Annotated in this window: 53 protein-coding genes, 5 tRNA genes and 1 pseudogene (2 of these 59 cut by a window edge); 14 read left to right on the plus strand and 45 right to left on the minus strand. The window is 36.6% G+C overall.

Translation table 11 applies throughout. The annotated features are described in order from the left end of the window. Nucleotides 1-169 carry the final stretch of a 2,3,4,5-tetrahydropyridine-2,6-dicarboxylate N-succinyltransferase gene (locus tag GJU39_RS11065; protein WP_154280870.1) on the plus strand. 650 nt of this gene lie to the left of the window's left edge, so the window shows 169 of its 819 coding nt (coding positions 651-819); its start codon lies off the left edge, out of view; it ends in the stop codon at nucleotides 167-169. A 15-nt stretch (nucleotides 170-184) separates the two neighbouring features. Beyond that, a complete protein-coding gene (locus tag GJU39_RS11070) occupies nucleotides 185-1,390 on the plus strand; it encodes a glycosyltransferase family 4 protein (protein ID WP_342448197.1) in 1,206 nt (401 codons plus the stop codon). Nucleotides 1,391-1,393: 3 nt separating this feature from the next. Here the strand turns inward: GJU39_RS11070 and GJU39_RS11075 are convergent, their stop codons facing one another. Then, nucleotides 1,394-1,942: a DUF4136 domain-containing protein gene (locus GJU39_RS11075; RefSeq protein WP_154280871.1), complete on the minus strand. Its 549-nt coding sequence runs from the start codon at nucleotides 1,940-1,942 to the stop codon at nucleotides 1,394-1,396. Nucleotides 1,943-2,135: 193 nt separating this feature from the next. Between GJU39_RS11075 and GJU39_RS11080 the strand changes: the two genes are divergently transcribed. The 5 genes from GJU39_RS11080 to GJU39_RS24120 all read left to right on the plus strand — a co-directional run bounded on the left by GJU39_RS11080 (nucleotide 2,136) and on the right by GJU39_RS24120 (nucleotide 7,162). Then, nucleotides 2,136-2,702 carry an L-threonylcarbamoyladenylate synthase gene (locus GJU39_RS11080; protein ID WP_154280872.1) on the plus strand — a complete coding sequence of 189 codons (567 nt, stop codon included), beginning with the start codon at nucleotides 2,136-2,138 and terminating at the stop codon, nucleotides 2,700-2,702. Between the two features lie 86 nt (nucleotides 2,703-2,788). Further along, nucleotides 2,789-4,243, plus strand: a complete 1,455-nt coding sequence (locus tag GJU39_RS11085; RefSeq protein ID WP_245227804.1) for a CCA tRNA nucleotidyltransferase — start codon at nucleotides 2,789-2,791, stop codon at nucleotides 4,241-4,243. 99 nt (nucleotides 4,244-4,342) lie between these two features. After that, nucleotides 4,343-4,987 (plus strand): IS1096 element passenger TnpR family protein, encoded by a 645-nt coding sequence (locus GJU39_RS11090; protein WP_154280873.1) that lies wholly within the window; start codon nucleotides 4,343-4,345, stop codon nucleotides 4,985-4,987. Nucleotides 4,988-5,058: 71 nt separating this feature from the next. Next, nucleotides 5,059-6,000 carry a tRNA (adenosine(37)-N6)-dimethylallyltransferase MiaA gene (gene miaA / locus GJU39_RS11095; protein ID WP_154280874.1) on the plus strand — a complete coding sequence of 314 codons (942 nt, stop codon included), beginning with the start codon at nucleotides 5,059-5,061 and terminating at the stop codon, nucleotides 5,998-6,000. Between the two features lie 85 nt (nucleotides 6,001-6,085). Then, complete coding sequence (locus GJU39_RS24120) at nucleotides 6,086-7,162, plus strand: matrixin family metalloprotease (RefSeq protein WP_280790412.1); 1,077 nt, start codon at nucleotides 6,086-6,088, stop codon at nucleotides 7,160-7,162. A gap of 75 nt (nucleotides 7,163-7,237) precedes the next feature. Here the strand turns inward: GJU39_RS24120 and GJU39_RS11105 are convergent, their stop codons facing one another. From GJU39_RS11105 to rpsU, 24 genes are all read right to left on the minus strand, one after another. After that, nucleotides 7,238-8,536 carry an SGNH/GDSL hydrolase family protein gene (locus GJU39_RS11105; protein WP_154280875.1) on the minus strand — a complete coding sequence of 433 codons (1,299 nt, stop codon included), beginning with the start codon at nucleotides 8,534-8,536 and terminating at the stop codon, nucleotides 7,238-7,240. Nucleotides 8,537-8,547: 11 nt separating this feature from the next. Continuing rightward, nucleotides 8,548-9,771 carry an OmpP1/FadL family transporter gene (locus tag GJU39_RS11110; RefSeq protein ID WP_154280876.1) on the minus strand — a complete coding sequence of 408 codons (1,224 nt, stop codon included), beginning with the start codon at nucleotides 9,769-9,771 and terminating at the stop codon, nucleotides 8,548-8,550. A 75-nt stretch (nucleotides 9,772-9,846) separates the two neighbouring features. Beyond that, nucleotides 9,847-10,158, minus strand: coding sequence for a DUF3467 domain-containing protein (locus tag GJU39_RS11115; RefSeq protein WP_154280877.1), 312 nt, complete (start codon nucleotides 10,156-10,158; stop codon nucleotides 9,847-9,849). Between the two features lie 76 nt (nucleotides 10,159-10,234). Continuing rightward, nucleotides 10,235-10,456, minus strand: a complete 222-nt coding sequence (locus tag GJU39_RS11120) for a hypothetical protein (RefSeq protein WP_154280878.1) — start codon at nucleotides 10,454-10,456, stop codon at nucleotides 10,235-10,237. Nucleotides 10,457-10,548: 92 nt separating this feature from the next. Beyond that, nucleotides 10,549-10,794 (minus strand): hypothetical protein, encoded by a 246-nt coding sequence (locus GJU39_RS11125; protein WP_154280879.1) that lies wholly within the window; start codon nucleotides 10,792-10,794, stop codon nucleotides 10,549-10,551. Nucleotides 10,795-10,885: 91 nt separating this feature from the next. Then, nucleotides 10,886-15,172, minus strand: a complete 4,287-nt coding sequence (gene rpoC, locus GJU39_RS11130) for a DNA-directed RNA polymerase subunit beta' (RefSeq protein ID WP_154280880.1) — start codon at nucleotides 15,170-15,172, stop codon at nucleotides 10,886-10,888. Between the two features lie 75 nt (nucleotides 15,173-15,247). After that, nucleotides 15,248-19,051 carry a DNA-directed RNA polymerase subunit beta gene (gene rpoB, locus GJU39_RS11135; RefSeq protein ID WP_154280881.1) on the minus strand — a complete coding sequence of 1,268 codons (3,804 nt, stop codon included), beginning with the start codon at nucleotides 19,049-19,051 and terminating at the stop codon, nucleotides 15,248-15,250. Between the two features lie 157 nt (nucleotides 19,052-19,208). Further along, nucleotides 19,209-19,586: a 50S ribosomal protein L7/L12 gene (gene rplL, locus GJU39_RS11140; RefSeq protein WP_131557191.1), complete on the minus strand. Its 378-nt coding sequence runs from the start codon at nucleotides 19,584-19,586 to the stop codon at nucleotides 19,209-19,211. A gap of 64 nt (nucleotides 19,587-19,650) precedes the next feature. Next, nucleotides 19,651-20,172 (minus strand): 50S ribosomal protein L10, encoded by a 522-nt coding sequence (gene rplJ, locus GJU39_RS11145; protein ID WP_154280882.1) that lies wholly within the window; start codon nucleotides 20,170-20,172, stop codon nucleotides 19,651-19,653. Nucleotides 20,173-20,174: 2 nt separating this feature from the next. After that, on the minus strand, nucleotides 20,175-20,873 hold the full coding sequence (gene rplA, locus GJU39_RS11150; RefSeq protein WP_342448198.1) for a 50S ribosomal protein L1: 699 nt from the start codon (nucleotides 20,871-20,873) through the stop codon (nucleotides 20,175-20,177). A 20-nt stretch (nucleotides 20,874-20,893) separates the two neighbouring features. Then, the gene (gene rplK / locus GJU39_RS11155) at nucleotides 20,894-21,337 is read right to left on the minus strand and encodes a 50S ribosomal protein L11 (protein WP_010601094.1); all 444 of its coding nucleotides are present in this window, start codon (nucleotides 21,335-21,337) and stop codon (nucleotides 20,894-20,896) included. A gap of 1,072 nt (nucleotides 21,338-22,409) precedes the next feature. Then, a complete protein-coding gene (locus tag GJU39_RS11160) occupies nucleotides 22,410-23,063 on the minus strand; it encodes a hypothetical protein (RefSeq protein WP_154280884.1) in 654 nt (217 codons plus the stop codon). A gap of 1 nt (nucleotide 23,064) precedes the next feature. Next, nucleotides 23,065-24,408, minus strand: a complete 1,344-nt coding sequence (locus GJU39_RS11165) for a hypothetical protein (RefSeq protein WP_154280885.1) — start codon at nucleotides 24,406-24,408, stop codon at nucleotides 23,065-23,067. 196 nt (nucleotides 24,409-24,604) lie between these two features. Beyond that, a complete protein-coding gene (nusG, locus tag GJU39_RS11170; protein WP_154280886.1) occupies nucleotides 24,605-25,144 on the minus strand; it encodes a transcription termination/antitermination protein NusG in 540 nt (179 codons plus the stop codon). Nucleotides 25,145-25,153: 9 nt separating this feature from the next. Next, nucleotides 25,154-25,351, minus strand: coding sequence for a preprotein translocase subunit SecE (secE, locus tag GJU39_RS11175; RefSeq protein ID WP_154280887.1), 198 nt, complete (start codon nucleotides 25,349-25,351; stop codon nucleotides 25,154-25,156). 107 nt (nucleotides 25,352-25,458) lie between these two features. Next, a tRNA-Trp gene (locus GJU39_RS11180) sits at nucleotides 25,459-25,529 on the minus strand. A gap of 108 nt (nucleotides 25,530-25,637) precedes the next feature. Next, nucleotides 25,638-26,825, minus strand: coding sequence for an elongation factor Tu (gene tuf, locus GJU39_RS11185; RefSeq protein WP_154280888.1), 1,188 nt, complete (start codon nucleotides 26,823-26,825; stop codon nucleotides 25,638-25,640). A 119-nt stretch (nucleotides 26,826-26,944) separates the two neighbouring features. Continuing rightward, nucleotides 26,945-27,016 (minus strand) — tRNA-Thr (locus GJU39_RS11190). A gap of 77 nt (nucleotides 27,017-27,093) precedes the next feature. Further along, nucleotides 27,094-27,166 (minus strand) — tRNA-Gly (locus GJU39_RS11195). An 86-nt stretch (nucleotides 27,167-27,252) separates the two neighbouring features. Then, nucleotides 27,253-27,335 (minus strand) — tRNA-Tyr (locus GJU39_RS11200). 39 nt (nucleotides 27,336-27,374) lie between these two features. Beyond that, nucleotides 27,375-27,447, minus strand: a tRNA-Thr gene (locus GJU39_RS11205). A 230-nt stretch (nucleotides 27,448-27,677) separates the two neighbouring features. Next, a complete protein-coding gene (hpf, locus tag GJU39_RS11210) occupies nucleotides 27,678-28,025 on the minus strand; it encodes a ribosome hibernation-promoting factor, HPF/YfiA family (protein ID WP_154280889.1) in 348 nt (115 codons plus the stop codon). 14 nt (nucleotides 28,026-28,039) lie between these two features. After that, entirely contained in the window at nucleotides 28,040-28,924 is an 885-nt protein-coding gene (locus GJU39_RS11215) for a tyrosine-type recombinase/integrase (RefSeq protein ID WP_154280890.1), read from the minus strand. A gap of 157 nt (nucleotides 28,925-29,081) precedes the next feature. Then, nucleotides 29,082-29,276 carry a 30S ribosomal protein S21 gene (gene rpsU / locus GJU39_RS11220; protein ID WP_025143268.1) on the minus strand — a complete coding sequence of 65 codons (195 nt, stop codon included), beginning with the start codon at nucleotides 29,274-29,276 and terminating at the stop codon, nucleotides 29,082-29,084. 169 nt (nucleotides 29,277-29,445) lie between these two features. Here rpsU and GJU39_RS11225 point away from each other — a divergent pair, with 169 nt between their 5' ends. Then, complete coding sequence (locus tag GJU39_RS11225; RefSeq protein WP_154280891.1) at nucleotides 29,446-29,832, plus strand: hypothetical protein; 387 nt, start codon at nucleotides 29,446-29,448, stop codon at nucleotides 29,830-29,832. A 243-nt stretch (nucleotides 29,833-30,075) separates the two neighbouring features. On the opposite strand, the gene GJU39_RS11230 is transcribed toward GJU39_RS11225, so the two are convergent. Continuing rightward, a complete protein-coding gene (locus GJU39_RS11230) occupies nucleotides 30,076-31,227 on the minus strand; it encodes an acyl-CoA dehydrogenase (protein ID WP_154280892.1) in 1,152 nt (383 codons plus the stop codon). 265 nt (nucleotides 31,228-31,492) lie between these two features. After that, nucleotides 31,493-32,392: a ComEA family DNA-binding protein gene (locus GJU39_RS11235; protein ID WP_154280893.1), complete on the minus strand. Its 900-nt coding sequence runs from the start codon at nucleotides 32,390-32,392 to the stop codon at nucleotides 31,493-31,495. 96 nt (nucleotides 32,393-32,488) lie between these two features. Here GJU39_RS11235 and GJU39_RS11240 point away from each other — a divergent pair, with 96 nt between their 5' ends. The 4 genes from GJU39_RS11240 to GJU39_RS11255 all read left to right on the plus strand — a co-directional run bounded on the left by GJU39_RS11240 (nucleotide 32,489) and on the right by GJU39_RS11255 (nucleotide 37,139). Beyond that, the gene (locus tag GJU39_RS11240) at nucleotides 32,489-34,240 is read left to right on the plus strand and encodes a lysophospholipid acyltransferase family protein (protein WP_154280894.1); all 1,752 of its coding nucleotides are present in this window, start codon (nucleotides 32,489-32,491) and stop codon (nucleotides 34,238-34,240) included. A 334-nt stretch (nucleotides 34,241-34,574) separates the two neighbouring features. After that, nucleotides 34,575-35,384, plus strand: a complete 810-nt coding sequence (locus GJU39_RS11245; RefSeq protein ID WP_154280895.1) for a 1-acyl-sn-glycerol-3-phosphate acyltransferase — start codon at nucleotides 34,575-34,577, stop codon at nucleotides 35,382-35,384. Nucleotides 35,385-35,567: 183 nt separating this feature from the next. Further along, nucleotides 35,568-36,722: a hypothetical protein gene (locus GJU39_RS11250; protein ID WP_245227806.1), complete on the plus strand. Its 1,155-nt coding sequence runs from the start codon at nucleotides 35,568-35,570 to the stop codon at nucleotides 36,720-36,722. Nucleotides 36,723-36,863: 141 nt separating this feature from the next. Further along, nucleotides 36,864-37,139: a hypothetical protein gene (locus tag GJU39_RS11255; RefSeq protein WP_154280896.1), complete on the plus strand. Its 276-nt coding sequence runs from the start codon at nucleotides 36,864-36,866 to the stop codon at nucleotides 37,137-37,139. Here the strand turns inward: GJU39_RS11255 and GJU39_RS11260 are convergent. Next, the gene (locus GJU39_RS11260) at nucleotides 37,136-37,288 is read right to left on the minus strand and encodes a hypothetical protein (RefSeq protein ID WP_154280897.1); all 153 of its coding nucleotides are present in this window, start codon (nucleotides 37,286-37,288) and stop codon (nucleotides 37,136-37,138) included. The genes GJU39_RS11255 and GJU39_RS11260 overlap by 4 nt on opposite strands. Before the next feature lie 151 nt (nucleotides 37,289-37,439). On the opposite strand from GJU39_RS11260, the gene GJU39_RS11265 reads away from it, so the two are divergent. Further along, on the plus strand, nucleotides 37,440-37,754 hold the full coding sequence (locus GJU39_RS11265; RefSeq protein ID WP_154280898.1) for a hypothetical protein: 315 nt from the start codon (nucleotides 37,440-37,442) through the stop codon (nucleotides 37,752-37,754). A 54-nt stretch (nucleotides 37,755-37,808) separates the two neighbouring features. Here the strand turns inward: GJU39_RS11265 and GJU39_RS23875 are convergent. The 17 genes and pseudogenes from GJU39_RS23875 to rpsT all read right to left on the minus strand — a co-directional run. Then, nucleotides 37,809-39,989 (minus strand): annotated as a pseudogene (locus GJU39_RS23875) (TonB-dependent receptor domain-containing protein); the annotation flags it as partial. Between the two features lie 15 nt (nucleotides 39,990-40,004). Further along, a complete protein-coding gene (locus GJU39_RS23880) occupies nucleotides 40,005-41,063 on the minus strand; it encodes a TonB-dependent receptor (protein ID WP_245227810.1) in 1,059 nt (352 codons plus the stop codon). Nucleotides 41,064-41,500: 437 nt separating this feature from the next. Next, nucleotides 41,501-43,024, minus strand: coding sequence for a hypothetical protein (locus GJU39_RS11275; protein WP_245227812.1), 1,524 nt, complete (start codon nucleotides 43,022-43,024; stop codon nucleotides 41,501-41,503). Between the two features lie 36 nt (nucleotides 43,025-43,060). After that, a complete protein-coding gene (locus GJU39_RS11280; protein WP_167515677.1) occupies nucleotides 43,061-45,868 on the minus strand; it encodes a TonB-dependent receptor in 2,808 nt (935 codons plus the stop codon). Nucleotides 45,869-45,979: 111 nt separating this feature from the next. Continuing rightward, nucleotides 45,980-46,495 (minus strand): Mpo1 family 2-hydroxy fatty acid dioxygenase, encoded by a 516-nt coding sequence (locus tag GJU39_RS11285; protein WP_154280900.1) that lies wholly within the window; start codon nucleotides 46,493-46,495, stop codon nucleotides 45,980-45,982. A gap of 199 nt (nucleotides 46,496-46,694) precedes the next feature. Then, complete coding sequence (locus tag GJU39_RS11290; RefSeq protein WP_154280901.1) at nucleotides 46,695-47,225, minus strand: hypothetical protein; 531 nt, start codon at nucleotides 47,223-47,225, stop codon at nucleotides 46,695-46,697. Between the two features lie 152 nt (nucleotides 47,226-47,377). Continuing rightward, the gene (rny, locus tag GJU39_RS11295) at nucleotides 47,378-48,949 is read right to left on the minus strand and encodes a ribonuclease Y (protein WP_154280902.1); all 1,572 of its coding nucleotides are present in this window, start codon (nucleotides 48,947-48,949) and stop codon (nucleotides 47,378-47,380) included. A gap of 299 nt (nucleotides 48,950-49,248) precedes the next feature. Continuing rightward, entirely contained in the window at nucleotides 49,249-49,539 is a 291-nt protein-coding gene (locus tag GJU39_RS11300; RefSeq protein ID WP_154280903.1) for a cell division protein ZapA, read from the minus strand. A gap of 33 nt (nucleotides 49,540-49,572) precedes the next feature. Next, the gene (locus GJU39_RS11305; RefSeq protein WP_154280904.1) at nucleotides 49,573-49,863 is read right to left on the minus strand and encodes a hypothetical protein; all 291 of its coding nucleotides are present in this window, start codon (nucleotides 49,861-49,863) and stop codon (nucleotides 49,573-49,575) included. A 31-nt stretch (nucleotides 49,864-49,894) separates the two neighbouring features. Further along, a complete protein-coding gene (gene pheT, locus GJU39_RS11310; RefSeq protein WP_154280905.1) occupies nucleotides 49,895-52,294 on the minus strand; it encodes a phenylalanine--tRNA ligase subunit beta in 2,400 nt (799 codons plus the stop codon). A 234-nt stretch (nucleotides 52,295-52,528) separates the two neighbouring features. Beyond that, entirely contained in the window at nucleotides 52,529-52,720 is a 192-nt protein-coding gene (locus GJU39_RS11315; RefSeq protein WP_154280906.1) for a hypothetical protein, read from the minus strand. A gap of 1 nt (nucleotide 52,721) precedes the next feature. Beyond that, nucleotides 52,722-52,910 carry a hypothetical protein gene (locus tag GJU39_RS11320; protein ID WP_154280907.1) on the minus strand — a complete coding sequence of 63 codons (189 nt, stop codon included), beginning with the start codon at nucleotides 52,908-52,910 and terminating at the stop codon, nucleotides 52,722-52,724. A gap of 1 nt (nucleotide 52,911) precedes the next feature. Then, complete coding sequence (locus tag GJU39_RS11325; RefSeq protein ID WP_154280908.1) at nucleotides 52,912-54,306, minus strand: radical SAM protein; 1,395 nt, start codon at nucleotides 54,304-54,306, stop codon at nucleotides 52,912-52,914. A 6-nt stretch (nucleotides 54,307-54,312) separates the two neighbouring features. After that, nucleotides 54,313-55,065: a prolipoprotein diacylglyceryl transferase gene (locus GJU39_RS11330; protein ID WP_154280909.1), complete on the minus strand. Its 753-nt coding sequence runs from the start codon at nucleotides 55,063-55,065 to the stop codon at nucleotides 54,313-54,315. Nucleotides 55,066-55,076: 11 nt separating this feature from the next. Further along, nucleotides 55,077-55,913, minus strand: a complete 837-nt coding sequence (locus tag GJU39_RS11335) for an endonuclease/exonuclease/phosphatase family protein (RefSeq protein ID WP_154280910.1) — start codon at nucleotides 55,911-55,913, stop codon at nucleotides 55,077-55,079. Between the two features lie 461 nt (nucleotides 55,914-56,374). Further along, nucleotides 56,375-57,073 (minus strand): RadC family protein, encoded by a 699-nt coding sequence (radC, locus tag GJU39_RS11340; protein ID WP_154280911.1) that lies wholly within the window; start codon nucleotides 57,071-57,073, stop codon nucleotides 56,375-56,377. Nucleotides 57,074-57,144: 71 nt separating this feature from the next. Beyond that, nucleotides 57,145-57,399, minus strand: a complete 255-nt coding sequence (rpsT, locus tag GJU39_RS11345; RefSeq protein WP_154280912.1) for a 30S ribosomal protein S20 — start codon at nucleotides 57,397-57,399, stop codon at nucleotides 57,145-57,147. Nucleotides 57,400-57,641: 242 nt separating this feature from the next. Between rpsT and purN the strand changes: the two genes are divergently transcribed. Beyond that, on the plus strand, nucleotides 57,642-57,671 hold the beginning of the coding sequence (gene purN, locus GJU39_RS11350) for a phosphoribosylglycinamide formyltransferase (RefSeq protein WP_342448199.1). 549 nt of this gene lie beyond the right edge of the window; the window shows 30 of its 579 coding nt (coding positions 1-30); it begins with the start codon at nucleotides 57,642-57,644; the stop codon falls past the right edge of the window.

The raw sequence follows: 57,671 nt of genomic DNA on the forward strand, positions 1-57,671 counted from the left end.
AGGTGTTGTTCCAGCCCGTTCAGTAGTAATCCCAGGTAGCTATACGAAAAAATATCCTGCCGGCGAATACCAGGTTCCATGTGCACTAATTATTGGCAAACGTAAAGAAAGCACAGATAAGAAAACTTCACTTAACAATGCGTTGAGAGAAAATAATGTAGCTGTTTAAGCTAAAAGCATAAAGGTGAAAGCTGAAAGCGCTATAAAAAATTTAAAAGCCGAAAGCACTGAACTTGAGCAATCAAGCTTTGGTCTTTCGGCTTTAAGCTTTCCGCTCCGGATTGGTTTTGATGGCAAACGTGCCGCAAATAATTTAACAGGCTTAGGTAATTACAGCCGGTCGTTAATAATGACATTATCCGGGCAGTTTCCTGATAATCAATACTTTGTTTATTCGTCAAAAGTAAAAAGTGCGAAACAGATTGATTCATTTTTTGAAAAGGATAATATTACCTTAAAGCTACCGAAAGATGGGGCCTTTCTTTGGAGAACTTTAAATATCCTGAAAGATCTGGGTCGAGATCAGGTACAGGTTTTTCATGGTTTAAGTCATGAAATTCCTTTTGCCATTCAGCATACCAAAATCAAGTCTATAGTAACCATTCACGATCTGATATTCCTTCGCTTTCCGGAATATTATCAATTCATCGATCGTAAACTCTACGAATGGAAAAGCAAATCAGCCTGCAAAAGAGCCGACAAAATCATCGCGATCAGCGAAAAAACGAAAGCTGATATTGTAGAATTTTACGGAACTGATCCTGATAAAATTGAAGTAATTTATCAAAGTTGCGATGATAGCTTTAAAAATGCATTGCCCCAGCAAAGCTTAAAACGGATTAAACTTACTTATAACCTTCCTGATAAGTACATCTTGAATGTAGGCACAATCGAAAAGCGTAAAAACCTGAAGGTGATTATCCAGGCGCTCAAAAATGTTGATGAAGAATATAAGCTTGTAGTAATTGGAAAACAAACCTCTTACTTTAAGGAAGTAGAAAAAGAAATGGAAAAGTTGGGATTAAGCAATCGTGTCATTTTTCTAAAAAATATTCCTTTTGCAGATTTACCTGGCATTTATCAAATGGCCAGTCTTTTTGTTTATCCATCATTTTATGAGGGCTTTGGGATTCCTGTTATTGAAGCTTTATATTCAGGAACACCTGTAATTGCTGCCACAGGCTCATGCTTAGAAGAAGCCGGAGGACCATATAGCATCTATATTTCCCCAACCGACGTAAGCAGTTTATCCTACCAGATAAATCACGTGTTGAGTAATCCATCACTTCAAAAAGAGATGAAAGAAAAAGGGCTGGAATTTGTTCAAAAATTCAACAGCCCTAATGTTACGCAGCAATTGATGGATTGCTATAAAAATGTGTTAAGCTAATTATTACTTAGCTGCTAAAGCATTTGGAGGATATTGCGCTAAAATCTCTCTAACACCAGTGTAAAGGCGCTCTTCTCTTTTCTTTAAATTATCTAGATTGAAACCGCTTCCTCTGCCATGCCAGAATAATTCTTTTTTTGCCGGATCAAGGAAATCAATAATAATGGTTCCTTCAATATACTGATTTACATAATTGCCGCCGCCCCAGAATGGAGAACCCCATCCACCACGCCAGCCCCAGCCACCGTAGTAACCAGGTCCGTAGATATCAGTCTTCTCTCTGGCCACAACTACTAAATTAACCAGCATATCTGGTCTTTCTGATTTAGTAAAGCCCTTGGCATTCATTTCAGCTTCAACGGCTGCCACCAAACGTCTTTTGTCCAGATTATTTAATTTAACTCTCGCAAGTCCTTTATCGTAAAAATTGTAAGTTTTGTAACGATTAAAGTCTGCATTTTTATCGAAATCAGATGCCGTGCGGAGACTCGAACATCCTGCTAATGCGATTACAGTTGTAAGCAGCATTAATAAGTTTTTAACTGTTTTCATTGTGTGTTGTTTTATTTAAATAACCGATAATAAAAATAACAAAATTTAATCTCAAATTCTTAAGAAACATGTAATTTTTACAATCAAATTGTTTGGATAGAACGTGTTATGAAACAGAAAGTTTTACCGCAAATGTTAAATATTTTGAGAATAGTGAAGATTTAACATTTCAACTAAAAAATTACCTTTGTATATGCTAAGAGAGGAAATTAATAAAGCTTTAGAGGTACTGAAAAGTGGTGGTGTAATCCTTTACCCCACAGATACCATTTGGGGTTTGGGCTGCGATGCCACACAGGCAGATGCTGTAGATAAATTGCTGAAAATTAAAAACCGCCCCGCTGAAAAAAGCCTGATTATTTTGTTAGATGTAGACAGCAAAATCCAAAGCTATATCAATGAAGTTCCCGAGGTGGCTTATGACTTAATTGAATATGCAGAAAATCCGTTAACCATTGTTTTTCCCGGCGCTAAAAACCTGGCACCAAATGTGATCAATGCGGATGGAAGTGTGGGCATCAGAATTGTTAAACACGATTTCTGTACGCCGCTCATTCAGCGCTTCCGTAAGCCTATCGTTTCTACCTCTGCAAATTTAAGTGGCCAGCCATCTCCAAAGTTCTTTGACGATATTGATCCGGAAATTCTTGAACTTGTAGATCTTGTGGTTGATTTTGAGCAGGAAAACCGAAACATCAAAAAACCATCTACAATTATGAAACTCTCCCCGGGAGGACAATTTGAATTTATCCGCCGATAATCTCCGGCTTATCGGCCGCCTATTCCAGCCAAAACCCTTTGCGCACCAAATGTTTTTAGTAATTTCGGCCATTATTGCCTTTATATATGGAATCTAATTTAAGCGATGGAAGTGAGTGGTCCTCTTCAATGGATTTAAGCGTTCATCTGAAAAATCCGATATTTAAAACACTTTCATCTGTAGCAGACCAGCTTAACATAGAAGCCTATGTTATTGGCGGTTTTGTGCGTGATATTTTCCTAAACAGGTCTTCAAAAGACATCGATGTGGTGGTGGTGGGTAGCGGTATAGCTTATGCAGAGGCCGTTGCAAAGAAATTGAAGACAAAAGTTGCCATCTTTAAAAATTTCGGCACTGCCAATATTAAGTACCATGATTTAGAAATAGAATTTGTTGGGGCCCGCAAAGAGTCATATCGTTCAGAATCCCGCAAGCCAATTGTAGAAGATGGTACTTTGGAAGACGATCAGCTTCGCCGGGATTTTACCATCAATGCACTGGCAATTAACCTCAATGCCACTCATTTTGGCCAACTGCTGGATCCATTTAATGGTCTCCTCGACTTAAAAAGCAAATTTATTCGCACCCCGCTAAATCCGGAGGTTACCTTTTCTGACGATCCTTTGCGAATGATGCGGGCAATTCGCTTTTCATCACAGCTGAATTTTAAAATTGATCCGGCTGCACTTAACGCAATTAAAATGCAGAAGGAACGGATTAGTATTGTTTCCAAAGAGCGGATTACGGATGAGATGAACAAAATTATTTTGTCGGCCAAGCCATCTATAGGTTTTAAACATCTTTTTGATACTGGTTTATTATCCATTATCTTCCCTCAAATGGCGCAGCTTTATAGGGTAGAAATTATTAAGGGGAAAGGACATAAAGATAACTTTTACCATACCTTAGAAGTGTTGGATAATATCTGCATCTACACGGATGATTTATGGTTGCGTTGGGCGGCTATTTTACACGATATTGCTAAACCGGCAACCAAACGGTTTGAAGAAGGACATGGCTGGACTTTCCACGGGCACGAAGATAAAGGTGCGAGAATGGTTCCGAAAATTTTCGCACAGCTCAAATTGCCTTTAAACGAAAAAATGAAGTATGTACAGAAACTGGTTCAGCTTCATTTAAGGCCGATTGTTTTGGCTCAGGAAGTGGTTACAGATTCTGCAGTAAGAAGATTGCTTTTTGATGCCGGCGAAGAGATTGATAGTTTAATGCTGCTTTGCAATGCAGATGTTACAACTAAAAACGAATACAAAAAAACGAAGTATCGAAACAATTTCGATCTGGTTAAACAGAAGCTGAAAGATGTAGAAGAAAGAGATAAAATCCGCAACTGGCAACCTCCTATTACCGGAAACGATATTATGGTAACCTTCGGCCTGGAAGCAGGAAAGGAAGTAGGTATGATAAAAAATGCTATCCGTGAAGCAATTCTGGAAGGTGAAATTACCAACGACTATCAGGAAGCATTTGATTTTATGATTAATCAGGCAAAACAAATGGGATTAAATCCTGTTCTTAAATAATTTAATTGACCAAACACCACCTGAAGGCATTCTTTTGTGCTAAATGATGTTTGTGGTTAATGTAAATTAACTTTATTTTTACGGTTCCAAAATACAATAATGGCAATTTATAAATTCAGAATTACTTTCGAAGATTTTGATGATGTGGTGAGAGAGATCGACATTAAATCAAACCAAACATTTGAAGACCTGCACAAGGCTATCCATAAATCTACAGGCTATAATGCCGAAAAATCTTCTTCTTTTTATGTAAGTACAGACAATTGGCTGAAAGGTGATGAGATTGCCTATCTTCCAAATGAAAGAAAAAAAGATCGTGTGGTTTTAATGGAGAATTCTAAGTTGAGCGGTTTTATCGAAGATCCGCACCAAAAGTTTTACTACACTTATAATTTTGACCGTCCTTTCGATTTTCATGTAGAATTAGTGAAAATTGTTTTAGATCCCGATTCAAGCATTGAGTATCCGTTTTTAGCCAAAAGTTCCGGTGAAGCTCCAAAGATTTTCGAAAAGAATTCAGTAAGTACAGATGATGTTGAAAATGCTCCTGTAGTTGCCGGTGAGTTTGACTTTTTAAACGAATTGAATTTCGTTCCGGAGGATACAGACGAAATCGAAGCCATGGGCGAAATGGGAATTAATGAAAAAGAACGTGAAGATGATGAAGAATCTGAGGATGATGAGTTCGGAGATGAATTTTCTGACAATGATAATTACGATGAAAGTCAAAAAGACGACTATTAATCAAGACTAAAATACAAACAGAAAGTCAGATGGAAACGTCTGACTTTTTGCTTTAAACTAAATAACAAATAATGGCGGTGTGGAAAGAAAAAACTTTAGTGTCGGTAGTCGGCCCAACGGCAATAGGCAAAACGGCATTAGCCATTCAGCTGGCTCATTTTTTTAATACCGAAATTATCTCTGCAGATTCCCGCCAGTTTTTTAAGGAGATGGCAATTGGTACTGCAAAGCCAGATAAAGAAGAACTGGCAGCGGCCAAACACCACTTTATAGATTCTCATTCCATCCAAAAATTATTCAGCACCGGAGATTTTGAAGTGGAGGGATTGAAAACGCTTGATGATATTTTTGAGCGTAACAACATCGCAATTATGGTTGGCGGTTCCGGCCTATACGTAAATGCCTTAATTAACGGGTTGGATGATATGCCCGAAATTGATCTCACGATCAGAACACAACTGAATGAGCAGTTTAAATTGGAAGGCATTGCTCCTATTCAGGCAAAATTAGCTGAAGTTGATCCAGAATATTTCGCTAAAGTGGATCAACAAAACCCGCAAAGAATGATCAGGGGGCTGGAAGTCTTTCTATCTACCGGGCAAAAGCTTTCTTCTATGCTTTCTGCTACTAAGAAAGAAAGACCGTTCAACATCATTAAGATTGGTTTAAATACAGACAGGGCAATCCTATATGATCGGATTAACAAACGTGTAGATCAAATGATTATAAATGGCTTAGTGGATGAAGTAAAATCGCTCGTAGCCTTTAGATCTTATAATGCATTGAATACCGTGGGTTACAGTGAAATTTTCGATTATCTGGATGGCAAAATTTCACTTGAAGATGCAGTTTCTTCTATTAAACAAAATACCCGTCGTTTTGCTAAACGCCAGCTCACCTGGTTTAGAAGAGATGGCGAAATTGAATGGTTTGAGCCAGATGAATTTGATAAGATTATAGAACTTATATTTCAGACAAAAAACTATAAAAGTAATACCACAAATTACCAATAACTTATACTATTAAAAATGTAGTTACATCTGTATAATCATGAATTAAATATTTAAGTTTGGTAAGGAAAACTTTAAATATTTAATTATGAAAAACAAAAATTACATTTTTACTCTTCTAGTTACGGTTTTTTTAAGCTTCTTCGTATCATCTTGTAAAAAAAATCAAACTTTAGCCGAAGAATCAAAACCAGATATCTACAAGAATATTAAATTTATCAACGATTGGATTCCCCAGGAAGGAGCCTCATTATCTAATAAGGCAGCTAAACTTGCTATGACCAAGGGAAGTCCATTAAATGATATTTTAACATCGTGGATTGCTCAAGGAAATATTTTTCAGCCTGGTAAAAATTTAAAGGTCGGCTTTCTGAATAATCCAAGCGTAATGGATGCTACAACAGCTAGAGATCAGGTTTTTAAAGGAATTAGCGCATGGTTTGCCATTAATGTACCAAATATTAGCGTTAGCATTAGTGCTATTACTTCAGTACAATACGCAGATGTTAAGGTTGGATGGTATAAAGGAAATCATGGTGATGGGACAAATAATGCATTTGATGGCCCCGGAGGAACGCTTGCTCATGCTTTCTACCCTACAAATGGAGTTATCCATTTCGATGACGATGAAAATTGGTCTGCATCATTATTTGGACCTGAGCCCGGCACTATAGATCTGGCATCAGTAGCAGCTCATGAATTTGGTCATACCATTGGATTAAACCATTCAGAATGTTCCAATGCAACTATGACCCCTTATTATTTCGGATTAGCCATGCGAACCTTAAGTATTGATGATGTAGTTGGATCCAGAACAATTTATGGCAATAACCCGAATTATGAGAATGGAATGATCGGCAATCTGGATATTACCGTTGGCCAGGAAGTAACCTTTACCTTATTTTATGGCTATGATTTTATATTGTCTCCAATTGGTAATCCGCCTATCATGACTTATAATCCAAATAATCAACCACCCTTTAGGTATTCTTCTTTAAATTGGGTAATGCCTCCAGGGGTTGATTTGATCAGTGGTCAGGGAACTTCTCAGGTTGTAATCAAACCTAATGGACAATTCACTGGAGATGTAATCATAAAAGCTTACATTTCTGATTGTAATGCAACCACAGAGATAAAATCAATGGTTGCAAATATCCATTATTAACTTTCAAGAGAACTCAAAACAAATAAAGCCAACTCTAACTTTAGAATTGGCTTTATTATGTAATTATAAGAGAAATTATTTATCAGGAAATTTCACTCCTCTATATTTACTAACATCAATTGTCGGAACAGTTGCACCATATTTAGCATTAATGGCATCAATAAATACGTTAGCAATTGCAGCATTCCCCCTTGGCGTAAGGTGAATTCCATCTAAAGAAAACGCCCCGCCAGAAATGAAAGCCGCATTGATGTTAATTCCCTGAACGGCAATACCTGCTTTTACTGTATTAAAGTATACATAAGTATCAGCAATGGCTAATCCTTTACTTGTAGCAATAGTTTTGATGCTGCTATTATAGCTATTTACATAATCTTTCACTTTGATTACTTCATCTTTATCCAGTACCCAGTTACTGGTTATCGGGTTTCTAGGATCTAAACCATAGAAAAAACCCAACGCATTTGGACGCGCAAATAGATTCGCATTTTGAAAAGGTAAACGGATTAAATCTTCTGCTGTTGCGGCTCTAACTGATCCGGCACCTGTTTGTATATAGATAGCAGCGGCAGCTGGATTGATTGCCTTTGCAGCAGTTAATAATACTGCTGGCGTAACAGTGTTGAAATAAGGAACCGCAGTCACATCAGGAATGGTAGCTACCACACCTTTTTGACCACCCGCTGTAAGTGCATTTACAAAATTTGAATACAAAGAAGAAAATGTAACCTTATCTGTTAACGCAGTAGTTGGGTCTGTAGGTATAGTTACAGCGCCGTTTAAAGCATAACCCAATACATCGTTATTACCTAACCATAACGAGAAGAAAGTATGATTTCTACCTTGAACATATTGAAAATAACTGGTCGTACCCACTTGAGCATCGCCTAATAAACGTTCAAAATATGGATTTGCAGCACTAAAAGTCGGTGCAAAGGATAAATCTACACGCATCCCCGGAACGCCCAAATTTTGAATCTCAGTAATATACTTTGCTAAGCGGGTATTTGTTGGTGTATCTCTCCACCCATTTCCTGCTACCGGAGTCAATGTTGGCGTGCCATTTACTAAAGCAGTTAAGCTAACATAACCGGAACCATTTGCCTGCGCATCGGTAAAAAATGGGGAAGTAAAAGCACCGCCACCTACAATAGCCATTTGAGCAGCTATTAAATTTGGATAAGCAACTTTCTGTCCTTCCAAATACAAACCACCATCGGCAAAGCCTGAAGTTAATGAATTACCTACAGCGATATATTTACCAAAATTTGCAGTACCTGCCGTTGTTGCAGCAGGTGTTTCAATTTCCGGTTTACAAGATGCTGCAAACAAGATGGTAGCAGCAACAAGACTATTTAATATAATTTTTTTCATGTTGATATCTCCTACCATTTATAAGTTAGTGAAAGACCAGGTGCATAAACCAAAGTCTTGAAAGTACCGTCTAATCCGGTTTCTATGTTCTTTTGCTGACGTGATTTCACATCTTCGAAAAAGAATGATGCATTTACCTCAAAGTGGCTCGTTGGTGCATAACCAACACCAGCACTTAAGATATAACGATCAGCATCTGGTGCTTCGGGAGTTACAAACCCATCTTGCACCGGTGAAAATGCATAGCCAACACCTGCTCTTAAAGCCAGTTTTTCTGATGCCTGATGATTGATACCTAACTTAAATGAAGAACCATCACGGTAATTACGCGCAGATTTTGTATCAGCCAATGCAGATGTGTTAGTAGCATAATCAAAAGCAAGTTCCTCATAGATACGCCACTTTACCCAACTGGCATCAAATGCTAAAGTTGTACTTTTTGATAATGGAACGCCTACCCCCAAAGTTGTTGTTGATGGTAATGGCAATTCTGCATTAAAAGTATTTCCTGCAGGAAACGAAGTTCGCAATGATTCAGGCACATCAAATGTTGCCGTACCATCGTTTAATTTTGTTACTACTTTTGATTTATGAACTACAGCGAAAGTGATATTGCTTTGCGTTTTTACGTATAAACCAGCATTCCAACCATAACCACTGCCAGTTCCTTCTAAGGTAGCATGACCAGACCTTCCATCAGGAAAATTTACAGGAAGTGCCCTTTGAAGGTTTACTTCTCCATGGTTGTATACAAAACCTGCTCCAATACCGATGTGATCAGTAATTTTTACACTTAGTGTTGGCTGGAAATAGATTGCCTTCAAATTCAGAGATGTTAAAGCATATCTGCCAGACCACTCATTCCCCCAATCTACTAAACCGCCAAAAGGTGTATAAACGCCTAAACCTAGCTTCCATTTATTCGACTTTGGTCCCCATACGGCATAAGCCTCGAAAGGCGGTGCAATTTTATTTTTAACATTTTCTGTGATGTTCGATCCTGTTTGCTTAAATGCAGATTTGAATAATAATGGATTTACCCCAGCAGAAATCGAATTTTTTTCAAGAAAGGATACTGCTCCCGGATTGAAGAATACCGATGCTTCATCCAAAGCCAATGCAGACCCGGCACCTGCCATTCCAATCTGTTTTTGCCCTTGTAAGTTAACCTGGAACCCCTGCCCAAATACCCATAGGGGGACAGAAAGTAATGCGCTCAATAGAAGTTTTTTCATTTTATATATGGTTATATCACAAATATATATTATGCAGGCATAGCAAGCAAATATTTCCGGTAAGAATTTAAGTGATTAAGCTTGTGCAGTTGGTCCACCGAAGCCCATTGGAAAAGGAGGCTCTTCCTGCGTTTTAATACGCCCATTCACAGCTTCAAATTTTTGAAGATTATCTTCCAAAGCATTTAACAAACGTTTAGCATGTTCTGGCGTTAAAATAATGCGTGATTTTACTTTTGCTTTCGGGATGCCGGGCATCACCCGGATAAAATCCAGTACGAATTCAGTATTTGAATGCGTGATAATTGCAAGGTTAGAGAAAATACCTTCCGCAATTTCTTCTGATAACTCTATATTTAATTGATTTTCGTTTTGTTGTTCTTCCATGATAGTTCAAAAATAAAAAATTCCGCTGCTTACAGGCGGAATTAAATGTAATATTATAAATGAGTTATTTTATAATTTATTTAATCATAAAATTTACAATACCTATTACTGATCCTACTATGGCTAAAAATTGAATTAAACCTACAAAATAAATCGTTTTTTGCATATTTGCAATATCTTCCTTAGTAGCTAAAACTTCACGTTTGTTTTCAAATTCGTTTTTCACTTCTTCTTTAACAGACGAAATGAATTGATTAGCCTTTAAACGTTTTAAAAGACATATTTGATTAATGGTCATTTACCTTAATTTGATTTAAATTATCGAATTTATTTATAATAAAAAAGTCTTAGCAGTTTTGTTAAATTATTTTCAATTAAATATTTAAGAAATTATTTTTTAATAAACATTAATATAAAACCAAATGTTACAGCAATTTGTCCAATCCAAAATATAAACATCCATTTAATAATATCTGCTTTTGAATTAGCTAAATCTTCTTTTGTTGCCAAAATTTCCCTTTTGTTATCAAATTCGTTTTTTACTTCTTCTTTTACAAAAGAAACCAACTGTTCGGCTTCCTTCTCGCCAAGTTTTAATTTCAAAATCTGAAAGAGTTGAATTTCTGTAACACTCATTACTTTATTTTTATCTAAAACTACAAAATCTATTCCAAACAAAAAAGTCCTCCACTTTTGGTGGAGGACTTAATTTGAATGTATTTAAATTCTATGCTTCTACTTCTTCTTGTTTCGAAGCTAATAATTTATCGTATTCTTCCTGAGAACCAACGATGATTCTTTCGTAACCACGTACACCAGTACCTGAAGGAATTAAGTGACCAACGATCACGTTTTCTTTCAAGCCTAACATATTATCGCGTTTACCTGCAATCGCTGCCTCATTTAATACTTTCGTAGTTTCCTGGAACGAAGCCGCAGAAATGAACGATTTAGTACCTAATGATGCTCTTGTAATACCTTGTAAGATAGAACTTGCCGTTGCCGGTCTTGCATCTCTAACCGTAATCTGTTTTAAATCTTTACGTTTCAATTGAGAATTTTCATCTCTTAATTTACGTAACGAAACAATCTGACCTGGTTTGATCTCATTTGAATCACCTGCATCTTCAACAACTTTCTTGTCGTACATGGCGTCGTTCTCGTCAGCAAAATCCCAACGGTCAACAGCATTGTTTTCTAAGAAAATAGTATCACCCGGATCTTCAATGTGAACTTTCTGCATCATCTGGTGAACAATTACCTCGAAATGCTTATCGTTAATTTTCACACCTTGCAAACGGTAAACCTCTTGAATACCATTTACTAAGTATTCCTGAACCGCTGCCGGGCCTTTAATTGATAAGATATCTGCTGGCGAAATTGAACCATCTGATAAAGGCATACCAGCTTTTACAAAGTCATTATCCTGTACAAGGATGTGTTTAGACAATGGAACCAGGTATTTTTTAACTTCACCATCTTTCGATTCGATGGTAATTTCACGATTACCACGTTTAACACCACCTAAAGTTACCACACCATCAATCTCAGTTACTACAGCCGGGTTTGAAGGATTACGCGCCTCAAATAACTCCGTTACACGAGGCAAACCACCGGTAATATCCCGGGTTTTACCAGTTGCACGAGGAATCTTGGCGATAATCTGACCAGTTTGGATCGCTTCACCTTCATCAACTGAAACGTGGGCTCCTACCGGAATGTTATAACCTTTAATGAATTCACCTTTCTTATCAACGATCTGAACAGATGGATTTTTAGTTTTATCACGGGTATCGATAATCACTTTTTCACGGTGACCAGTTTGCTCATCTGATTCTTCACGGAAGGTAACACCTTCAATAATTGCATCAAAATGTGCTTTACCGGCAAATTCTGATAGAATAACCGCGTTGTATGGATCCCACGAACAGATTTTATCACCTTTTGATAACTTATCTCCTTCTTTAACGAATAAGAAAGCACCATAAGGAATATTATTGGTTACAATAATACGTCCTGTTCCTGGCTCAACAATTTTGAACTCACCAGAACGACCTAATACAACCTGAACAATACCATCTTCTGTTTTAGTATCAACAGTACGGATATTTTCAAATTCGATAATACCATCAAACTTAGCTACGATGTTTGATTCTGCAGCAATGTTTGATGCAGTACCACCCACGTGGAAAGTACGAAGGGTTAACTGTGTACCTGGCTCACCGATTGATTGTGCTGCAATTACACCAACTGCTTCACCTCTTTGAACGCGTTTACCAGATGCCAGGTTACGTCCATAACATAATGAACATACCCCTCTTTTATTTTCGCAGGTTAATACCGAACGGATTTCGATCCCTTCTAACGGAGATTCTTCGATTAGTTTTGCAACTTCCTCGTTGATGTCTTCACCAGCACCTACTAATAAGGTATTATCTAAAGGATTATAAACATCGTGTAATGATGTACGACCTAAAATCCTGTCATATAATGGCTCCACAATATCTTCCTGATCTTTCAATGCAGTAGTGTACATACCTCTTAAAGTACCACAATCTTCCGAATTAACGATCATATCCTGGGCAACATCATGTAAACGACGAGTCAGGTAACCCGCATCAGCCGTTTTTAACGCCGTATCCGCCAAACCTTTACGAGCACCGTGAGTAGAGATAAAGTACTCTAATACCGATAAACCTTCTTTAAAGTTTGATAAGATCGGATTTTCAATGATATCACCACCTGAACCTGATTTTTGAGGTTTCGCCATCAAACCACGCATTCCGCAAAGCTGACGAATCTGCTCTTTCGAACCACGTGCACCTGAATCAAGCATCATGTAAACCGAGTTGAAACCTTGATTATCCGAAGATAACTGATTCATCACGAAAGTGGTTAACCTGTTGTTGATACGGGTCCAGATATCGATAATCTGGTTGTAACGTTCGTTGTTCGTAATGAAACCCATGTTATAGTTGTTTCTTACTTCTTCAACTTCGTTAGCAGCCTGCTCTAATAAAGTATGTTTTTCTACCGGAATGTTTACGTCTTGTAAGTTGAACGATAAACCTCCCTGGAAAGCCATGCGGAAACCTAATTCTTTGATATCATCTAAGAATTGAGAAGAACGGGCCATACCTGTCATTTTAACTACTTCACCGATAATATCTCTTAACGATTTTTTAGTTAATAATTCATTGATATAACCAACCTCTTCAGGAACCATTTGGTTGAACAATACTCTACCTACTGTAGTTTCTGTTAATTTATTAACGATAGAACCGTCATTTTGCTTAACATTTACCCTTACTTTTATAAAAGCATGTAAGTCTAATTCCTTCTCATTATAAGCGATAATTACTTCTTCCGGAGAATAAAAATTAGAATCCTGTCCTTTTACTACTCTGGTTTCATCAGTTCTACGGCCTTTAGTAATATAATAAAGACCCAAAACCATATCCTGAGAAGGTACTGTAATTGGCGTACCGTTTGCAGGGTTTAAGATGTTATGCGCAGCCAGCATCAATACCTGGGCTTCCAAAATTGCTGCGTTACCTAAAGGTAAGTGGACAGCCATCTGGTCACCATCAAAATCGGCGTTGAATGCAGTACACACTAAGGGGTGTAACTGGATTGCTTTTCCTTCAATTAGTTTTGGCTGGAAAGCCTGAATACCTAGCCTGTGTAACGTTGGTGCACGGTTTAACAATACCGGGTGACCTTTTAATACATTTTCTAAAATATCCCAAACCAACGGATCTTTCCGATCAACGATTTTCTTAGCAGATTTAACTGTTTTTACCACGCCACGCTCAATCATCTTACGGATAATGAACGGTTTGTAAAGCTCAGCAGCCATATCTTTAGGAATACCACACTCGTGTAATTTAAGGCTAGGCCCTACAACAATTACCGAACGAGCTGAATAATCCACACGTTTACCTAATAAATTCTGACGGAAACGACCTTGTTTACCTTTCAGGATATCTGAAAGTGATTTCAAAGCACGGTTACCTTCAGTTTTTACCGCGTTAACTTTACGTGAGTTATCGAATAATGAATCCACAGCTTCCTGTAACATCCGTTTCTCATTACGTAAAATTACTTCTGGTGCTTTAATCTCGATCAAACGTTTTAAACGGTTGTTACGGATAATTACACGACGGTATAAATCATTTAAATCTGAAGTAGCGAAACGACCACCTTCTAAAGGCACTAAAGGACGTAATTCTGGTGGAATAACCGGAACGATTTTAACAATCATCCACTCCGGACGATTCTCAATACGGGTATTAGCACCACGGAAAGCTTCAACAACCTGAAGACGTTTTAAAGCCTCATTTTTACGTTGCTGAGAAGTTTCGTTAGCAGCCTGGTGACGTAAATCATAAGATAAAGTATCTAAGTTAATACGTTTTAATAAATCTTCTAATGCTTCAGCACCCATTTTGGCGATGAATTTATTAGGATCTTTATCGTCTAAGTATTGGTTTTCTTTAGGTAATTTATCTAAGATATCTAAATATTCTTCTTCTGTTAAGAAGTCCATGTAGTTGATACCTTCTTCAGCCATTAAGCCTGATTGGATTACTACATAACGCTCGTAATAGATAATTAAATCTAGTTTTTTAGTAGGTAAGCCTAATAAATAACCGATTTTGTTTGGTAAAGAGCGGAAATACCAGATGTGTGCTACAGGAACCACCAAAGCGATGTGTCCCATACGCTCACGACGTACTTTCTTCTCTGTTACTTCAACACCACAACGGTCGCAAACAATCCCTTTATAACGGATCCGTTTGTATTTACCGCAATGACATTCGTAATCTTTTACCGGACCAAAAATACGCTCGCAAAACAAACCATCACGCTCAGGTTTGTAAGTACGGTAGTTAATGGTTTCTGGTTTCAACACCTCACCACTTGAACGCTCCAAAATAATCTCCGGAGACGATAAGCTAATCGTGATTGATGTGAAATTGCTTTTTAATTTATTATCCTTTTTGTAAGACATATCTCTTGTATAAGGTTAAAGCTTAAAGCTCAAAGACCAAAGCTTTTAGCTCTAGTCTTTAAGCTTTTTGCTTAATTAATCTAACGTAATATCTAAACCTAAACCACGTAACTCATGTACCAATACGTTAAACGATTCTGGTACACCTGGAGTTGGTAGGTTTTCACCTTTAACAATGGCTTCGTAAGTTTTAGCTCTTCCGATTACATCATCCGATTTAACGGTTAAGATTTCCTGAAGAATATTAGCAGCACCGAATGCCTCTAATGCCCAAACCTCCATCTCACCAAAACGCTGACCCCCGAATTGAGCTTTACCACCCAATGGCTGTTGCGTAATTAATGAGTATGGTCCGATTGAACGGGCGTGCATTTTATCATCAACCATGTGACCTAATTTCAACATGTAGATAATACCTACTGTTGTAGTCTGATCGAAACGCTCACCTGTTAAACCATTGTATAAGTAAGTTTTACCTGAAGCAGGAACACCCGCTTTAGCAATCCACTCTTCTACCTCAGTATGGGTAGCACCATCAAAAATCGGAGTTGCAAATTTAACACCTAATTCCTGACCTGCCCATGCCAAAATAGTTTCATAGATCTGACCAAGGTTCATACGTGAAGGTACACCCAATGGGTTCAACACAATATCAACCGGAGTACCATCGGCTAAGAAAGGCATATCTTCATCACGTACAATACGTGCAACAATACCTTTGTTACCGTGGCGACCTGCCATTTTATCACCTACTTTTAATTTACGTTTTTTAGCAACATAAACTTTTGCCATTTGTACGATTCCTGAAGGAAGCTCATCACCTACACTGATCGCAAATTTATCGCGTTTGTAAGCTCCAAGTTCTTCGTTAACACGGATACCGTAGTTGTGAAGCAACATTTTAATCATCTCGTTTTTATCATCATCAGTAGTCCATTTGTTAGGGCTAATGTGATTATAATCAAGATCTGCTAAAATTTTCTGCGTAAATTTAGCGCCTTTAGCAACCAATAATTCTTTGTAAATATTAAATACACCCTGAGATGTTTTTCCGTTTACAATAGTGAATAATTTGTCTACTAATTCTGCTTTTAATTTCTCAGTGATGCTAGTGTAACCTTTGTCTAATTTCTCAATCGCTGATTTTTCTTCAGCTTTAGTAGTTTTCTTAGCACGGCTGAATAATTTAGTATCAATTACCACACCCTGGATGGAAGGAGGAGTTTTTAAAGACGCATCTTTAACATCACCTGCTTTATCACCAAAGATTGCACGTAGTAATTTCTCTTCCGGTGAAGGATCAGATTCTCCTTTTGGAGTAATCTTACCAATCAAAATATCGCCTTCTTTTACATCAGCACCAACACGGATAATACCATTTTCATCAAGGTCTTTAGTAGCCTCTTCAGAAACGTTCGGGATATCTGGTGTTAATTCCTCTTCTCCACGTTTAGTATCACGTACTTCTAATTCAAACTCTTCAATATGCAGTGAAGTGAAAATATCATCACGAACAATACGTTCGTTGATTACAATCGCATCCTCAAAGTTGAAACCTTGCCAAGGCATGAAAGCCACTTTTAAGTTTCTACCTAATGCCAATTCACCGTTTTGAGTTGCATAACCTTCGCAAAGCACTTGTCCTTTAGTAACTTTCTGACCTTTTCTAACGATTGGTTTTAAGTTGATACAAGTATTCTGGTTGGTTTTTTTGAACTTAATTAAACGGTAAGTTTTGCTATCACCTTCGAATGAAACTAAACGATCATCTTCGTTACGCTCATATTTAATGGTGATTTCGTTAGCATCTACATATTCTACCACACCGTTACCTTCAGCATTGATCAAAGTTCTGGAGTCACGTGCAACGCGACCTTCCAAACCTGTACCAACGATTGGCGCTTCAGGACGTAACAATGGTACGGCCTGACGTTGCATGTTCGATCCCATCAAAGCCCTGTTCGCATCATCATGTTCTAAGAACGGAATCAACGACGCAGCGATTGAAGTAATCTGATTTGGTGCAACATCCATTAAGTCTAATTTCTCAGGCTCAATAATCGGGAAGTCACCCTCATAACGTGCTTTAACGCGTGGTGTTGTAAATACACCTTTATCATCATATTCTGCATTAGCCTGAGCGATGGTTTTTCCATCCTCATCTTCAGCAGATAAGTAAATAACGTCCGAATCAACAACTACCTTACCATCTTCAACACGTTTGTATGGTGTTTCGATGAAACCTAAATTATTGATTTTTGCATGCACACAAAGTGATGAAATCAAACCAATGTTTGGTCCCTCCGGTGTTTCAATCGTACATAAACGACCGTAGTGAGTATAGTGAACGTCACGTACCTCGAAACCAGCTCTTTCACGTGATAAACCACCTGGGCCTAAAGCTGATAAACGGCGTTTGTGTGTAATCTCTGCCAATGGATTCGTTTGATCCATAAACTGAGATAACTGATTGGTACCAAAGAAAGAGTTGATCACTGATGATAACGTACGGGCATTAATCAAATCAGTTGGCGTAAACACTTCGTTATCGCGAATGTTCATACGCTCACGGATTGTTCTGGCCATACGGGCTAAACCAACACCGAACTGTGCGTATAATTGCTCACCTACCGTACGTACACGACGGTTAGATAAGTGGTCAATATCATCCACTTCTTCTTTAGAGTTGATCAATTTGATCAGGTATTTTACAATCGCAATAATATCCGCTTTCGTTAATACTTTTACATCATCAGGAGTATTCATTTTCAGTTTACGGTTGATGCGGTAACGACCAACATCACCTAAATCGTAACGTTTATCCGAGAAGAATAAACGATCAATGATACCACGGGCCGTTTCCTCATCAGGTGGTTCTGCGTTACGCAAAGCACGATAGATGTTTTCAACAGCCTCTTTTTCTGAGTTTGATGTATCTTTTTGTAATGTATTATAAATAATGGTATAATCGGCCTGGCTGGCACCATCTTCCTTAGAAAGGATAATGGTTTTAACACCGGCTTCGATAACCATATCAATGTGTTCGTCTTCTAAAACGGTTTCTCTTTCAAGAATCACTTCATTACGGTCGATAGAAACTACCTCACCTGTATCTTCATCTACAAAATCTTCGACCCATTTTTTTAATACTCTTGCAGCCAGTTTACGACCGATATATTTCTTTAAGCCTGATTTACTAACTTTTACTTCGTCAGCAAGATCAAAAAGCTCCAGAATATCTTTATCAGAATCGTAACCGATAGCACGTAATAAAGTGGTAACCGGGAATTTTTTCTTACGATCGATGTAAGCGTACATTACGTTATTAACGTCTGTAGCAAACTCAATCCATGAACCTTTGAAAGGAATAACACGTGCAGAATACAATTTGGTTCCGTTAGTGTGACGGCTTTGGCCGAAAAACACGCCTGGAGAACGGTGTAATTGCGAAACGATAACACGTTCTGCACCGTTGATAACAAATGTACCTTTTGGCGTCATGTATGGGATTGTACCTAAATACACATCCTGAATAATGGTTTCAAAGTCTTCATGTTCAACATCGTTACAAGAAAGCTTTAGCTTTGCTTTTAATGGAACATTGTAGGTTAATCCACGCTCAATACACTCGTGTATATCGTAACGTGGCGGATCAACAAAATAATCAAGAAACTCTAATACGAAGATGTTTCTCGAATCTGTTATTGGAAAGTTCTCAGCAAACACTTTAAACAAACCTTCGCTAGAGCGATCGTCTGATGTGGTATCTATCTGGAAAAATTCTCTGAATGATTGCAATTGCACATCCAGAAAATCCGGATAGTCTATAATGTGCTTACTAGTTGCAAAATTTACTCTTTGTTCGACTGTCTTTGCCAATGGACTAAAAGATTTTAGTTTAAGAATAAACTATTTGTTTGGTTCGGGTTTGAAACATTCTCATTAACCAAACAAAATGAGATGTTTATAAACAGGTAAAGACACCAACATTTTCAGTCGGTGTCTAATACATTTTTAGCTTAGCTAAATTAAGTGATTACTTAATTTCAACTACTGCTCCAGCTTCTTCTAATTGTTTTTTAAGAGCTTCTGCTTCGTCTTTAGTTACACCAGTTTTTAATTCTTTTGGTGCTCCGTCTACTAAGTCTTTTGCTTCTTTCAAACCAAGGCCAGTTAAGTCTTTAACAAGTTTCACAACTGCTAATTTAGCGCCACCAGCTTCTTTCAAGATAACATCAAATGCTGTTTTTTCTGCAGCAGCAGCAGGTGCATCACCACCAGCAGCAGGACCAGCAACTACAGCAGCAGCTGCAGGCTCGATACCATACTCGTCTTTTAAGATTTGAGCTAATTCGTTAACTTCTTTAACGGTTAAGTTTACTAATTGCTCAGCAAACGATTTTAAATCTGCCATTTTATTAAGATTTTAAATTTTTACGTAAAATAATTTTGTTTAATTTGCGAACTTAAGGTGTTCGTTAACCTTCTCTTTCTTGTAGAGTTTTAACAATTCCTGCAATTTTGCCTCCGCTTGATTTAAGCGCAGATATAACATTCTTAGCTGGCGATTGTAATAATCCAATGATATCTCCAATAAGCTCTTCTCTTGATTTCAGGCTTACTAAGTTATTCAATTGATCATCACCAACGTATACTGATGAATCTATAAATGCTGCTTTAAGCAATGGTTTATCAGAAGTTTTTCTCAAAGCTTTAATCAACTTAGCCGGAGCATTTGCTGTTTTTGAGAATAATAATGATGAAGAACCTTTAAGGGCTTCGTATATCTCAGAAGCATCGCCATCTAAACCTTCAATCGCTTTGCGGATTAAAGAGTTCTTAGCAACCTTCATGATGATATCATCTTCGAAACATTTGCGGCGGATGTTATTGATCTGCTCAACAGAAAGGCTAGAGGTATCAGCAATATAGAAATTGCCATACTCCTGCATTTGTCCTTGTAGTTCTAGAACTACTTCGTTTTTTTCTTCTCTGTTCATGATTAGATCCCCGCTACTGATTTAGTTTCAATTGCAATCCCAGGACTCATTGTTGAAGACACGTGAATGCTTTTAAAATAAGTTCCTTTTGCAGCAGAAGGTTTTAATTTAGAGATTACCTGAATAATTTCAAGTGCATTCTCATAAATTTTATCTGCTGTGAATGATACTTTTCCTATCGAGGCGTGTATGATACCCGTTTTGTCTACTTTAAAATCAATCTTACCTGCTTTAACCTCAGTTACAGCTTTACCAACATCGTTAGTTACTGTACCTGATTTTGGATTAGGCATTAAGTTCCTTGGACCTAAAACACGGCCCAATTTACCTACCTTAGCCATACAAGCTGGTGTAGTGATAATAATGTCTACATCGGTCCAACCACCTTCAATTTTAGCAACATACTCGTCTAAACCTACGAAGTCTGCGCCAGCTGCTTTTGCTTCTTCTTCCTTATCAGGAGTTACTAGAGCCAAAACACGTACAGTTTTACCTGTTCCGTGTGGTAAAGTAGCAATCCCACGTACCATTTGATTGGCTTTACGCGGATCTACACCTAAAGATACATCAATATCAACTGATGCATCAAACTTAGTGGTAGTGATTTCTTTTACCAAAGCAGCAGCAGCCTGTAAAGTATAAGCTTTACCAGCTTCTATCTTAGCATGTGCCTTTTTTTGATTTTTAGTTAATTTCGCCACTGTTGTAAACTGTTTTTTAATTAATTGTTCCAGGGTGCGTCACCAGAAACGGTGATTCCCATACTGCGTGCTGTACCGGCAACCATACTCATTGCAGATTCGATTGTAAATGCATTTAAATCAGGCATTTTATCTTCAGCAATAACTTTAATCTGGTCCCAGGTCACCGATCCAACTTTTTTACGGTTAGGCTCAGCAGAACCACTCTGTAATTTTGTAGCATCTTTTAACTGGATAGCTACAGGAGGGGTTTTGATGATGAAATCGAATGACTTATCAGCATAAACAGTAATTACAACTGGCAATACTTTACCTGCTTTATCTTGGGTACGAGCGTTGTACTGTTTGCAAAACTCCATAATGTTCACCCCTTTAGCACCTAATGCAGGTCCTACTGGTGGCGATGGATTTGCCGCTCCGCCTTTGATCTGTAATTTGATCATTGCACTGACTTCTTTTGCCATTTTGTGTTTTTTGTTTATTTAAAACTCAATGTTAAATATTGGAAGCATGTAACATTTAATTCCTTACCGCTCCTATAAAGCTAAAGGACTGCAAAGATATGGATAATGTTGCAGTCCTGCAATAGATTAGGTAAAATAATTATTGCCCTTACCATTGATCTTTAAAATAAGTTTTAAAAAGTTTCTCAATATTAATTATTGCTGCCTAACTTCTCTGCCTGGGCAGACTTCTTTTTCATAATATTGAGGCGCATAAAAATACAGGCGCTTAATATTAATTTTGAAAATTAGATAAAGATTGATCCAACCCCCATCATAAATGTTTTTATCATATCCGTTTTTGGTGTTAGGGCAACTTTCACCATCAATAGAATCATCATTAATTTGCCAGGGTTTTTGTTTTAACAAAGATTGCAGAACATCTTGCTGCTATTCCTATTCAAATAAACGGGATTAAAGTAAATGTTGATATCAGCAGGTTCGTTTAAGTAATTTAATCTATTTCTTTTATATAACTTATATGCTATAGCATCTGGTAGCATAATTCTTTTATCTATTTCCTTATCTACTGATATTGATAATAGAAATGGTATCTCTTAATTTACTCACTATAAAATATTCTGGTCTATTTACGGGATAATTCATCCTTTCTAAAAGAATAGTACTATCTACATTCCCTTGCAAATACTTATGCATAGGTGTGATATTTACTTGAGGCACGATGCTAATGCCTTGTACGAAAACATTTATTGTAATCCGACTAAAAATCAGCAATAAAAAATATTTAATTTATATTTTCATATTAGTTACAAATTGGCGCTCCTTCTTTAAATTCAGGCTGATTACCACTATCTTTTTTATATGGTAATGATAAATTATCAATTTCATCTTTTATTAAAGTTTCATGATCGCCCTATAAAATTTTACTACCAGAGGTATGAATATATGCATGAGTTTGTTGCCTTATTCTGAATATCCCTATTGGAGTTATCTTCGTTTCCGTCTCCTCCATGGTCATATGCTTAATTGATGAAAATAGGCTTAATGTAATGGATTATGTGATTATTTCTGCTTACCATTCATCTTTGAAATGGGTTTTGAATAAATTTTCGATTTCTAATATCGCCTGCCTCCCCTTTCTACCTGGACAAACTTCTTTTTCATAATATCTAGGCGCATAGAAGTATAAACGTTTAATATTATTTTTTGTAACCAAATAAAGACTAATACCTCCACCATCATAAATATTTTTATCATATCCATTTTTAGCATTCGGGCAACTTTCACCATCGATTAAATCATCATTAATCTGCCAAGGTTTTTGTTTTAACAAAGATTGCCAAAAAACTAATAAATCATTATCACTTAAATATTTTGGAATAAAAAATCTATTGATGCCAATATTTTTGCTTTCATAATATTTATTTATTTTGTAAAGGCTATCTCTAATTGCCCTAGGCATATTTATTTTACTTTTATAAAAAGACTTATAAAAATATGTTGTTAAAGTGTCACCACTTTTGCTCAAAATGAAATATTCAGGTGGATCTCCCCATGACTTATCGTATTCAAATAAAATTGTACTATCAGCATTCTTTTGTAGAAAACCATGAATTGATGTAATGTTTATTTTCGGTATTATACTCACATTCTGTCCAAATAAATTAAGGCTGATAAGTATCAAGTACATTAGGAAAGAAAAAATAATGATTTTAAAATTCTTCATTTTAATTACAAATTGGTGTACCTCTTTTTTTCTGATCGGCATAATATTCTCCATTTATAGCGTAAGCTCCAGCAATGCTTCCAATCTCATCTTTCATAATTACGTTCCCATTGCTCATTGTAAAGGAATCTGTACTTTTTGCATCAATATAGGCTCTCGAATCAGCAAGGCCGCTCCAGGCAAGAGAATAAGAATCTTTTATGTCCATTCCAAAGTAATTACGCAAATATGTTGCCATTGGGTCAATATATTTTTTTGAAATAGTTTCATGATCACCTTCTAAAATTTTGCTACCAGATGCATGAAGATAAGCATGGACTGATTCATGAATCAGCGTTGTAATAACACTCTCTTTTGAGGAATTTTTAAAGTTAGAAGTTTGTAATGTTATATTCGCTTGAAATATGTTTCCAACAAATCCACCATCTTTATATTGGCCAGCCGTGCCGTGTTCTGTTGTTCCATCATAAATATTTAATCTAACTTTCTTACTCGCATCAAATAAAGAGATAATGCCTCCGATCATGCCAATTACATCTTTATTTGCATCTAAAGCAGCTTGAACAGTTGCATTGATACACGGGTCGGTTGTTTTATTCTGAATATCACTATTAGTATTTTTTTCAGTCCCATCCCCTCCAGGATCGTATGCTTTGGTTAGAAGTGTGGGCTTATGTCCTGGGCTACTACAAGATGTAAATAAATATTCAACACTCTGAGATCCATCAGAATAGGTTGTTGTCCAATAATAAGCCCAGCATTCAGTAGCACTCATTAGTTTATCCTTAATCTTCCCTATACTTTGAAGTTTCGATAACCGTAATTTGTTTAAAGATAACGTTTCATTAGAAATATAGTTTTTTATCTGGTTTTTATTAATAAAGCTTTCTTTAAAATTAGAAAAGGCTAACTCATATAGTTGTATCGAATTAAGTTTTATTGTATCTGAAATACCGTCTTTAAATCTATTAACTAATTTGTAATTTCTGATGCCATTATTATTTCTTATAATCAAATTCAACTCTCCAATTTTACCCGCTAACTGATATAAATTCGTATTAACTGGCATTGTTATTACTAATAAGTCATCTTTCAATTCATCAATTTTAAGTTGACTCCAAATTGGCTCATAAGTAATTAGTGCAGAATCTCCAAATTCCGAAACAATATGATCTTTGTTATTTTTTACTTCGTTAATGAACCAAGCCTTTGTTTCGGCAACTTCATCTAAAGTTGGAAGACGAGAATTACTATCCTTTTTACAGGAATAAATAACAATAGTTGTAGTCAGTAATAAAGTTAAGGCAAGAACATACCGCTTTAACAAAATAGAGTTTTTCCTCATTTGAGTAGTTAAATTAGATAAAGAATAGATTTAGGATTGAGGTATATCTGAAATAAGTTAAATAACCTGATAGGAAATATTTTTTTACACCAACCGCTTACTTTATTACACGAAATGTCTATTTACAAAAGACTATAATACACAAAAAAGCTCTCCCTTTTGAGGAAAGCTTTCTAAATATTATGAAAAATGATTTCTATTCTTTTTCTACCTGCATGTAGTTAAGTTCTAATGGCGTTTTACGACCGAAAATCTTAACCATTACTTTTAATTTTTTCTTCTCCTCGTTTACCTCTTCGATAATACCAGAGAAACCATTGAAAGGACCATCCATTACTTTAATACCTTCTCCAACGTAGTAAGGAACATTCATGGTTTCACCTTGCTCGCTCATTTCATCAACCACACCTAAAATACGGTTAACTTCTGCCTGGCGCATTGGAATTGGATTACCGGCTTTATCTCCTAAGAAACCAATTACACTATTAATACCTTTAATGATATGTTCTAATTCTCCATCAAGTATCGCTTCAACTAAAACATAACCAGGATAAAAGTTACGCTCTTTGGCAATTTTCTTACCATCTTTCATCTGGTAATATTTTTCCATCGGGATTAATACCTGAGGAACCAAATGAGAGAAACCTAAACGGCTGATCTCAGCATCAATGTATTGTTTTACCTTCTTTTCCTTACCACTAACCGCCCTTACAACGTACCACTTTAGATCGCTCATTAGTAAATATTAATTAGAAAGTGATTTATAAAAAGTATCCAATACAAATGTAGAACCTTTATCCATTGCAAAAATAACTAATGCAATGATCAAAGAAGCTACTAACACAAGAATCGCAGAATTTTGAAGCTCTCCCCAGGTAGGCCATGTAACCTTGCTGGTCATTTCCTCGTATGATTCTTTTATAAACTCAACTACTTTAGCCATATCAAATTATTGAATGAGAGAATGAGTAAATGAGTGAATGATATCTATGAAAGCTGCCTTTCAAATTCAATCATTCACTCATTCTAGTACTCAATCATTATGTTTAGCACGGGAACAAGGATTCGAACCCTGATCAAAGGTTTTGGAGACCTCTATTCTACCGTTGAACTATTCCCGTGTAAGAAGCTAAAAGCATAAAGCTGAAAGTTAATGAACTAACCCAACACTCTATGCTTTTATGCTTATATAAAGCTTTCGGCTTTAGCCTTAAGCTTATTGCTTAATACTAAGCTAAGATTTCAGTTACCTGACCAGCACCTACTGTTCTACCACCTTCACGGATAGCGAAACGTAGACCTTTTTCCATTGCAATAGGAGAAATCAATTTTACAGAGATTGTAACGTTATCACCTGGCATTACCATTTCAGTTCCTTCAGCTAGTGAAATTTCACCAGTTACATCTGTGGTACGGAAATAGAATTGAGGACGGTATTTGTTGAAGAATGGTGTGTGACGACCACCTTCTGCTTTTGATAATACATAAATCTCAGCTTTGAAATCAGCATGAGGAGTTACTGAACCTGGTTTACAGATTACCATACCACGACGGATATCAGCTTTCTCAATACCACGTAACAATAAACCTACGTTATCACCAGCTTCACCGTAATCTAAAATTTTACGGAACATCTCAACACCTGTTACTGTAGATTTTAAGTTCTCAGCACCCATACCTAAGATCTCAACCGGATCTCCAGAGTTGATTACACCACGCTCAATACGACCAGTAGCAACAGTACCACGACCTGTAATTGAGAATACGTCTTCAACCGGCATTAAGAAAGGAAGTTCAGTTAAACGTGGAGGAATTGGAATGTAGCTATCTACAGCTTCCATTAACTCCATGATTTTACCAACCCATTTAGCATCTCCGTTCAAACCACCTAAAGCAGAACCTTGGATTACTGGAATATCATCACCTGGGAAATCGTAGAATGATAATAATTCACGAACTTCCATTTCAACTAATTCTAATAATTCAGGATCATCAACCATATCCACTTTGTTCATGAATACAACTAATGAAGGAACACCTACCTGACGAGCCAATAAGATGTGCTCACGAGTTTGTGGCATTGGACCATCAGTAGCAGCAACAACGATAATTGCACCGTCCATTTGAGCAGCACCTGTAACCATGTTTTTCACGTAATCCGCGTGACCTGGACAGTCAACGTGTGCATAGTGACGGTTAGCTGTTGAATACTCAACGTGAGCTGTATTGATTGTAATACCTCTTTCTTTTTCCTCTGGAGCAGAGTCAATTGAATCGAATGAACGTGCCTCAGATAAACCTGCATCAGCCAAAACTTTTGTAATAGCTGCTGTTAAAGTTGTTTTACCGTGATCGACGTGACCGATTGTACCGATGTTTAAGTGCGGTTTACTGCGGTCAAATTTTTCTTTTGCCATTTTATTTATAACTAATTAGTAGGTTAACTTTTTATTATTTTTAATTATTGTTTTTCCAACACAAAAAACCTTGCCTCTTCTGTATCTTTAACAGATTTAACAAAGCTTTATTATACCTGAGCCAACTATGGGAATTGAACCCATGACCTCTTCCTTACCAAGGAAGTGCTCTACCGCTGAGCTAAGTCGGCTATTTAGTTTCCAGTTTTCAGTTGCCAGTTATCGCTAACCGTAAACCGTCAATTGCCAACTACTCAACTTATTTAAGAGCGGAAGACGAGGTTCGAACTCGCGACCTATAGCTTGGAAGGCTATCGCTCTACCAACTGAGCTACTTCCGCTTTTTTAAACCTAGAGACTGATTGGATGAAAGAATGAGAGAAGCTATTCAATCATTAAAACATTTGGTCATTCTATCATTTAAGTGTGGGGAGAGAAGGATTCGAACCTTCGAAATCTTGCGATAACAGAGTTACAGTCTGTCCCATTTGGCCGCTCTGGAATCTCCCCATTTTTATCTTAAAATATTTAACACTTCAAAATAAAAAGAGCCTCCTATCGGAATCGAACCAATGACCTACTGATTACAAGTCAGTTGCTCTACCAGCTGAGCTAAGGAGGCTTTTAAATTTGTGCAATGATACGAAAAATCTTCATTTTTCATACTATTAACGTGTTTTTTTTAAAAGTGTATCTTTTTAAAGAACTAACCTTTTCTTCCTGGCTTAACACCGTTTCCGAAAGGGAATGCAAATATACACACTTATATTTCACTTCAAAATAAATTTGAAAAAAAATAGCGAAATTTTTAGTTTCGCTATCTTCATATTTCTGTTTTAAAGCAATACTTACTTAGTAATCAGATGCTTCGCTTTCGCTTAAAATTGCTTTATGTTCGCTTAATTTCGCACGCGTTTTATCTTTATGTTTAGTGATTTGCTTCCTTAGCGATTCAATTGCCAGGTCTGTAGCTTCCTCAAATGATTTACATTGTTCTTTTGCGAAGAGTGTTCCACCCGGTACAATCAGTTTTATCTCACTAATTTTATTGGCTTCGTGCTCTACATTCTCTAATTTGAGGTATACTTCTCCACTAATGATCTGATCAAAAAACAGATCCAACTTGTTCGCCTTCTTCTGAATAAACTCTAACAACTTACTATCTGCACTGAAGTGGATTGCTTGAACTCCGATTTTCATTTTTCCTCCTTTTTTTACGCCTTTGGATGGGCTTGTTTATAAATTGTTTTTAATCTTTCAATAGAATTGTGTGTGTAAACCTGAGTAGCCGCTAAACTGGCATGCCCCAAAAGTTCTTTAATGGCATTTAAATCTGCCCCAGCATTGAGCAATGTAGTTGCATAACTGTGCCGAAGTACATGTGGACTCTTCTTTTCATTGGTTGATACATGATTTAGGTACGAGGTTACAATGCGGTAAACCAATTTTGGATATGCCACAGCACCTGTATTGGTAACGATTAAGTTAAAAGTATTGTTGTCGAATTTCTGTAACTTTTTTTGATCAACATAAGTATGTAACTGATCGATCAGTGGTTTGGCAACAGGAATAATTCTTTCCTTATTCCTTTTACCAAGAACTTTAATCGTACTGCTATAAATATCGATATCGGTTTCTTTTAATGAAATTAATTCTGCCAAACGGATTCCGGTACCAAAAAGCAATTCGATCACCAGATGATCCCGTAAGGATGGAAAGCTTTGATCAAAATAACTTTCAGAATCCAGCAGCTGGTCCATTTTTTGCGCATCTACAAATACAGGAAGTCTTTTAGGAATTTTCGGAGCTTTAAGAAGCACCGTAGGATTTTGCTCCATCCTCCCCTCTTTCATGAGGAACTTATAAAAACTTCTTAAGGCAGAAATCTTTCGGTTTATGGTCGTTTCTGATTTATTGTTCTCCATTAAATCGACCATGTAACTTCGAAGATGCGTATGTTTTACTTCAGAAACAGTTAAATTGAATGTCGAGTTAACATATTCATTAAACTGATTCAAATCAGTTTGATAGGAAGAAACAGTGTGCTGGGAACAACGTTTCTCGTGCGTTAGATATATTATAAAACTGCTTATCAACATTCAATATCATTTTGGGGCATTGATATGAAGTTACAAATTGTTTTGATATAAAGAAATGATTAAGTAATTGTTTATTCAAAGATTTAAAAAAAGTTTTTTATGCAAAAAAACCTTTCGATGTAACATCGAAAGGCCCTAATAACTATATCATGAACAACTAAGAAGTTGTGTCTAGATTCATATTCTGAATGTAAACAGCATGTTTAATTTCAGTACGGCGAGCAACGGATTTTTTCTCGTATGCCTGACGACTACGTAGTTCTCTCAATACACCAGTTTTTTCAAACTTTTTCTTGAAACGTTTAAGGGCTTTATCTAATGATTCGCCGTCTTTAATGTTAATAATGATCATAACGCTGAAATACCTCCTCTCGTGGTTTTTTAAATTTTCCCGTTCTATCGGGGCTGCAAATGTAAGTAAATAATTGAAAATGAGAAAGATTTTTAAAAAGTTTTTTATTTCTCAGAACCAATTGTTTATCCCTTTGTTTAAGTACTTTTATTGATACATACTCTATAATATGACAACAGGCAAAAAAGTTATTTCTATTGTTGCGGTGCTATTGGTTATTGCAGTTGCTGCCATTTGCTATTACCGCTATTTCTTTGTTTTTGGAGAAGGGGTTAAAGCAGGTGAACTTAATTATGTAGTTAAAAAGGGTTATCTCTTTAAAACTTATGAAGGAAAACTTATTCAAAGCGGAATCCGTTCAAAACAGGCAGGCACACTTCAAAATAATGAATTTGAATTTTCGATTTCAAACGATGAAATTGCTAATCAAATGATGGCCAACAGCGGTAAGTTTTATGAATTGCATTACAAAGAGTATAAGAACACTTTGCCCTGGCGTGGATTTAGTATTTATGTAGTCGATCGCATTGTATCCTCTAAAGAGATACCGCAATAAGCTGACAAGGTAGGTAAAAGCTGGGAGGTAAAAGCTAAAAGTCCAAAGACTAAAGCAGAAAGCAAACGCTGACTTAGTGCAAATCAAAATATATGCAATATCTTTTGATCTTTCAGCTTTAGTCTTTATGCTTAACTGAGCCTTTAAAATAAAAAATCCGGAGGCAGTTAAACCGTCCGGATTGCTCATAATATATTTGGTTTGTTGTTTCGCTTTCAGCTTTGTGGTCTTTAAGCTTTCAGCTTAACTTAATATTTCTCTGGCGATTACAATCTTCTGAATTTCGGAAGTGCCCTCGCCTATGGTACATAACTTACTGTCGCGATAAAATTTCTCAACCGGAAAATCCTTGGTATAGCCATAACCACCAAAAATCTGCACCGCTTCGGTAGCTACTTTTACTGAAACTTCTGAAGCAAAATATTTTGCCATGGCTGATTCTTTTGTCATAGGCAAATGCCTGTTCTTTAAATCTGCGGCCTGGCGGATTAATAGTTCAGAAGCTTCTATTTCTGTTGCCATATCGGCCAGCTTAAAGCTAATGGCCTGGAAGCTGGAAATCGGCTGACCGAATTGTTGTCTTTGCTTTGAGTAAGCTACTGCTGCATCAAAAGCACCTTTTGCAATTCCTAAAGCCAACGCTGCAATAGAAATTCTTCCGCCATCTAATACTTTCATCGCCTGTTTAAAGCCATCGCCCACGTTACCTAATAAATTGGCTTTAGGTACGCGGCAATTGTCAAAAATCATTTCAGTGGTTTCTGATGCCCGCATTCCTAACTTATTTTCTTTCTTTCCTGCTGAAAAGCCAGGTGTACCACGTTCTACCACAATGGCAGAAATTCCTTTCGAACTTCCCTGCTCTCCCGTTCTCACCATCACCACTGCAATATCACCACTTTTGCCATGGGTAATCCAGTTTTTCGCACCGTTTATAATATAATCGTCGCCATCTTCCACAGCAGTTGTCATCATTCTTAAGGCGTCAGAACCGGTATTGGCTTCCGTTAACCCCCAGGCACCAATCCATTCTGCAGTAGCAAGTTTCGGCAGCCATTTTTGTTTCTGCTCTTCATTTGCAAAAGCCAGAATATGGCCGGTACAAAGCGAATTATGTGCAGCCAAAGACAAACCAATAGAACCACAAACTCTGGCCACTTCTACAATCACATCAACATATTCCTGGTAGCCCAAACCAGAGCCACCATATTCTTCAGGAACCAATACACCCATTAATCCCAAATCGCCAAGCTGTTTAAAAAGCTCGACAGGAAAATGCTGTGCTTCATCCCATTCCATGATATGGGGACGAATATTTTTTTCAGCAAAATCGCGAACCATCGCTTTTACACTTTGCTGAGTTTCTGTCTCTGAAAAATTAAAGCTTACGCTCATTGGGTTAAATTTTAGTTAGTTACGCAGCAATTATAAACAATTAATCGTTGGTTAATTAACATAAAATATTTGCTCAATTGCAGAATGAAATGGTATTCAGTTCAATTACTTTATCGGTTAATTTTAAACTGACAATTACAAGGGAAATTTTTTTTTATTTTTCTTACAACTGCACCTAAATAATATGGTATAAATCTAAAAGCACAATAATTTTGAAAAGCTACATCAATATAAATCTGACTTTACTTGAGAGAAACCCAATTCATCAAAAGGAAATATACGGCGCAATTTTGTTAATGATATCCTGGTTTAAGATCAGAACTTTGCTTAAATCTGATAGCCCGGAATAGTTACCATGCTGTTTCCTGTATTGAATTATAGCATTAATTTGCTTATAGGATAGATAAGGATTTCCTTTCAGATCATTAAATACCGCTGTATTTATATTGACCATTTTAAGTGCAACGCTGCTTATGGTAACCTGATCTTTGATTTCATTATACTTTGAAGAGTCTAGTCCATATATTTCCATCAGTTGCTCCTTGTGATGAAAGCCACCTAAACGTTCCCGATATTTTAAAATTCTTGTAGCAAAAGCTCCGCCTATACCTTTAATTTCATCAAGCCTGGCAGAATCGGCAGTATTAATATCTACAACCTGAAAAGTCTTTTTCACCAATACTTTCTTTTCAAAAGGCATCTTGTTTTGAGGATAGCCGGAGGGTTGAGCAGCGATTTGCACGAATGGCAAAAGTTTTGCATAACGCTCAGGAGAAATGGTGTACATTTTCTGTAAATCTTCGGGCTTATAAAACTTCCCGCCTTTTTTAGTATAATTTACTATCGACTGTGCTTGCTTTGGCGATAAACCTAAACTTTGCCAGCCTTCAGGGTTCAAGGTATTAGGATCAAAATAAAAAAATTTTTCAGCGCGAACTGTTCCTGCATGCTCAATCCTATCTCTTACAGCGTAAAAGTTGCGATCATCCGTAAGCTCAATTTTTTGAATCTGAGCCATGAGATTAGGATCGTCCTTTTCCACAGGCTTGAAGTATACATATATATAAGGTATAATTTTAAGAAGGAATAAAATGGAAAGCAAGAAAATCAAGCCATTGAATTCGCTTTTGGTAAAACCGAAGTATTTATTTAGCCAAATTCTCATCGATAAATGTTATGACATTTTTATTTGAATATAAATCTTATTTTTGGGATTGCAAAACGGACTAGGTTTTGCATATCAACAACCTAAGAATTTTATATGAAGATCATTACTACATCTGAGTTTGCCAAAGCAACTAAGATAGATAAACTAGGTGTGCCAGGTTTAGCAGGTTTGATGATGGAAATCATGAAGCTAAACGACATTAATGATGTTTTTGCGCAAAACCAACACTTTAAAGGCTTAGAATTTGTAGATAAAATACTCGAAACTATTGGCGTTTCTATCGAATTTGATGAAGACGATTTAAAATGTATTCCAAAAACAGGCCCGTTCATCGCGATCGCCAATCATCCTTATGGCGGTGTGGAAGGATTAGCCCTGGTTAAACTTTTATGTACCGTTCGTCCTGATGCGAAAGTAATGGTAAATTTCATTTTAAAGAAAATACCCAATCTTGATGAATTTTTTGTTGCTGTTAATCCATTCGAAAATGTACAGCACTCCTCCAGCATAAGCGGATTGAAAACTACCTTCGATTTGTTAAGAAGCGGAACCCCGATTGGCATTTTCCCTGCAGGCGAGGTTTCTACCTTTAAATTAGATGCGCAACAGGTTACTGATCGCTTATGGCACCCGGTAGTTGGAAAATTAATCGCAAAAGCGAAAGTTCCGGTTGTTCCTATTTACTTCCACGGTAATAATGGCGTGTTGTTTAACATTCTAAGTTTTATTCATCCTACTTTAAGGACAGCAAAACTACCTTCCGAATTTTTAAATAAACAAGGTTTAACTATTCAGGTTAGAATTGGAAAAGCCATTGCACCTGCTGAAGTTTCGCACATGAATAGCAGCAATAAGCTGATGGACTTTTTAAGGGCACGTACTTACGCTTTAGGTATTGGTTTGGATAAGGAAAAGAAACTTTTCAATCCGTTAAAACTCTTTAAAATAAAAAAGAAACCAGCTGAAGTGATTGAAGAAACATCACGGGTATTAATTAAAACTGAAATAGAAACACTTGAAGATTTTAAAGTGTGGACAGAGAAAAATTACGAAGTTTATATTGTACCAACGCTGAAAATACCAAATATTCTGAGAGAAATTGGCCGTTTAAGGGAAATTACTTTCCGCGAAGTTGGAGAAGGAACCAACAAAAAGATCGATCTTGATAACTATGACATTTATTATAACCACCTGTTTATCTGGGATAGGGATTTAGAAAATATAGTGGGTGCTTACCGGATTGGTAAGGGTGATGAAATTTTAGAAAGTATGGGTCGCCGTGGTTTTTACCTTTCTGAATTGTTTAAAATAAAAGATCAGTTTTACCCGATGCTAAAACAAGGTATTGAACTTGGGAGATCCTGGATTAGAAAAGAGTACCAGGGAAAACCTCTGCCATTATTTTTGCTTTGGAAAGGCATTTTAAAATACCTGCTGGATAACCCTCAATACCGTTACATGTTTGGTCCCGTGAGTATCAGCAATAATTTCTCCAAGTTTAGCAAAGCACTTATTGTAGATTACATTACCAAAAACCATTTCGATTATGAAATGGCTAAGTATGTAAGACCAAGAAATAAATTTAAAGCCGATTTACTCCCGATTTCTACAGATACTTTGGTAGACAGCAGTGAATCATTTAAGGATTTGGATAGCATTATCGGCGACATTGAAAATTCACACATTAAGATCCCGGTTTTGTTGAGGCAATACATGAATTTAAACGCGAAAATTATCTCGTTTAATATCGATCCTAAGTTTTCTGATTGTCTGGATGGTTTCCTGGTAGTTGACACCCATAATATTCCACCGGAGATGATTGAAAAACTTGGTAAGAATTTATAAAAAAGCAAAAAACCCAGACATCCATCTGGGTTTTTTGTTATCAACTAACCTAAACTTTATAAATACTAACCAAATATTTATGTCACAAAAGTATAGTTAGCTTGTTAAATTCATATTAATGATATGTTATTTATCAAATATTTCCTGTGTTAATTTATTAACGTAAAAATAACCTCATTACTCCACTTAATCGACTATCTTTAATCACGCTGTATGGGCTATATTAAACATGGTTATGCATCAATAGCATGTTTCCTTCTCTTGTATTTAGCTCAAATTAAAAATCATTTTGTAGATCTGGTTTTCAAATTGAATAAACTATGAACTATAATTTATGAATGTAATTTCAAAAGAAAATTTTTCAAAAGCAACCGGCATTTGTAATGTTCCTATTCCTGGTCTTGCTTCTTTTTTAATGAAGTTTTTGAAAATTAATGATTTCAATGGAATGATTAAGGATGCAAATTCTTTAGAAGGAGAAAAATTTGCAAAACATATTTTAAATGTTTTGGGAGTAAGCATTCAAATTAGTAATGAAGATTTAGCCCATATCCCAAAAGAAGGTGCTTTTATTGCCATTGCAAACCATCCATATGGTGCAATAGAATCCTTGGCCCTATTAAGTACCCTTGCCAATCAACGTCCTGACACTATGTTTATGGGGAACTTTTTGTTAAAAAAGATTCCAAATCTCGAAAAATGCATCATTGCGGTTAATCCATTTGAAAAAGTGCAGGATTCATCAAGCATCAGCGGATTAAAAACAACGTTGAAAGTGTTGAAAGACGGAAGCCCGGTAGCCATTTTTCCTGCTGGTGAAGTATCCTCCTATAAATTTAGAAAAAACCAGATTACCGACAAAGAATGGCATCCGGTAGTGGGTAAAATTATTTCAAAAGCCAATGTTCCTATCTTACCGATTTATTTTCATGGCAATAACGGAATTTTCTTTAGCCTGTTAAAACTGATCCATCCATCGTTACAAACGGCAAAGCTGATCTCTGAACTATTTAATAAAAACGGGCATCAATTAAAAATCAGCATCGGAAAACCCATCAACCTGATTGATATTAATGATAAAAACTGTAACAATTCATTACTAAAAGAACTCCGAGACAGGCTTTATTCTTTAAGAAAAAACTAAGATTATCCCTACTTCCTGAACAACCTTCATGTTAATTTCTTATTAAAGATAGCGTTCGCCTTAACATAAAGAAATTATTGCTTTTATGTTAAAAAAAGGTAAATTTAATGTAACCAAATATGGAGCGATTTGAAAAGAGGGATATCAACATATTTTTTAAAGACTTTTTTGTTCACCTGCCTAATGATGAATTTCATTATGGCAAAAGGACAAAATTATGCTTTTGATTTTTATGATGGCACTTTCAATTTCAATGCTGATTCTTCTTTATTTGTTCCGGTTTCAAAAGATGCTTCAGCAGCAGCAGTGAACAGTTTTTACGCAAAAATATCTGCAGGTGATTATGATCAACTCATTTCTAATCTTAAAACTTATCAGGACAAATACCACCTGAACGATTGGATTTATTACCAGTTAATCCGAAAAGTAGCGGAGCAGATCAGCCCAAAATCTGAAAACTATTTTCGATACACGTTATACAAATGGTTCCTTTTAAACAAATGTGGTTATGACGCAAGGCTTGCTGTGGGCAATAACCAGGTGATCTTTTATGTTAAGAACGATGAAGACATTAGCGACATCCCTTTTTTTATGATCGACGGCAAAAAGTACATGTGCCTGAATTATCATGATTACGGAAAATTGTTTAAAGAGGCTGATGCTTATAAGCCTGTAAACATTCCTATTCCAGAAGCTAAAAATCAATTTTCTTACAAAGTAACCCGGATGCCGGATTTCAAACCGGAACATTATGAAGAGAAAAAGATTGAGTTCAGCTATCAGCAAAAAAGCTATCACTTTAAATTAAAGGTTAATGAAGAGGTACAAAGCATTTTCAAAAATTACCCTGTGGTAGACTTTGAAAGCTACTTTAACATCCCATTAAGCAGGGAAACTTACAGCTCTCTCATCCCTACTTTAAACGAGAATTTGAAGAAAATGGATCAACAAAAAGGAATTGATTATTTAATGCGGTTTACCCGCTATGCATTTTTGTATGAAGATGATAGTGAAAATTTTGGAAAGGAAAAACGCAATGCACCAGAGCAAACTTTAATAAGCAAATACAGCGATTGTGATGACCGGGCTGCGCTTTTCTTCTATCTGGTTAAAGAGATTTATAACCTGCCAATGGTTGCCGTGCTTTACCCGGAACACCTAACTATAGCTGTAAATCTAGCTAAGCCAGTTGGCAACACCGTAAATTATAATGGTAAACAATATTCATTTTGTGAACCAACACCTCAGGCTCAGGATCTAAAAATCGGGCAGGTTGCTTCAAAACTTAAACACCTGAAATACGAAATCGTATATGCCTACGAACCAATAAAAAAGTGATTACGCTTCCATACTTTCGCTACGAAATAGATTAACTTAATGTTAACAAAATGTTATCTTATCAATAAGCAGTCAAACTGTTATGCATTTAAACTACTTTTAACGATTAAATCAAACGTTGTTATTACATTATAAATCATCATGGCGGCTATCATATATACTATTGTTAAAGAGTTTTTTGTCAATATTCATGGCCATCCGGTAAAGGCAAGAATTATGTCTCCGATAAATGATCAACAATCTTTCACCTTTCAGGTAAGTCTTCATTTTAAAAGCAAAAGTGACTCAGATCCGAACGAACCAGCTTCTACATTTACCTCTTATGCCAATACCGAAAGACATTTATTAGGTTACCTGGAAGCTTTTCAAAACACCTTAGATTTAGGTGGCGTTATTGCAGAAGGAGCAAAATTTTAAATATTTTCTTTATCATCCTTTTCTGGTGGAAGTTCCGTATCAATCACTTCCTGTTCGAACTTCTTTTTATCCTTTAAATTTCTTTTGATTAAAAAAGCAATAAGGATAATCATTAAAACGGATACTGTGAGGATTATAGGGTAATTCATATCAGCTAGATTTAATGGTTAACCTCTAGTTTTAGCAACCAATTTACAGTAAATATTTTATATGTTAACTCCCATACACAGAGTTAACATAATCATAATATTAATTTAACTTCCCGATCTTTTATCTTTGGGAAAATCCAAAATAAGTTAAATGAAGAAGCATAAATCTAAGTCGAAGAATAGTTCGGCGAGTAAAAAAACACGTAAAGAATTAGAAACCAAATTAACAACTGCATTTAACGAGGTTATCGCTCAATTTGGTAAAGCAAAAAAAACTGAAAAGGTAGTAGAGAAGTTCACCAAGCAACTTTTGAAAAAAATCTCTTTGAAGCCTTTAAATGATTCGATTGAACCTTTTATAAAACAAGAAGAAACCTTGGTTATCGCTTCTAAAGAAAAGGTAACTAAACCAATTGCTACTAAAAAAGTAAAGGCTCCGGTAGTGGAAACACCAGAATCGAAATAGAAAAAAATGCCCTGCTAGTTAAACTAACAGGGCATTTCGTATTTATAAAAAAAGCTAAAAGCTATATCTTAAGCCCAATTGCATCTGGTATCGGGATGCAAAAAAGTCTTTTGAATAAGAAGTGACATTACCCTTACTAAATGTATAATTAGGATAAGTAGTTGCACTACCTGCAGAAATCACTTTTCCAGTTGCATCTTTTTCAAGAGATAAACCAACATTCGCCATTGAATTGAATGTGTTTGGAGAGAAGTATTGAATTCCCCAATCCTTATTAACCAAATTAGTCAGGTTTACGATATCGTAAGTTAAGGTTAACACATGTGGATGTTTTCCCTTTGCTACCTGAATATCCTGTGCAAAACGGAAATCAGCCTGAACATTCCAAGGTGTACGTGCAGCATTACGTTCCGTAAATTGTCCTCTGCGTGTACTTAAATATTTATCTGCATCTATATAAGCATCAAATGCTGCAGCTTGCGCTTGATTGGCTGAAGAAAAGAATTTCGATGTTTCACCAACAGTAGGAATATAAGCTAAACTAACTGTTTGTCCGGTATTATTAACCGTAGAATTTACAAACCCTAAAGAGTAAGGAGCACCAGACTGTGCACTAAAGAAAATAGAGAAGTTACTTACATATTTGCTGTTTTTAGCCCAGTCTAACCTGTAATTCAAGGTTGAAATAATCCGGTTACGAACATCGAAGTTAGAATATGCCAGACCTGGATTATTAGGACTTAAAGCCTGATTTAACTGCCAGTTAGATTCCATGGAGTTACGGATACCGTTCGCAATATCTTTTGACTGACCATAAGTGTAGGCAACCATTACATCTAAACCAAAAGGTAAAGATTTACTTACCTGACCAGTTAAGGAGTATTTATAACCCTGATCAGTATTTGACAATAAATAAGCATTTGTATATTTTGAATTAATTTTTGCGCCTGAATAAATTGGCTGCTGATGCTGTGTATCATAAGCCATGTAAGTTGGATTATCTACGTAGTTAATTTGCTGGAAAGCAACATCCTTAATAACTTTGCTGTAAATACCCTCTACAGTAAATTTCCAGTTGTCTTGCGTTTTGAAATCAAAGGCTAAGTTACTTCTCCATGCTTTTGGCATTTTGAAATTATTATCCACTAAATCTACTTGTGTTGCGCCATTTGCATCGTTAATGTTTACACCTTGTTTAGCGGCATATCCAGCTTCGCCATTTCCACCTAAAGCATCTTTAATTGGATCGCTACCTGGTACTTGCGTCACCACCTTGTTTCCTGTTGCAGGTTTAAGATCATAAGCACCATAGTTTACACCATTATTATAATAAGCGTAACCTAACCAGGCAAAAGGTACACGACTGGTAAATAAACCACTACCACCGCGTACAATTAAACTTTGATCACCCAATGCATCGAAATTAAAACCTAATCTCGGTGAAATCTGAACTTTGTTTAAAAACTTATTAGTAATGGCTGAAGGTTGGGTATAGGTATAAGTTGTACCATAGTTAGGATCAACTGGTGAGTTAGTTGTTTTACTACTCAAAGTTGGCATGGTTGGTAAATCAGCCATATCGAAACGCAAACCTAATGTAAGCTTAAATTTATCACTCAAACGCATTTCATCCTGACCATAAGCGCTGTAAAGATTAACATTGAATTTAGCAGTTGGATTGGCCAAAATGTTATCGCGGGAGTTATCAGCATAATCGAAACTGGTACGAACCCTTTTTGGCCTGTTATTTAAAAAGTCATCAACAGTATCATAAGCTACCCTCCCGTTCCAGGCATTCATAAAACCGTAATTAATTTTATAAAATTCGTTGTGCGTACCAACAGTGAAACTATGAATGCCTTTGCTGAATGAATAGTTATCCGTTAACTCAAAAGTATTTTGTTTCATATTAAAAATACTTGCTTCTCTATCGGTGCCCAGGAAAATAGTACCACCATTCGAGCCAATTTCAATTTGTGGAATAGCAGGATCTGAAAGAGGCGTACGGAAATCATGCACAGTAGAATAACCTAAAATTAAATTATTGGTGGCTGAATTGTTAAACCTTGTTTTTAAATCAGCAACGGTTGAACTTTGATTATTATTCTGTTTAAAATCTATCCCCCCAAACCTGAAGTTAGACTGGTCTCTTTCTAAGTTGGTAGCCTTTGAAACGATGGTATTGTTTCTGATGGTTAACTGTGTACTTTCACTGATGTTCCAATCTAAACGGTTAAAGAACTTATTAGATTAAGAATAGATATTATAATCACCATAAGCACCCGCATCTAAACCATAAGCATTTTTCATACGATCTGAGATCTGTTGCGCCTGAGAAAGTGTGATAATACCATCCGGAGAACCGGCACCTAAAATAACCGGATCCTGGCGACGGGTAATTTCTTCATTGGTAAAGAAAAATAATTTATCTTTTATAATAGGGAAACCTACACGGAAACCGGTTTGGTAATCGTGAAATGCAGAAGGTTCTTTGGCATTATCGCCAATTTTATTTTTACCGATTAATGAGGCATTGCGGCCATAGCCATAAACAGATCCGGTAACATCATTGGTACCACTACGGGTTACGGCATTGATACTGCCACCTAAAAAGTTACCTACTTTAACATCATAGGGTGCAAGCAATACCGTTACATCCTGGATGGCATCTAAAGATACAGGATTGGTACGGGTACTGCTTCCTGGCATGCCTGAACTACCACTTTGGCCACCTAAAGACGGACTAAAACCAATGGCATCGTTATTAATTGCACCATCAATGGTAACGTTGTTGTACCTGAAGTTGGTTCCGCCAAAAGTATTGTCTTTACTGCCCTGAGGGGTAACACGCGTAACATCTTGTAAACTTCTGTTCATGGTTGGCAGGGTTTTAATCTGCCCTTCGCCAATACTGGTACCAGCGCCAGATTTTGCAGACCCTTTTTGCCCTTTCACACTCACCTCAGCAAGTTGATTGCCTTGTTCCTGAATGTTAATATCCAACTTTTGATCAGCGCCCAGTGTTAAATATATATTCTCTTTAACTACCGGGCTATAGCCGATATAGGTTACCGTAATTTTGTAAGGACCACCCGGATTTAAATTTCCAATACGGTAAAGGCCGGTTTCATTTGATGAAGATTTAGAGATGGTTCCGGTTGGCACATGCACCACAACAATTGTGGCACCTGGAATGATCCCCTTTTCATCTTTAATTTTTCCATTTATACTGGCTGTTGTAACCTGAGCCTGAGCAGCGGTAACGAACAACAATACCATACTCCATAAGAATAGTAAACGTGATTTCATTTTCTGTTGTTTTTGTTTGGTACAAAACAACAAAGACCACGTTAATTTAATGTTAACTAATAATTAAATATAATCCATCACTTAACATGAAGTAAATAAATTAGAAATGTTTAGGCAATAGAATGTTAACACCAGAAATGGGCGGACTGATACTGGCTTAATGATGTGTTAAAGCTACTTTTGAAAGATGAAGTTTTGGTGAAGATTTTATTTGTAAAAAAAATGCGTCAACCGAGGCCCATATTTTATTGATTTTACCTAAATGTACCACACAAAAAAGCCGGAGCTTATCGCTCCGGCTTTCACTTTGTATAAAATCTTTACTAAGATGGGGTTAGCCTTGCTAGTTTTCCATTCAAAATGAAAACAAAATTATGAATCTATAAAAAAGGCCAGATCTTAAGATCTGGCCTCCATTTTAATTATTTTATCTGCTATTAGTAAGCATTAGTTTGAGGCGTAAAGTTAGCCCAGCCTGCTGTCCAATCGGTAGTTCCGAATGCACCACGGTGACTCACTACATCAAAGCCGGTTAAACCTGTAAAACTTGCACCAGCTAATAAGATAGACCCCGTATTTAATGTGAATTTCGGTGTTGAACCTAAATCAAAAATACTACCGTCAATACCTAAATCTTGCCATTTTGCATAAGTTTCGTTTGCAAAAGAAGCTGTTTTAAACCAAACTTCAATTGCCTGAGCACCAACGTTACCTGTTGATTTAGTTTCAACCCCTATTGGATTTGGAAATGTTGTCGTTCCTCCAGTGCCATAACCATTAGCTCCCCAGCCATCAACACCTGCAAGAACGTTGTTTTTTAATACCAGTTCTCCATTTGCAGCATTGGCTAAAGTAGTAGAACCATCTATAAACAATCCATTTGGATATGCTGTAAATACAGAGTTATAAATTTTGATTTTATTATTTCTTCTTAAATGCATTGCATTTTGAAACTGAGTAGAAATCGTTTTATTTCTATCCTTTTTCGGGCCAATAAGCGTTACATTAGAAAACTGTGGAGAAGTATAAGGCGAAACACTTGAACCTGTTCCATCATTATCAACTTCAAAACCATTTGAACCAGACTGATCGGCAGAATTTGCGTCGCGGATACCAACTGCAAACTGAACCGTACCACGGAATCCAAAATCAACGTCAAAATCATCATCAAGACCACGGTATGCAATTAAATGTTTTGCATTCACTGTTCCGCCAAACCACTCAAAAGCATCATCTAATCCGTACGAACATTGTACATAATCAATAACAGTTCCCGAACCTACTGAACCCATTGTTAAGGAGTTAACCTCCTGGTTAGGGTTAATTGGCGTACCTGCATAGTCAATTCTTACATATTTTAAAATACCAGAATTATCTGCATCACTGGTACCACCATGCCAGCCTTCATAAGCGCCTTCTAATTCTGCTTCGCCACCAGCCTGGTTGTTGGTTGCTTTTCCACATAAAACAACACCGCCCCAATCTCCTGGTTCACGTAAACCTGCAGCACGTTCTGAGGTAAAAATAATTGGCTGAGATGCCGTACCTTCTGCAATAAGCTTATTTCCTCTTTGTACCACTAAAGTACCTTTTGATTCTCTATCGCCAATGATCACTGTACCTGCTTCAATTTCTAAGGTTACACCCTCAACAGCAGCTAACCCAGCTTTGTTTTTTGGATCTCTACCTACCCTTACAAAACCATTCAGTCTGTAAATCTTATCTTTTGTCCATTTTGTATTGGTCGTGATGCTGCCATTTTCTACTTCTACAACAGGCTTGGTAAATCCGGTAGCCGGATTAGGAACCGTTGTACCTCCTCCTCCTGATCCAAATTCGGCCTCATTATATTCTATGATGGTCGTTTTTTTACATGAACTAAAAATTAACGTTCCTGCCAAAACAAACACCATTGTTTTAAGGCCGTTAGTACCAAATTTTGGTTTGTAAAGCTTTTTCATATTCATTTTTTTGTTTTTTTATATCTTTTGATTGTGTTAAAATACTCTGTAAGAAAGTGTCAGACCGAACTGGCGACCACTTTTAAATTGTGCCGTAACCTGATCTACCGATTGATCGAATTTTCCATCCTGATTTCCATCCTGCATCAGTGTGAAGTTTTGATTCAGCAAGTCGTTAAAGTTGGCTTTTAATGAAAGTTTGTTGGTGAAATTTTTAGTAACAACTAAATCAATTACATTCCTTGGCATCTCATAAATATCTCTGATCAAGTCTGTACCAACAAAGGCTATACGCTTACCTGCCACATTGTAAAGCAGATTAACCTGGAATTTAGATTTGATGTTATTATAAAATATAGCTGTATTGATGATATATGGCGATTGACCTTGCATTGGGCGATTATTAGATTGACCAATTGCACTGTTGCCATCAAACATCACCTTACTATTAATATATGATGCGTTTATCAATAACGTTATATCATTTAAAAATTTAGAGGAGGTTAAGCCCGATAAAGATTTACGCATCTCTAATTCTGCCCCAACATTGCGTACATTCTGCGCATTATTGAAATTGAAAGATTGTGCATTAGAACCAGGGATAGCGGTCATTTCTATTGCATCTTTAAACTTTTTGTAAAATCCCGAAATACTAATCAACTCCCCTGTTGATGGATAGAATTCATATTTTACGTCGTAATTATCAATCTTTGCAGTTTTTAAATTAGGATTACCAGCTACGTTAAAGTTTTGATCAAAATCATAAAACGAGAATGGAGCAATTTCTCTAAACTCAGGTCTGTTGAGGGTTTTACCATAAGCCAAACGGAAAAGAGATTTTTCATTGATGTTAAATTGAGCATTGGCTGAAGGAAGTACCCTCGTAATATCATTATTCACGTTTACAGGTCCTCCTGCATCAAAACTATTTAGCTTCTGAACATTATTTTCTACCCTTGCACCTGCTACAATGGTTAGTTTATCTTTATAAGGAAGAACAAAATTGGCATATCCTGCTAAAAGTTTGTTCGAGGCATCATAGTTATCGTATGGATTTGATTTTTCATCCAATCTGATCCCTGTAGTTGTATTGATATTTTTCCAGTCGAAAAGTTCTTCGATGGTTCCTTTTAATAAGGATTGATCAAAGTTTAAAGAGTTAGCCCTAACATATCCTATATTTCTGGAAGAAAATGTTCTTTGTTTATCTTCATAATAACCTCCTACTTTAACCGAAGGCTTAAATCCTTCAGATTTTGGAGCCAAAGCCTGCTCAATATTAAATGCACCCGTTTTGATATCCTCATTCATTTTAGAATAAAATCTTCCAAGGAATTCTGGCTGAGCACCTCCCGTTGGAACAAAAATGTTATAAGTTCCGTCTCCATTTGCAAGTGTTCTGTAACGAGAATAATCTGGCTGATCTCTGAAAGATTTACTATATCCGGCAACCCAATCAAACTTTGTGGTTTCATTGTTGAACTTATGCGTACCAGATAACTGACCTGAATAAATACCGCGATATAAAACGTTCGATGCGAAATTGGCATATTCCTGCTGCTTTTCTGAACCTAAGCGACTCACGTATTGAGAAGTACCCAACTGATTGTATAGATTTTTAAATTCGAACGTGTTATTATTATCTAGTTTAAATGCCCAGTTATGTACAATACCTAAACGTACATTATAAGTATACTGATCATCATTATATCTGTAGTTTTCTTCAGCAATTTTTGAAACGGGATCATAAACCTCATAATTCCCTCTAAAAACAGCATTATTGGTTTTACTGTTGCTATAAGTAATGGCGGTAATGTTTCCTAATAATTTATTATTGATATTGAAACGCTTACTGCCATAAATATTTAGTTTTTGATCTAAATTTGCTGTATTCACTTCTGGCACCCAGTTATTTCTAAGTGCGTGGCCTGCTGCATTTAACTTGCTCGCATTAACACTATTCAAATTTGAAGGAAAGTTTACAGGTAAATCGTTATCACCTGTATTAAAACCAGTAAAATATAAACTTCCGGTATTTGTTCTTTTGAAATCTTTGAAAGTGGCATTCTGACGGTAACTTGTACCATAGTCAATAGTTAACCGGTCATCATCCGGAATACTTTTAAGAAAAACCTTTACAACACCACCAGCAAAATCAGCAGGAATATCTGCAGATGGGCTCTTAAACACCAAAATGCGATCTATTTGATTACTGGGAATTAAATCAAAAGAGAAAGACCTTACATCAGTTTCCAAGCTCGGTGCCGTTACATTATTCAGTTGAACATTATTATACCGTTCAGCTAAACCCCGGATGTTTATAAAACGATTATCAACGATGGTAATACCCGGAACACGTTTTACAACTTGCGCTGCATCAGTATCTCCGGATCGCTGAATGGTTTGCGATGAAACACCGTTTGCAATAGACTGTGATTTTTTTAATTCAGCAAGCAAAGATGTCTCAGTTCCGGATTTTCTGGCACCCGTGATGACAACATCATTAAGTGTTGATTGATCATCTTCCATTACAACGTCGATTGTCGTTGTTTTTCCAGGTGTAACTTTTACATTAGGAATGATTTGCTTTTTAAAGGAAATAAATGAAAAACTGATTCTATAAGTACCCGGTTTAACAGTATTTAAAATATAATTTCCTTCGGCATCACTCGTTGTACCGATCGATGTTCCCTCTATTAATACAGATAAACCAACTAAAGTCTGACCTGTAGTTTTATCGGTTATTTTACCAGAAATTTTTCCTGTTTGCGCATACGACAGTATGCTGATTGTTAAAGAGAGCACAGTAAGTGCCACTCTTTTAAAAGAGTTTCGTAATTCCAATTTGCCTTTATTTGATAAGGGCAAAAGTATTACCACAGTGTTAACTGCAAGTTAGGTGTTAATTAACATTGCTTTACCTTAACGTTAATTATAAGTTAACTGTTTTTTTTATTAGTATCTAATACCTGCTTTCCTGCAAATGAAGTGCAATAACCAGATCGGACCTATTAACAGGAATTTAACATCATCTAAAAATGAGGGCTTTTTACCTTCGATTTTATGTCCGATGAACTGACCTACCCAGGCTGCTATAAATATCACAGCATAAATAGCATAGGCAGTACCACTACCCAAACCCACAGCCTGCTCTATTTTAACGATGGTGTAGCTCATTAAACCCACTATCCAGATCATCATAAAAAACAAAACGGGTGAAAGTGTAAAATAATAATATAAACTGAAGGCCAATAGAAGGGATGCCCAGTTGAAAAATCCATTATAACTCCCCAGAAAGCCAATATGAGGAAAAGGAATCTGCCAAATCAGGCCAAGTAAGCTAAAAACAATTAATGGAACACAGATCCAATGCACCATTTTGTTGGTTGGATTTTGATGACTTCCTGCATATTGATCAAAAAGTACATCAACAGGGCGCTTTGGTTCTATGTTTATGGTCGGCTTGCTCATGATGTAAAATTAAAAAAAAATCTGACGGGATCGATTGATTATCATCAGTATCGAACAAATCTCTTTGGATCTAAAATTTTGATATCAACAGCCGGAACCAATGAGGTGCTTTGTACAGGTAGTTTAAAAAAAATTGTTTTTTGCTGCGCTTTGAGCAGGAAAACAAGTTAAACCTTGCGCTACTTTAATATTACAGAATTTAAATCCCGGCAGGATCTAAATTAAAGTATTGCTTAATAATAATGCTATCTTGATAAGAAGAGGGCTGTATTGTACTTAAGTAAACTTTCCCTTCCAAAAGCCATCTGGAAGTTTGATTAGCATTAACAGATTTTATTCCTTTAAAGCTACCACCAACTACTTTCAAACCAATAACATCACATGATGCACAAGGATTAGCATATTTTACTTCGCCAGCTAAAACCTGATCATTTCCTAATTCAAATTGTGTTACGTTCAACGGTACCCGGATATATACGTGCTTTGCATAATATCCATTACCCAATAAAGCGCTATACTTAAAAATTTTAAAATCCCCTTTTTTTAGGTTTAAAAAGAAAGGTTCTCCGAAATCGGCACCATCTTTATATAAATAAGTACAATTCAGATCTGCCGGGCAGCTGGTTAAATTGTTTGAGGTAATTTCAATTTTCTTATCATCTGGATTTTTTTTACATCCGAAGCTGATTAATATAATCAGGAAGAAAGAGCGGTTAAATATTTTTTTCATACCAATTGCTTTTTCTTATCAAACGTAGCCGGAGTACAAAATGCTACATGCTCATTTCAATAGCTAAACAAAAAGCGATAGAATATCCATCGCTTTTTGTTTTTCAGACCTCGCAGGTTTTAAAAACCTGCGAGGTTTATTCTTGTTTAATCCTATTTAGCAAATGCTACAGAACGGGTTTCTCTAATTACAGTTACCTTAATCTGCCCTGGATAAGTCATTTCAGTTTGAATACGGGTCGAAATATCAGCAGCTAATAATTCAGCCTGAGCATCAGTAATTCTTTCACTTTCTACGATTACACGAAGTTCTCTACCAGCCTGGATGGCAAAGGTTTTCTCCACACCTGGATAAGACAAAGCCAGTTCTTCTAAATCTTTCAGTCGTTTAATATAGCTTTCTACCACCTCTCTACGTGCACCCGGACGAGCACCTGAAATCGCATCACAAGCCTGAATAATTGGTGAGATCATCGATGTCATCTCAATTTCATCATGGTGGGCACCAATTGCATTACAAATTTCAGGATGTTCTTTATATTTTTCTGCTAACTGCATGCCTAAAATTGCGTGAGGCAATTCAGGGTTATCATCAGGCACTTTACCAATATCATGGAGTAAACCAGCACGTTTGGCCATCTTCGCGTTTAAGCCCAACTCTGCTGCCATTGTTGCACAGAAGTTAGCTACCTCACGAGAGTGATGTAACAGATTCTGACCATAAGATGAACGGTAACGCATCCGTCCAACCATTCTGATTAATTCAGGGTGTAAGCCGTGAATACCCAGATCAATTACCGTACGTTCACCAATTTCTACAATCTCATCTTCGATTTGCTTTTTGGTTTTCGCAACAATTTCTTCAATACGAGCGGGGTGAATACGACCATCTGTTACCAAACGGTGCAATGCCAAACGGGCAATTTCTCGTCGCACCGGGTCAAAACCAGATAAAATAATGGCTTCTGGTGTATCATCAACAATAATCTCGATTCCTGTAGCAGCTTCTAATGCACGAATATTTCTACCTTCTCTACCAATTACACGACCTTTAATTTCATCACTTTCAATATGGAAAATCGAAACCGAATTTTCAATCGCAGCTTCCGTAGCAGTACGTTGAATGGTTTGGATAACTACTTTTTTAGCTTCTTTACTGGCTGTTAATTTTGCTTCATCTACAATATCCTTGATTTGAATCATGGCTTGTGTACGGGCAACTTCTTTGAGGTTTTCTACCAATTGGTCTTTAGCTTCAGTGGCAGATAAACCCGCAATGGTTTCCAACTGGGTAAGGTGCTGATTTTTTAAAATTTCTACCTCTTCTTGTTTTTTAACTGCTAATTCAGTTTGTTTTTCAAGATTACCTTTTTGTTTATCAAGCTCCTGCTCTTTTTTATTGAAGTTCTCCATCCGCTGATTAACAGATTGTTCTTTCTGTTTCATCGTATTTTCGCGTTGATTGATGGTATTGTTTTTAGCATTCACCTCTTGTTCATGCTCTGCCTTTAATTGCAAAAACTTCTCTTTTGCTTCTAAAAGTTTATTCTTTTTTAAGATTTCTGCATTGTTCTCTGCATCTTTTAAAATCTTTTTCACTTTATTTTGCGCTGCAACTTCCTGCGCTTTAAGCAAATTGCGAAGTAGGAATCTACCTACTACTATACCGATACCTAAGCCTGCTATTAGGGCAAATATGTATCCTAGAATTTCTGTTATCTCCATTTTGTTTTTTAAGTAAAAAAAAACCGCAACTAATTTTTTTAAGTCTCATCATTTTAAACCTCAACTAAGCATAATTGGGATTTAAGCCATTTTCAGGTGCTTAAAGCAGATGAAATACGCCCTCTTAACCCCATAGATATTGAAGTGTTAAGTTTTATAAAATTGAAACTCAAAAAACTAGCTGCGGCTATGTTTTTATGCTAATATATAGGGCATCGTCATCCTGAATGTATTTCAGGATCTTAGTAAACAGGCTCTGAAACAAGTTCAGAGTGACGAATCGCCCAAAGAACGAACCTTTATTTTGTGAAAAAACCGTTTAGTAAAACATCCAATTCCTCAACTTTATCGGCAACGGCAGTATCCTGGTCCTGTACTTTGTTTTCCGTTCTCAATACGGCGGTTGCATAATGCAATACTGCCATAGAAAGAAGATCCTGCTTATCCCTAACCGCATAATTATCTTGATAATCTTTTATGCGCTCATTGATCATTTTAGCCGCCCGTCTCACAATTTCTTCCTCTTCTGTATTCACCTTTAAAGGATAAATACGGTCGGAAATGGTTATTTTAATCGAGATTTCTCCCATTTGTTAGCTTAGTTTCTGATTTTTACGCATCATTTATTTTTTTAACAATGCGATACTTTTATCAATCTCGCGCACAAAATCGTTAATTTTCTGTTTAATGTCAAGCGACTTCTCACTTGTACCGTCTATACTTTTAGCCAGTTTAGTAACCCTTAACTTTTCTTCCAGGTCTACGCGCTTTGCTTTTGAAGTATCAACGGCAACTTTTAACGATTGATTTTCAAGCTTTAATAAATCATTTTCCTCTTGTAAAGCATTGCATAACTCGATTAAACGAGTTGTTTTTTGTAATACCTTATCTAATTGATCTGCAACAGAAGTCATGAATTTATTTCTAAAAATACGAATTTATATTTTATTTCCTAATTTCTGCACCTGCTTGCTGGGTTAAATTTGCAATTAGTTTCTGCATGGTGCTTTCAATCTGTTTATCGGTTAAGGTTTGTTCCTCATCCTGCAAAATAAAATTCAAAGCATAAGATTTTTTACCTTCCGGTAATTTATCACCAACATACACATCAAAAACACCAACTTCTTTAATCAGCTTTTTATCCGTTTTGAAAGCTATTCCTTTCAAGGCATCAAAAGTTACCGTCTCGTCTATTAACAAAGATAAATCCCTGCGCACCTGAGGGTATTTCGAAAGCTCTTTATTAACAATCTTGTTTTTCTTAACGATATCTAAAATTGCAGCCCAATCAAAGTCAGCATAAAAAACTTCGGCATTCACGTTAGCCAATTTACGATCGGCTTTCGTAGCCGCACCAAAACTCACAATAGCCTTATCTCCACGGAAATATTTAATGCCATAAGCGAAATTATCGTCATTTAAGGTATCGGTTTGATAGCCCGAAATCCCCAGGCGGGAAATAACCGCATCCACAGCAGATTTTAAGTTGTAAAACGTTGCTGATTTGGAATTCTGGTTCCATTGTTCACTTTGTTTTGCTCCAGAGATTAACAATAATAACCTGGACCGCTCCACATACTGCTCATTTATTAAATGATAAGTCTTGCCAAATTCATAGAACTTAACATCAGCACTTTTGCGGTTTTGATTATAAGCAACGCTTTCCAAAGCCGGCATCAGCATTTGCTGGCGCATTACATTCAAATCACTGCTTAAGGGATTCAAAATAAAAACTGCTTCATCCAGATTTTTTGAATAAGCAGATTTAGTAAGCGAGTTGCACAAAATCTCTGCATATCCGTTCGCCGTTAACATATCGGCAATTGCATTATGCGTATTTTCTTTCTCTGGCTTTATGCTATAAGAAAGTGAAGCATTTACTTTAGATGGAATTGCAATATTATTGTATCCATAAATGCGTAAAACCTCCTCTGTAATATCGCACTCACGTGTTACATCAACCTTGAAAGACGGAACCCTCAAAGCTAAGGTATCATCTGATGTGCTGGTTGCTGTAATTCCAAGAGAAGTTATAATGTGTTTTATTTCCGCCGAAGGAATATTCGCACCAATTAATTTATTGATGTTGGTATAACTTACTTCAAACTCAAAAGGGCGGATATGATTTGGATAAATATCAGAAACTGATGAGGAAATTTCTCCACCAGCCAGCTCTTTAATTAACAAAGCAGCATATTTAAGCGCGGTTACCGTAATCTCAGGATCTGTTCCACGTTCATAACGGAACGAAGCATCTGTTTTTAAACCATGTCTTTTTGCTGTTTTACGGATAGAAACTGAATTAAAATAAGCACTTTCTAAAAAGATATTTTTAGTCTCTGAACTCACTCCTGAACTTTTCCCTCCAAACACACCGGCTATAGCCATTGGTGCTTCTGCATTACAGATTACCAAATCATTAGCACTTAATTTGCGTTGTACGTCATCAAGCGTTACAAAAGGCGTTCCCTCGGCTACCTTCTTTACCATCACTTTTCCACCAGCAATTTTATCGGCATCAAAGGCATGTAATGGCTGACCAAAACCATGCAATACGTAATTGGTAATGTCTACTATATTATTGATCGGACGAAGGCCAATCACTTTTAATTTATCTTTCAACCAATCCGGAGATTCAGCTATCGTGACACCAGAAATGGTTACGCTACTGTACCGCGGACAAGCTTCTAAATCTTCCACCTCAACAGCGATAACTAAATTTTCATTATCTGTTTTGAAAGCTGAAAGGTCTGGCATTTCATATTCACTTCTGAAATAAGCTGCTAAATCTCTGGCTACACCCAAATGAGATGCTGCATCGGCACGGTTTGGCGTTAATCCGATTTCAAAAACAAAATCATCATCCATTTTAAAATGATCCTTAGCGCGAATACCAATTTCTGTATCATCTGCCAAAATCATAATGCCATCATGAGATTTACCGAGACCAATTTCGTCTTCTGCACAAATCATTCCCTGCGAAACTTCGCCCCTGATTTTTGATTCCTTAATTTTGAAAGGCTCGCCTTCTAACGGATAAACGGTTGTACCCACGGTAGCAACCACCACTTTTTGCCCGGCGCCAACATTTGGTGCGCCACAAACAATCTGAAGATTATCTTTCCCACCAACATTAACGGTGGTTACCCGTAAACGATCTGCATTGGGATGTTGTATGCAAGTTAAAACTTCTCCAATAACCAAGCCTTCCAAGCCACCCACAACAGGCTGAACTTGATCAACACTTTCTACCTCCAAACCAATATCGGTAAGGATTAGCGACAGCTCTTGCGGCGTTTTATCTATTTGAACGAATTGTTTTAACCAGTTATATGATATTTTCATTTGTTAGGATCAGGTAGCGAGTATCAGGTATCAGGATTCAAATCCTGATGATTACTCTATTTCATAAAACGCAAAGATATTATTTAAAGCGCAAAGCAAAAAGCTAAACCAGAAATCCTGATGTAATTAATGCTGAATTTGATTTGTAATCTAAAAAAAGAATTTTTCCGTCATCTCGACTGGGGTGCAGCGAAATGGAATAACAATTATGTTTACGCCGGTTAAAGATCAAACCTAATGCCCGATTTTAAGGTTCGATAAAATTACGGCACAGGCACCTGCCCCGATAACCAACATGATTACTGAAATTAAAATCAGGATTAAACCAGGCTTTAGCGGTTCTTTCCTGGCTGATTTGATGATCACCTGCACTATGCCAACAATAAACAGCACAACAACAGCAAGCCAATAAATGATAAGTCCCATGTTAACTGTTAGCTAATAATACAGCGCAGGCGCCCCCACCAATTACAACCAAAACAATCGAAGCAATAAGCATTTGAACACCCAGCTTTACAGGCTGATTATTTGATGATTTTACAATAATGGTGATAATCCCGCCAATAAAAAGCGCCACAATAGCAAAACCATAAAGAAATATCAAAATTAAACCCATATTAATTCATATTTAATTTATCCCTGATGGCATCAATTTTATTATCCCGATAAAAAATATTCATGGTTTCGAAAGGTACGATCTTATACTTATCACTAACAATATGAACACATGATTTCTTCACCGCCCGGACGTCAAAATCAAGGGGATCCATAAAATTCATAATGATAATGCGAAACAGGTTATCGTAACTTAAATTATCTGATTTCACCCGGGGCAAACAGCACATCAGTTCGCCAAAAGTATCTTCTGCACAATCTACCGAAACACCCGTGCTAAATAAATTCAGCATATGTTCTTTCAATTTTTCATCGTGTTCAAAAACAATGGTATTTTTAGAATTGTTCAGCAAATCTTCCGGGTTAATTAAATGCGTCATCGGAATAACTTCATCACCAACTTTTAAAGCATAAGCCATGCAAAGTGCATCAGGATTGCAAGGTACCGGAATCAAATCCTGTGGCGTAAATGTAGGATATTGCTCGTAAATTTTGCGTCTTACCTCCGTTAAAGTAATCCTGCCCTGCTGGTCGTTATAATCATCATTCCTGCCCGCAACCTGTGTTGGCTGAAAAGTTACCCCGCGAACGCAACGTTGCTTCAGGGCATAATCAAGAATATCACCAATTTCATGATCGTTTAAACCTTTCTGTAGCGTAACCACCAATGTGGTTGATACGTTAAACTGATTTAAATGTTCAATTGCTTTTCTCCTAACCTCAGTGAGGTCTTCACCCCGCATTTTAGTTAAAACTTCCGCACTAAAACTATCAAATTGAAGATAGATTTCAAAATCGGGCATATAAGAAGCCAGTTTTTCTACAAAGTTGATGTCCTTTGCAATCCGGATGCCATTGGTATTCACCATTAAATGTTTGATGGGTTTGGTTTTAGCCAGATCCAGTATTTTGAAAAATTCGGGATGCACCGTAGGTTCGCCACCAGAAAGCTGAACAACATCCGGCTCACCTTCATTGGCTACCACCACATCCATCATCCGCTCAATTTCAGTTAATGTCCGGTGTCTTCCGTAATTGGGTGATGACATGGCATAACAAGTAGGACAGGCTAAATTACAGCGATCAGTCACTTCAATTACCGTCAGGCAGGAATGCTGCTCATGATCGGTACAAAGGCCGCAATCATACGGGCAACCGTAATGCACTTTGGTATTGAATTTCAGCGGCATTTCTGATTGCTTGTTGTAATTGCGGATTTGTTTATAATATTCTACATCATCAGCAATCATCACTTTACTATCGCCATGCGTTCTGCAGTTTTTCAACATAAAAACTTTTGCATCCTGAAAAACAATTTTCGCATCGCAAAGCTGAAGACATTCCGGACAAAGGCTTTTGGTGTAATCGTAATAAATATAATCTCTCGTATTGGCCATATCTCCTTAAGTGAAGGTTTTTTTCGTGATTCTGATATTGAATTTATAATAATACGCAAAAATTAATATTGCCGACCAATGAATGCTACTTAAATTTAAAAATAATGGCTGATAAGGCTTTATAAATTCGATCAGAAAGCGAAATAGAAAATAGAGCACCATGAACAATTTAAAGCGATCGCCATTTAGGAGGTTTGCATTTTTGAGGGCCCTGAAAAAACAGAAAAGTAAAACCAGGTAAATCATTTCATAAAGCATAATCGGGTGCCTCCTGATCCCATCACCCAAATCCATTCCAGAAAACAAGGAAGTTGGAATGCCATAGGTTGGCTCATCAATTCCCATAGAAAAACAACCGATGCGCCCAATAAATAAGGCAGCCAAAATCGGAACCACATAAATATCGCCTGAGGCAATATTAACCTTAATAATCTTTTTAATGATTTCCACTCCGAATAAACCACCTAACAAACCGCCAACAATTGTTTTACTTTGATAGAGAATAGAAAAGTTGAGGTGCTGCAACACTTCCGGCGTTTCTAAAACGGCAACCACCCTCGAGCCGATCAATGCACCAAGCATGGCCCCAAGCATAATCCACAAGCGGTTTTCATCAGAAATGGGATCAACGATCCCCTTCTTTAAATAGTAATAAACCCTAACACCGATGATGAATGCAAGGGTTTCGAAAATATAGTGGTAATGATAGAGGCTACCAAATAGCTCGAACTGAAATGGAAAAGGACTGTAAGCCCCCAATATAAGCCCTCCTAAAACCAAAGCCTTGCGAAAACGGGTAAATGATCAGACGGGTATCTTTTATCTTTGCTATCACTGAGCACTGCAAATTTCTGAACTTTGAATCCTTTGTTTACAAAAATATAATCAATCCTGTCTTTCAAATCACCATTAAAATCAAACCCGTTAAAAGTTCCAGCCGGTCCGTATGGTGCCTCCATCGAAATTTCTTTTGCATCTGTCAGGAAAGATTTTATTGTCGAAATGGCTTCAGTTTCTGGTGTAACGTTTAAATCGCCGGTGAATACTACAGGCAAAGTTGGTGCAATCTGCTGAATCTTCTTTTTCAATAACCTGGCAGATTCGATTCTTGCCTGTACGCCGATATGATCATAATGGGTATTGAACACTAAAAATTCTTTCTTATTTAAATTATCGAACAACCGCACCCAGCTACAAACTCTATTTAGAGCTGCATCCCAACCTTTTGAAGGCACATCTGGCGTTTGCGAAAGCCAAAATGTTCCGCCATCTTTCTTAGTAAAACGATCCTTATCAAAATATACAGCAGAAAACTCGCCTTTACGTTTTCCATCCTCGCGACCAACACCTACCACTTCAAAATTTGAGTTCTCAAGCAAGGCATCAAACTGCTCAGGCAACGCTTCCTGAACACATAGGATATCGGCATCGTGAAATTTAACCAAAGCTTTAACATTGTCTTTCCGGTTTGGCCAGGCATTTACACCGTCAGAAGCAACATTTAAGCGTATATTGTAAGTAATAATATTGATGGGCATTCCTTTTTGCTGCGAAAATGCAATTGTAGAAATAAGAAGTAGTACGGTAATAATCTTAAATGCTTTCATAAAATGATATAATTTCAATTTGCAATATTACCAATTTCATGTTAAATCAGTTTTAAGTATTGAAGTTGTTATAAACACCTGTGTTAACATGATAAATATGATTTCTTTATCCATAAAAGAGCTATATTTATTTAAACCCCCAATCTTACAATCCTAAAAACACAATTATAACTCCTCGACACCCTGATCTTATAATCCTAAAATCATGTAATCATAGTCCGCTCTGATCTTACAATCCTAAAAACCTTGATAATCATAACTCCTCGATACCCTGATCTTATAATCCTAAAATCATGTAATCATAGTCCGCTCTGACCTTACAACCCTAAAAACCTTGATAATCATAACTCCTCGATACCCTGATCTTATAATCATGTAATCATAAGTCTGCTCTGATCTTACAATCCTAAATCTTGATAATCATAGTCCGCTCTGATCTTTTAATCCTTTAATCATAGTCCCTACATCATCTGGTCATCCTTATAACTATAATACCGATTGTTGGCAAAAATCAGATGATCTACTACGTATAACCCCAGCATTTGTCCGGAGGCAATTAGGTCTTTCGTTAGTTTATCATCGCTATCACTAGGCTTTAAACTTCCTGACGGATGATTATGTGCCAATACAATGTTTGCTGCATTGTACTCCAGTGCTATTTTAAAAATTATTTTTGGATCAGCAACAGTGCCTGCCTGCCCGCCTTTGCTGATCAGGTGCTTGCCGATAATATGGTTGGAGCGATTAAGAAGCAAAATCCAGAATTCTTCGTGATTCAGACCGGTAAAAGTTCGGTGCAAATACCGATGGACATCGCTTGAGGCGGTAACCTGAAGAACCTGTTCTTCCTGGGTTTCCTTTCTGCGGAGGCCGAGCTCGAGCGCTGCGACTATAGAGACTGCTTTGGCTTCGCCTATTCCTTTAAATTTAGAAAGATCCTGAATGGATGCCTTCCCGATCTTGATGAGGTTATTATCGTAGAACGATAAAATTCGCTTGCTTAAATCTACAGCGGTTTCATTTCTATTCCCCGATCCGATCAGGATGGCTATTAACTCGGCATCAGTTAGATACCTCCGTCCGTGTTGCAATAATTTTTCTCTTGGGCGGTCTTCCTCAGCCCAAAGTTTAATACCAAGTTTCTGATCGTAGTTCTCCATTTTTTCGACAAAAAAAAGGCATCCCAACGTTTGGTTGGGATGCCTGATACTAATATCGTAAAAAAAATGGATTATCCTAAACCGTTAACGAATTTCGTTAATTTTGATTTATTATTAGCCGCTTTGTTTTTGTGAATAATGTTCTTTTTAGCTAAACGATCTAACATAGAGATTACTTTAGGCAATAAATCTGAAGCAGATTTTTTATCTTCTGCAGCACGTAATCTTTTAATAAAAGTACGTGTAGTTTTTGCCTGATATCTGTTACGTAAACGTTTTGTAGCGTTTGCTCTAATTCTCTTTAATGAAGATTTATGATTTGCCATTTCTATTTAGCCTTTTATTTTTCTTTAATCGTTTCCTATAATTCGGGTTGCAAATATAGAGTTTATCTTTTTAAAATACAAAAGATTTTAAAAATTTTATTCCCTAATTTTTGTTATCAATTCCGAACTGCGAAAATACGATAAATTTATTCATTAATAACACGTAAACTGCAATAATAAAATTTAATTTGAATGCCTAAAACATGGGCAAAAATGCTATTTTTGAGGAAAACACATTCTGAGTGAAAAAACGAATAGCCATTTTTGCATCC

The organism is Pedobacter petrophilus (assembly GCF_009674725.1).
Taxonomy (GTDB): domain Bacteria; phylum Bacteroidota; class Bacteroidia; order Sphingobacteriales; family Sphingobacteriaceae; genus Pedobacter; species Pedobacter petrophilus.

Bases quoted from the DNA above. Each gene is read 5' to 3' on its own strand.
- GJU39_RS11075 (WP_154280871.1), bottom strand. From the start codon at position 1,942: ATGAAAACAGTTAAAAACTTATTAATGCTGCTTACAACTGTAATCGCA.
- GJU39_RS11080 (WP_154280872.1), top strand. From the start codon at position 2,136: ATGCTAAGAGAGGAAATTAATAAAGCTTTAGAGGTACTGAAAAGTGGT.
- GJU39_RS11085 (WP_245227804.1), top strand. From the start codon at position 2,789: ATGGAATCTAATTTAAGCGATGGAAGTGAGTGGTCCTCTTCAATGGAT.
- GJU39_RS11090 (WP_154280873.1), top strand. From the start codon at position 4,343: ATGGCAATTTATAAATTCAGAATTACTTTCGAAGATTTTGATGATGTG.
- miaA (WP_154280874.1), top strand. From the start codon at position 5,059: ATGGCGGTGTGGAAAGAAAAAACTTTAGTGTCGGTAGTCGGCCCAACG.
- GJU39_RS24120 (WP_280790412.1), top strand. From the start codon at position 6,086: ATGAAAAACAAAAATTACATTTTTACTCTTCTAGTTACGGTTTTTTTA.
- GJU39_RS11105 (WP_154280875.1), bottom strand. From the start codon at position 8,536: ATGAAAAAAATTATATTAAATAGTCTTGTTGCTGCTACCATCTTGTTT.
- GJU39_RS11110 (WP_154280876.1), bottom strand. From the start codon at position 9,771: ATGAAAAAACTTCTATTGAGCGCATTACTTTCTGTCCCCCTATGGGTA.
- GJU39_RS11115 (WP_154280877.1), bottom strand. From the start codon at position 10,158: ATGGAAGAACAACAAAACGAAAATCAATTAAATATAGAGTTATCAGAA.
- GJU39_RS11120 (WP_154280878.1), bottom strand. From the start codon at position 10,456: ATGACCATTAATCAAATATGTCTTTTAAAACGTTTAAAGGCTAATCAA.
- GJU39_RS11125 (WP_154280879.1), bottom strand. From the start codon at position 10,794: ATGAGTGTTACAGAAATTCAACTCTTTCAGATTTTGAAATTAAAACTT.
- rpoC (WP_154280880.1), bottom strand. From the start codon at position 15,172: ATGTCTTACAAAAAGGATAATAAATTAAAAAGCAATTTCACATCAATC.
- rplL (WP_131557191.1), bottom strand. From the start codon at position 19,586: ATGGCAGATTTAAAATCGTTTGCTGAGCAATTAGTAAACTTAACCGTT.
- rplJ (WP_154280882.1), bottom strand. From the start codon at position 20,172: ATGAACAGAGAAGAAAAAAACGAAGTAGTTCTAGAACTACAAGGACAA.
- rplK (WP_010601094.1), bottom strand. From the start codon at position 21,337: ATGGCAAAAGAAGTCAGTGCAATGATCAAATTACAGATCAAAGGCGGA.
- GJU39_RS11160 (WP_154280884.1), bottom strand. From the start codon at position 23,063: ATGAAGAATTTTAAAATCATTATTTTTTCTTTCCTAATGTACTTGATA.
- GJU39_RS11165 (WP_154280885.1), bottom strand. From the start codon at position 24,408: ATGAGGAAAAACTCTATTTTGTTAAAGCGGTATGTTCTTGCCTTAACT.
- nusG (WP_154280886.1), bottom strand. From the start codon at position 25,144: ATGAGCGATCTAAAGTGGTACGTTGTAAGGGCGGTTAGTGGTAAGGAA.
- secE (WP_154280887.1), bottom strand. From the start codon at position 25,351: ATGGCTAAAGTAGTTGAGTTTATAAAAGAATCATACGAGGAAATGACC.
- tuf (WP_154280888.1), bottom strand. From the start codon at position 26,825: ATGGCAAAAGAAAAATTTGACCGCAGTAAACCGCACTTAAACATCGGT.
- hpf (WP_154280889.1), bottom strand. From the start codon at position 28,025: ATGAAAATCGGAGTTCAAGCAATCCACTTCAGTGCAGATAGTAAGTTG.
- GJU39_RS11215 (WP_154280890.1), bottom strand. From the start codon at position 28,924: ATGTTGATAAGCAGTTTTATAATATATCTAACGCACGAGAAACGTTGT.
- rpsU (WP_025143268.1), bottom strand. From the start codon at position 29,276: ATGATCATTATTAACATTAAAGACGGCGAATCATTAGATAAAGCCCTT.
- GJU39_RS11225 (WP_154280891.1), top strand. From the start codon at position 29,446: ATGACAACAGGCAAAAAAGTTATTTCTATTGTTGCGGTGCTATTGGTT.
- GJU39_RS11230 (WP_154280892.1), bottom strand. From the start codon at position 31,227: ATGAGCGTAAGCTTTAATTTTTCAGAGACAGAAACTCAGCAAAGTGTA.
- GJU39_RS11235 (WP_154280893.1), bottom strand. From the start codon at position 32,392: ATGAGAATTTGGCTAAATAAATACTTCGGTTTTACCAAAAGCGAATTC.
- GJU39_RS11240 (WP_154280894.1), top strand. From the start codon at position 32,489: ATGAAGATCATTACTACATCTGAGTTTGCCAAAGCAACTAAGATAGAT.
- GJU39_RS11245 (WP_154280895.1), top strand. From the start codon at position 34,575: ATGAATGTAATTTCAAAAGAAAATTTTTCAAAAGCAACCGGCATTTGT.
- GJU39_RS11250 (WP_245227806.1), top strand. From the start codon at position 35,568: ATGATGAATTTCATTATGGCAAAAGGACAAAATTATGCTTTTGATTTT.
- GJU39_RS11255 (WP_154280896.1), top strand. From the start codon at position 36,864: ATGGCGGCTATCATATATACTATTGTTAAAGAGTTTTTTGTCAATATT.
- GJU39_RS11260 (WP_154280897.1), bottom strand. From the start codon at position 37,288: ATGAATTACCCTATAATCCTCACAGTATCCGTTTTAATGATTATCCTT.
- GJU39_RS11265 (WP_154280898.1), top strand. From the start codon at position 37,440: ATGAAGAAGCATAAATCTAAGTCGAAGAATAGTTCGGCGAGTAAAAAA.
- GJU39_RS23880 (WP_245227810.1), bottom strand. From the start codon at position 41,063: ATGAAATCACGTTTACTATTCTTATGGAGTATGGTATTGTTGTTCGTT.
- GJU39_RS11275 (WP_245227812.1), bottom strand. From the start codon at position 43,024: ATGAAAAAGCTTTACAAACCAAAATTTGGTACTAACGGCCTTAAAACA.
- GJU39_RS11285 (WP_154280900.1), bottom strand. From the start codon at position 46,495: ATGAGCAAGCCGACCATAAACATAGAACCAAAGCGCCCTGTTGATGTA.
- GJU39_RS11290 (WP_154280901.1), bottom strand. From the start codon at position 47,225: ATGAAAAAAATATTTAACCGCTCTTTCTTCCTGATTATATTAATCAGC.
- rny (WP_154280902.1), bottom strand. From the start codon at position 48,949: ATGGAGATAACAGAAATTCTAGGATACATATTTGCCCTAATAGCAGGC.
- GJU39_RS11300 (WP_154280903.1), bottom strand. From the start codon at position 49,539: ATGGGAGAAATCTCGATTAAAATAACCATTTCCGACCGTATTTATCCT.
- GJU39_RS11305 (WP_154280904.1), bottom strand. From the start codon at position 49,863: ATGACTTCTGTTGCAGATCAATTAGATAAGGTATTACAAAAAACAACT.
- pheT (WP_154280905.1), bottom strand. From the start codon at position 52,294: ATGAAAATATCATATAACTGGTTAAAACAATTCGTTCAAATAGATAAA.
- GJU39_RS11315 (WP_154280906.1), bottom strand. From the start codon at position 52,720: ATGGGACTTATCATTTATTGGCTTGCTGTTGTTGTGCTGTTTATTGTT.
- GJU39_RS11320 (WP_154280907.1), bottom strand. From the start codon at position 52,910: ATGGGTTTAATTTTGATATTTCTTTATGGTTTTGCTATTGTGGCGCTT.
- GJU39_RS11325 (WP_154280908.1), bottom strand. From the start codon at position 54,306: ATGGCCAATACGAGAGATTATATTTATTACGATTACACCAAAAGCCTT.
- GJU39_RS11335 (WP_154280910.1), bottom strand. From the start codon at position 55,913: ATGAAAGCATTTAAGATTATTACCGTACTACTTCTTATTTCTACAATT.
- radC (WP_154280911.1), bottom strand. From the start codon at position 57,073: ATGGAGAACTACGATCAGAAACTTGGTATTAAACTTTGGGCTGAGGAA.
- rpsT (WP_154280912.1), bottom strand. From the start codon at position 57,399: ATGGCAAATCATAAATCTTCATTAAAGAGAATTAGAGCAAACGCTACA.